Genomic DNA, 56,136 nt, shown 5'->3' with positions numbered 1-56,136 from the left:
CGATGGAAGGCTTCGAGGTCAACACCCTGGAATCCACCCTGGGCCGTGGCGACATCTACGTCACCACCACCGGCAACAAGGACATCATCCGCATCGAGCACCTGAGCGCGATGAAGGACCAGGCCATCGTCTGCAACATCGGCCACTTCGACAACGAGATCCAGGTCGATGCGCTGAACGCGCTGGCCGGCGTGCAGAAGATCAACATCAAGCCGCAGGTCGACAAGTACATCTTCGACAACGGCAATGCGATCTTCCTGCTGGCCGACGGCCGTCTGGTCAACCTGGGCTGCGCGACCGGCCACCCGAGCTTCGTGATGTCCAACTCGTTCGCCAACCAGACGCTCGCGCAGATCGACCTGTGGGCGAACAAGGACAGCTACGAGAAGAAGGTATACCTGCTGCCGAAGAAGCTGGACGAAGAAGTGGCGCGCCTGCATCTGGAAAAGATCGGCGTGAAGCTGACCACCCTGAGCCAGGAGCAGGCCGATTACATCGGCGTGCCGGTGGAAGGTCCGTTCAAGCCGGAGCATTACCGCTACTGATCGGCGTGCCGGTCCAGCTGCGTTGAAACAGACGGGCGCCGAAAGGCGCCCGTTTTCGTTGGATCGCGGCAGGTACCGACCGTTGGTCGGCACGGCTGTTCCGGCAGGTACCGACCGTTGGTCGGTACGGCGGTTCCGGTAGCCTCGGTCAAGCCAACACCCCGCGCACCACGCTACGATGCCGCCATGACGCCCGCCATCAACCTGCTGAAGCAATCCGGCATCGCGCACACCGTGCTGTCCTATCACCATGACGCCGCCGCCGACTCCTACGGTGGCGAGGCAGTGCTGCAGCTCGGCCTGGATCCAGCGCAGGTATTCAAGACGCTGCTGGCCAGTACAGAGAAGCACGAGCTGCTGGTGGCGATCGTGCCGGTGAGCGGCACCCTTGACCTGAAGGCGCTCGCCGAAACAGCCGGCTGCAGGAAGTGCGAGATGGCACAGGTCGAGCAGGCACAGCGCGCCACCGGTTACCTGGTCGGCGGGATCAGCCCGCTGGGGCAAAAGAAAAAGCACCGCACCTTCCTCGATGCCAGCGCGCAGGCGCTACCGACGCTGCATGTCAGCGCCGGCCGGCGCGGGCTGGAGGTGGCGCTGGCACCGGCCGATCTGCTGCAGCTCACCGGCGGCAGCTACGCGAGCATCGGCAAACCGCGTTGACCGGTAGTGCCGGCCGCTGGCCGGCTCCCCGTGACGCTTGCCTCATGCGTCAGACAGACTGAGGAGCCGGCCAGCGGCCGGCACTACCCGTCGTCTTCGATCAACGTGCCATCGCTGCGGCTCCAGCGCCTCAGGGCCGCCAGTTGGCGTTGCGGTCCCAGAACGTCACGGCGCGCTGATACGCCTCGCGATCCAGCGGCACGCCCGAGCCACCCTCTTCCACGCCCAATGCGTTGCGCATCATGGTGATCGGGGCCATCGGCACTTCCTCCGGTTCGGCGGTGTAGATGCAGCCGACGATGCCCCACTCCGCATCGATGGGTGAGCCCTCTTTGGCCAACTGCTCGGCGCTGTACAGGATCACCACCAGGTAGTTCGCGCGCGGCGATTCCACGCCTTCGAACCAGCGCACCAGCACCGGCAGTTCCTCGCGGTTGCGCGCCTCGTAGCCACTGCGCAGCTGGTGGCGGTTGCCCTCGGTGATCGGCACGGTCAGGCAGCGCGTGGAGGTCCAGTTCTCGTACACATGCAGTTTGCAGAAGGGCGCGTAGCCATCGAGCACCTTGAACGGCGCATGCGTGTTGAGGCGCTGTTCGAACTGCTCGGCGGTGCAGTCCTGGATGGTGTTGCCGCGTGGGACGCGCGGGAACAGGCGGGGACGGGCGAACGCAGTGAGAACGATGGACATGGGCACAATCAGGCGGTGGATATCCCCACAGGGTAACGCGTGCGGCGCGTGCCCTACAGCGCCAGCCGCTCACGCAGCTCGCGGGCCTGCCGCCGCGACACCTCCACCTGGCTGCCATCATCCAGGGTCAGGTCGTAGCCATCGCCGAGGGACGGTTCGATCGCACGCACACGTCGCAGATTGACCAGGGTGTTGCGGTTGGCGCGGAAGAACAGCGCCGGCGACAGCCGTGCCTCCAGCGTGCTGAGGCTGCGTGCCAGCACCGCGTTCTGGTCGCGGAACCACAGCCGCGCGTAGTTGCCGTCAACCACGACCTTGCGGATCTCCCCGAGCGCCACGAACCAGCAGCGCTCCCCATCGCGCAGGAACACCTGATCCTCGGCACCCAGCGCATCGCGCACGCTGTCCGCCGCAGTGGGGGCGGCCGGTGCCGAGAGGCGCTCCCGGCCGCGTTCCAGCGCCGCCTGCAGGCGGCCTGCCTCCACCGGCTTGACCAGGTAGTCGAGCGCGTTGGTTTCGAAGGCGCGCACCGCGTACTGGTCGTAAGCGGTGACGAACACCACCATCGGCACCGTCTCCAGTCCGTCGAGCACATCGAAGCCCTCGCCCGAGGGCATCTGCACATCGAGCAACACCAGATCGGGCTGCTCGCGCAGGATCGCCTCGCGGGCCGCGGGCACGTCGTCGGCCTCGCCGACACACACCACCCACGGGATCGCCGCCAGCAGGGTACGCAGCTCGCGGCGCGCCAGTCGCGCATCGTCCACGATCAACACCCGCAGTAAGGCGCTCATTGCTGCACCTCCAGGCGGGCCAGCATGCGCTCACCCTGTCGCTCCAGCAGGAACGTGCCCCGGCTGGATGAAGAGGGCGCCGCGTCGATGCCCAGCTGCGCGCGCAGATAGGCCAGCCCGATGCCGTGGCCTTCGCTGCTGGCGTCGTGCGCGGCGGGATTGTCCACCGCCACCCGCAGCCGGCCACCATCGAGGCGCACGCGGATCGTCAGCTCACCGCCGCCGGGATGGACGGCGATGCCGTGCTTGATCGCATTCTCCACCAGCAGCTGCAGCGCCATCGGCGGCAGCCGTGCGGACAGCGCGGCCGGCTCAATGTCGGTGTGAACGCGCAAGCGGTCCTCGTAGTGGATCGCCTCCACCGCCAGGTAGTCCTGTACCACGCGCCACTCCTCGGCCAAAGTGACCCAGCCCCCGTCGGTATGCACCAGGGCGTGCCGCAGCGTGCTGGAGAGATGGGTGACCATGTCGCGTGCACGCACCGGGTCTTCATTGATCAGGGCCCGCAGGTTGTTGAGCGCATTGAACACGAAGTGGGGATTGAGCCGCGCACGCAGCGCCTGGTGCTCCAGCGTCGCCCGCTGCGCTTCGGCGCGCAGCTGCGCCATCTCGCTGCGCCGGGCACGCTGAAGCGCGCGGCGGCCGGTCCACAGTGCGCACCACACGCTCAGAACGATGGCGGTATTGAACCAGTAGCCGAACACAGCGGCCGGGCGATAGTTCGCACGCTGTCCCGGCAGCTGCACCCAGTCCCAGGCCAACGCGGGCAACAGCGCGGCGGCGGTGACCACCTGGGCGGCCGCCGCCACGATCACCACCGCGAGCAGCAGCCGCCACGTCAATCCAAGCAGATCGCGCTGCAACCAGTCATGCCGCAGCGCATAGCTGCGGATGAACGCGCTGCCCACCCAGAGGGAAAGCGACACCATCAGCGAGATCAGGACGATGCCGGACCAGTGCCCGCCGTAGGTGAACCCGAGCAGCAGGCTCACGCCAAGGTAGGCCAACCAGACCACGCTGTTGCGCCACCAGAAACCGGTATCGCGTGCTGTCCGCTTCTCGCTCATCGTCTCCACGCCGGCCTCGATCAGGGCGCTGCAGGCAGATCAAGGAAGCCCCGGATCTGCGTCTGCAGCCAGCGCGGATCATCCCACATCAGGAAGTGGTAGCCGGCGCGGCTCATCTCGATCCGCACGCCGGGCAGCGCGGCGTACTGGGTGGCGAATACCTGCCGCGTACTGGCTTCGGTCGCACCGAACGGCTGATAGGCCGCCCACGCGCCCAGCACCAGCACCGGGGCCGTGATGCCGGCGATCGGCTGGCGCAGGTCGGTCATCGTCATCGAGTACATCGCGTTGGCGGTGGTGGCGCGGTCACTGTCGCGTCCCCACAGCTTCAAGGTCGCAACCTGCTCGGGGGCGTGCGCCATGTTGGCAACGGCGGCGTCGGTCTGCGCCGCGTACTGCGTGGCGTCGGCGGCAAGCATCCCGGCCCGCATCTGCTCGGCCATCGGCTTGAGCGTGGCCGGCGTCGCGGTCGGATTCTGGACCGCGCCGAAATACGGCAGGGCATCGACGATCACCAGTGGCCCGATCTTCTGCGGCGCCGCGATCGCCATCTGCAGCGCCAGCACACCACCGAGGCTGTGGCCGATCACGGCCGGATGATCGAGCTTGCGGTCCGCGCTGTAGGCCAGCAGGCGGTCACGCATGGCGCTCAGAAAGTCATCGCTGGCCACCGCAGGCGCACCAGCAAAGCCGGGCAGCTGTATCAAGTGGCATTGCACCTGTGGCTGCAGCGCGGCGCAGGTCTCACGCCAGACCTGCGCACCGCTGTTGAGGCCCGGGATCATCAGCACCGGCCGGCCGCTGCCGATCACCTCGACCTGCAGATCCTGGAAATGCTCGGTGGCGGCATGCGCGGGACTGACCAAGGTGGCCCATGCGGTCAGCGCGAGCGCGGCCAACGGGGCGATGGAGTAGAGGCGGCGGGGACGGACGGTCGACATGGCAGGCTCCTGCTGGGTGAGCATGAAGACTGCCGCGGGACGTCGCCGCCGGGGCGATTACATGAGCAGCGGCGGCAGACAGACGATGAGCGGTCGGCAGTGGCGGATGAACATCCCCGCCTCAGCGATCCGGCGCACCCACGATCGCCTGCAACGCTTCAGGCAGCGACGGATACTGGAAGACAAACCCCTCCGCCAACGCGTGCGCCGGCTGCACGTTCTGCCCGGTCAGCAGCAGCCCGCTCATTTCCCCGAAGCCCAGTTTCAACGCGAATGCCGGGGTGGTCAGTCGTGCCGGACGGTGCAGCACCTCGCCCAGCGTGGTGGCGAAGGTCCGGTTGGTGACCGTGCCGGGCGCGGTGCCGTTGTAGGCGCCGCGTGCCCGGTCGGTGGTGAGCAGCCACAGGATCATCCCGACCAGGTCCTCGCGATGGATCCAGCTCATCCACTGCCGCCCATCGCCCATCGGCCCGCCGAGCCCCATCCGGAACGGTGGCAGCATCTTCTGCAGTGCGCCGCCCTCACGTTCGAGCACGATGCCGGTCCGCAGCACGCAGGTGCGCACGCCGAGGTCCTCGGCCTTGAACGCCTCGGCCTCCCACTGCCGGCACAGCATCGCGGCGAAGTCGTGCCCCGGCGCGGCGGTCTCATCCAGCGGTGCGCTGTCGCGGGGGCCGTACCAGCCGATCGCCGAGCCGGACACCAGCACCTTCGGCCGTTCGGGCAGCGCGGCCATCCAGGCCAGCAGCGCCTGCGTCGTGCCGATCCGGGAATCGCGCAACGCCTGCTTGCGTTCATCACTCCAGCGGCCGTCCATCAACGGCTCGCCCGCCAGGTTGACCACCGCCTGGACCGGACCGACCTCCGCCAGCGCTGCAACGCTGCGCACGCCCTTCTGCGGGTTCCGGCCAGGCCGCCGGGTGAGGACGATGGGGTCATGGCCCTCGGCCAGCAGGCGCGCGCACAGGCGGCTGCCGATGAAGCCGGTGCCACCGGTCACGAGAATCTGCATGGCGATTGCTCCGGAAGATCAGCGCTCACTGTACCCGGCCCGGCGTGCACGGCACATCGAAGCACTTCACATTCATCGCGATGAAGAGATATGATTGAGCCACACCCGTCGACGCACCCCCGCCATGACCGCCATCAGCTTCGAGTTCTATCCGCCCAAGACCGACGAGCAGCGCGCCCAGCTGGACCGGACCGCGGCCAAGCTCAAGGTGTTCGCGCCGGAATACGTGTCGTGTACGTTCGGTGCCGGCGGCTCAACCCTCAGCTATACCTCCGAAACCGTGCGCCACCTCAAGCAGCACCATGGTTTCGAAGCCGCCCCGCACCTGTCCTGCGTCGGGGGCAGCCGCGAGGAAATCCGCGAACTGCTCAAGCTGTACCGCGCGATCGGCTGCCGCCGCATCGTCGCCCTGCGCGGCGACCTGCCCTCGGGCATGGGCCACCCCGGCGACCTGCGGTATGCCTCCGAACTGATCAGCTTCATCCGCGCCGAGCATGGCGATGCGTTCCGCATCGAAGTGGGCGCGTATCCGGAGACCCACCCGCAGGCCAACGACGCGCTGCTGGACCTGAAGCACTTCAAGACCAAGATCGACGCCGGTGCCGATGCCGCGATCACCCAGTACTTCTTCAACGCCGATGCCTACTTCCACTTCGTCGATGCGGTGCGCAAGCTGGGGGTCACCGTACCGATCGTGCCGGGCATCATGCCGATCTCGAATTTCAGCCAGCTGCGCCGCTTCTCCGAGCAGTGCGGTGCCGAGATTCCGCGCTGGATCGGCAAGCGCATGCAGGCCTACGGCGACGATGCCGACTCGGTCCGCGCGTTCGGTGCGGAGGTCGTCGCCAGCCTGTGCGAACGCCTGGTCGTTGGCGGTGCGCCGGGCCTGCACTTCTACACGCTCAACCTGGCCAAGCCGACCACCCAGGTCCTGAAACTGCTGCGCGGCTGAGGCCGCCACGCATCGCTTGCAGATAACACCCGCGCCGCTACGCTGCTGCGATGAAACCGCTCGTGTGGCTCCTGCTGTGTGCACTGTGCCTGCCCTCGCCGCCTGCCCTGGCGCAGGCGCCGCAGCGCGTGAACCGCTGCACCAACGCGCAGGGCGAAACCGTCTTCACCGACCGCCGCTGCGATGCACTGGGTGCCACCTCACGACTCCCGCCGCGCACCGCGAGCGTCGGCAACACCGGCATCTACCGCGCCGGCTGCGCGCGCCGGCTCAGTGAACTGACCGGGCAGATCCGCGACGCGGTCAGCGCGCAGGACGTGAACCGGCTGTCCTCGATCTACCTGTGGAGCAACGTCTCCAACGCCACGGCGAACCAGATCATCGGTCGTCTGGAATCGGTGGTGCGACGCCCGCTGATCGACATCGCGCCGGTCTACCCGGACAGCACGCCAGTGTGGGTGGACCCGACACTCGCCGCTGCGGGCGCTGTGGAGGCCCCCTCGCGGCCCCGCCCGGTCGGCCTGCGCATCGAACAGACCCTCGGCAGCACCGCCACCCCGGCCAGGACCGTATTCGGCCTGCGCCGTCAGTACGGCTGCTTCTGGATCACGCTGTAGCCGGCCACAGCGATCGGATCGCCGCAATGCCCTGCGCCCCGTGGCGGCGCGCCTCCTCGATATCACCGGGGGTCATCCCGCCGAGCGCATACAGCGGCAACGACACCTGCTCGCGCAGCGCCTCGAACGCCGCCCAGCCCAGCGGCGCCGCCCCCGGATGGCTGGCCGTCGCCTGCACCGGCCCCAGCACCGCGAAGTCGCAGCCCAATCGCTGCGCCGCCTGCAGCTGCGCCAGATCGTGGCAGGACGCGGCCACCAGCTGACCCACCGGCAGCGGCCGCGCGTCCAGCGCCAGCAGCTGCTCACTGCCCAGGTGCACCCCGACCCCCAACCGACCGGCCAGGTCGATATCCCGGTTGACCAGCCACTGCGTGCGCGGCCCATGCTGCTGGATCACCCGCTCGGCCAAGGCCACCCGTGCCGGACTGGACGGCGTACGCAGCTGCACCCGGCGCACCCCGCTTTCCAGCGCCTGCGCCAGCCGCCCCAGCCAGGCCTGGTGGAGGCTGTCCTCCTCCCCCTCCGGCTCCGGCGTGATCAGATACCGGTCCGGCTGCCGCAACGCCGCCACCACCGGCAGATCCGCCGGCGGCATCGAATACCGGTGCAGCTTGTCCGGCGCCACCCAGGTGATCGCCTGTCCCTCGCGGCCCCGCGGCGAGCCCTTCCAGCTCTGGATCCGGCGCACCTCGAGACGGAGCCGCTTGTCCGGGTAGATCTGCGGGACATCCATGATCCACTCACCGATCTCCGCCTCGATCCCCAGCTCCTCGCGCAGCTCCCGCACCAGCGCCTCCTCGGAGGTCTCGCCGGGCTCCCGCTTGCCACCCGGGAACTCCCACAGGCCGGCCATATCGCGGTTCTCGGTACGACGGTTGAGCAGGATGCGGCCGCGGGCGTCGGTGATGACGCCGGCCACGACATGGATCGAACGAAGGGGAGATGACATACCCCGAGGATGCCCAAACCGGGGCCCGTGACGCAATGCCCCTGCGGGTAGTTGTGGGGGCTCGTTGTGGCTCGTGGTGGCGTCTCCGCTCGGAGCTGCCGCGCGCGTAAGGGCCCCGCAGCGACCGCCGTGCCTGGAAGGGTCAACGCGCACCACATACCTGCCACGCGGATGGAAGAAGAACCAAAAAAAAGCCCCGCACAAGGCGGGGCTTCTTCGGCACGTCCAATCAGCCGATCAACTCAGCTGACCATGGCAGTGCTTGTACTTCTTGCCGCTGCCGCACGGGCACGGATCATTGCGGCCGACCTTCGGCTCATCGCGGGTGACCTGCGGCACGCCGTTCTGCGCCGCCTCCACCTGCGCGGCCTCTTCGTCCGCACCGTAACCGCCCGCGTCCTGATGCTGGAACTGCGACTGCAGCAGACGGGCCTCCGCCTGCTGGCGCTCGGCCTGCTCCAGTGCCGCCACTTCCTCTTCGCTGCGGATACGCACGCGCGCCAGCAACGTCACCACTTCGCGCTTCACGTTCTCCAGCATCTCCGAGAACAGTTCGAAGGCTTCCTTCTTGTATTCCTGCTTCGGCTGCTTCTGCGCATAACCGCGCAGGTAGATGCCCTGGCGCAGGTAGTCCATGCGCGCCAGATGCTCCTTCCAGCTCTGGTCCAGCACGGTCAGCATCACGTGCTTCTCCAGCGCGCGCATGGTCTCGTCACCCACGCCGGCTTCCTTCGCCGCGAAGTGCTCGTCGACCTTGGCCTGCACCTTCTCGGCGATGCCCTCGGCATCCAGCTCTTCGTGTGCCTTGACCAGGTCGGTCAGCGACATGTCGATGCCGAAGTCCGACGCCAGCGTTGCTTCCAGACCCTGCAGGTCCCACTGCTCGTCGATCGAGTTCGGCGGCACGAAGCGCGCCACCACATCGAAGATCACATCGCCACGGATGCCATCCACGTTGTCCTTCACCGACTCCGCATCCAGCAGCTCATCGCGCTGGCTGTAGATCACCTTGCGCTGATCGTTGTTGACGTCGTCGAAGTCCAGCAGGTTCTTGCGGATATCGAAGTTGTGCGCTTCGACCTTGCGCTGCGCCTTTTCGATCTGGCGGCTGACCAGGCGATCCTCGATGACGTCGTCTTCCTTCATGCCCATCATGCGCATCGCCTTCTGGACCCAGTCCGAGGCGAAGATGCGCATCAGGTTGTCTTCCAGCGACAGGTAGAAGCGGGACGAACCCGGATCGCCCTGGCGGCCCGAACGGCCACGCAGCTGGTTATCGATACGGCGCGACTCATGGCGCTCGGTGCCGACGATGTGCAGGCCACCGGCCGCCTTAACCGCATCGTGACGGACCTGCCACTCGGCCTTGACCTGGGCGCGCTGTTCCGGCGTCGCCTCTTCGCCCAGCTCATGCAGCTGCGCTTCCAGCGAACCGCCCAGCACGATGTCGGTACCACGGCCGGCCATGTTGGTGGCGATGGTCACCGCGCCCGGCATGCCGGCGTTGGCGATGATCGTCGCTTCGCGGTCATGCTGCTTGGCGTTGAGCACTTCGTGGTGCACACCGGCCTTGCGCAGATGCTCGGAGAGCATCTCCGAGGTTTCGATCGAGGTGGTACCCACCAGCACCGGCTGGCCGCGCTCGTTGCAGGCCCGGATATCGGCCAGCACCGCGTTGAACTTGCCGTTGCGGTTGAGGAACACCTGGTCCGAACCGTCCTTGCGGATGGTCGGGCGGTTGGTCGGGATCACCACCACTTCCAGGTTGTAGATGCTCTGGAATTCGTAGGCTTCCGTATCGGCCGTACCGGTCATGCCGGACAGCTTCTTGTACATGCGGAACAGGTTCTGGAAGGTGATGCTCGCCAGGGTCTGGTTCTCGCGCTGGACCGGCACGCCTTCCTTCGCTTCCACCGCCTGGTGCAGGCCATCGGACCAGCGGCGGCCGGCCAGGGTACGGCCGGTGAATTCATCCACGATCACCACTTCACCATCGCGCACGATGTAATCCACGTCGCGCTGATAGATCGCATGCGCACGCAGCGCCGCGTTGAGGTGGTGCACCACGGTCAGGTTCTGCGCGGCGTAGAGGCCTTCGGTCTCGGCATTGAGGATGCCGGCTTCGACCAGCAGTGCCTCGGCATGCTCCATGCCCGCTTCGGACAGATGGACCTGCTTGCCCTTCTCATCTACCCAGAAATCGCCCTCGCCCTCCTCGGCCTCCTGCTTGATCAGGTGCGGGACGACGCGGTTGACACGGATGTACAGCTCCGGGGAATCATCGGCCGGGCCGGAAATGATCAGCGGGGTGCGGGCTTCATCGATCAGGATCGAGTCGACTTCATCGACGATCGCGTAATGCAGGCCGCGCTGGTAGCGGTCCGCACGGGACAGCGCCATGTTGTCGCGCAGGTAATCGAAGCCGAATTCGTTGTTGGTGCCGTAGGTGATGTCGCTGGCATACGCCTCGCGCTTGTCGCCGTGCGGCATGCCCGGGTAGACCACGCCCACGCTCATGCCCAGCCAGTTGTAGAGCTTGCCCATCTGCGCCGAGTCACGGCGGGCCAGGTAGTCGTTCACGGTGACCACGTGGACGCCCTTGCCTTCCAGCGCGTTCAGATACACCGGCAGCGTGGCGACCAGGGTCTTGCCTTCACCGGTGCGCATTTCGGCGATCTTGCCCAGGTGCAGGACCATGCCGCCGATCAGCTGCACATCGTAATGGCGCATGCCCAGCACACGGCGGCTGGCTTCACGGCAGACCGCGAACGCTTCGGGAAGCACCTTGTCCAGGGCCTCACCGTCAGCGATGCGCTGCTTGAACTCCGGGGTCTTGGCCTTGAGCTGCTCGTCGGAGAGCTTTTCGATTTCCGGCTCCAACGCATTGATCTTGGCGACGATGCGGTTGAGCTGGCGCAGCTGTCGTTCATTACGACTGCCGAAGACGCGGGTAAGCAGGCTGTTGATCATTGAAGGAACCGGTTGGAATGAGACGCCCCAACGGCGGCGCTCTCCCCAGGGGATGCGCACGCCGCAAACGAAACAGGGCGCACTGCGCCCTGTCTATGGCAACACCCATTGTAGCTTGGGACGGGGGTCCGGCGTTTCAAGCACCCCCGTTCAAGTTCATTACCGTGATCAGCCCCGCGAAACGCGGCCGACCGGGGTGTTGCCGCCATCACCGAGGAACTTGCGCGGATTGACCACCTGGCCGCGCTCCCACACCTCGAAGTGCACGTGGGCACCGGTGGAACGGCCCGTGGAACCGGCCTTGGCCACTTCCTGGCCGGCCCGGACCAGATCGCCCGGCTTCACCACCAGGCGCGAATTATGCGCATAGCGGGTCACATAGCCGTTGCCATGGTCCACATCGACCACGTTGCCGTAGCCGCCCTTCACACCGGCAAAGCTGACCACGCCGTCGGCCACCGACATCACCGGGTCACCGACCTTGGCGTGGAAATCCATGCCCTTGTGGGTGGCCGCACCACGACCGAACGGATCGCTGCGGGTGCCGAAGTTGGAGGTGATGTAGGTATTGCGGATCGGCATGCGCGAGGGCACCGCGTTCTGTTCGAGCTGGTGGTCGAACATCAGCGATTCCATCACCGACAGCTGGCGGCCTGAAGCAGCAAAGCGCTGCTCCAGCACCTGTAAGTCGGCGTTGACCGCGCTGACCGGGATGTCCTGGGTCGGGCCGGGCTCACCTTCACCGAGGCCGGGGGTCTCGTTGAAGTCGAATTCGCCGTCTTCCAGTTTGCCCATCTGGGTGAGGCGTTCGCCCAGGGCATTGAGACGGGTGGCCTGCGCCTGCAGCTCGCCCATCCGCGCAGCCAGCGCGTTGACCTGGGTCTGAGCGTCCTTCTGGGCCTGCGCCAGCTCGCGTTCCTGCTGTGCGACCTTGGCGTGGAGCCGGGAATCGTTGAACATGCTGCCACCGATACCGGCACCGAAGCCGATCAGGCAGCCCACCCCCAGCACACCGCCCAGCAGGGCCCGGGGGGAATCTTCGAAGTAGAAACGCAAACGCGCCAGCGGCGTCTTGGCCTGTCCTTCACGCGTTTTGATTACGATCTTTTTGAATGCCATCAGTGAGTTTTCATGTCTGAGCCGAAATCCAGTGCCCGTTCCCCATCCACGCCGAAGCCGGCGCTGGATGCGGTCATGGCGGACAAAGCCGGTAACCCGCTGCGTCGTGCCTTGTGGCTCGACGCGCTGGACCGTCAATTGCGCCCCCATTTGCCGCCTGCACTGGCCACCCGTTGCCGGCTGGCGAATGTAAACGGCGAGCACCTCGTTTTTCTCGTCGAATCTCCCGTGTGGCATGCCAAGGTCCGGCTTGCCGAAGCACAGTTGATCGACGCGGCCCGGTCCATCGGGCTGAAGGTCACCAAGGTGACCGTCAAAACAGCATCTGCCCCTCCCCCACGCCCCCCAGCGGTCGACAACAGGAATGGCCCCCACGCTGTTTCAGCCGCCACGCACAAAGGGCTACGCGACGCGTTGGCTTGTCTGCGCGATGTGGATTCCTCCAAATCGTGAAGCCATCGGGGCATCCCGCCCCTTCCCGGCCGCGTCACGATCACGTGAACTTTGGCTGGGAGCCGGTCTGCACTGTAGCGGCGTCAGTGCCGCCAGTCGTTAGTGTTTTATTAAATTAACGTTAAATTCGGCAGAAACCTTGATGAGGTTCACAAATCTGTGCGCTGTGCACCCCTACGGTTCATTGACGTCAAGATCACGCCGCCTTCCATCGGCCTGGACCGCAGGAAACAGAAACGGCGCCCCAGGCGCCGTTCTATTTCGTTTCATATCAATGACTTACATGATGACGGCTCAGGCGTACGCCGGCAGCCCGTAAACCACCGGCGCCGTGGCGGCAGGCGAGTCGTAGCTGACCCACTCCCATGCCGTGGCATCGGCCAGCAACGCGCGCACCAGCTTGTTGTTGAGCGCGTGGCCCGACTTGAAGCCTTCGTACGCGCCCAGCACCTGGCCGCCGGCCAGATACAGATCGCCGATCGCGTCGAGGATCTTGTGGCGCACGAACTCATCGGCGTAGCGCAGGCCGTCGTCGTTGAGCACGCGGAACTCGTCGAGCACGATGGCGTTGTCCATCGAACCGCCCAGACCCAGGTTGCGCTCGCGCATGTACTCCAGATCCCGCATGAAGCCGAAGGTCCGGGCGCGCGAGATTTCCTTGGTGTAGGCCAGGGTCGAGAAGTCGATTTCCGCCCGCGACTGCTTGGCCGGGATCATCGGGTGGTTGAACTGGATGGTGAAACCGAGCTTGTAGCCTTCGTACGGCTCGAAGCGGGCGACCTTGTCGCCCTCGGTGACTTCCACCGTCTTGAGAATGCGGATGAAGCGTTTCGGCGCGTCCTGCTCGGCGATGCCCGCCGACTGCAGCAGGAAGACGAACGGGCCGGAGGAACCATCCATGATCGGCAGCTCGGCCGAGGACAGTTCCACGATGATGTTGTCCACACCCAGGCCGGCCAGGGCCGACATCAGGTGTTCGACGGTCTGGATCTTGGCCTCGTGATAGGTCAGGCCGGTGCACAGCGTGACTTCGGTGACCAGGTCCGCACGCGCGGGCACTTCCACCACCGGGTCCATATCGACGCGACGGAAGACGATGCCGTGATTGACCGGGGCCGGGCGCAGGGTCATGTAGACCTTGTCACCACTGTGAAGGCCAACGCCGGTGGCGCGGATCGTGTTCTTGAGGGTGCGTTGCGGAATCATCGGGGGGCAGGACCAGAAAGCGCGCGGTCAGCGCGGCTGTGACAAACAAGAATAACACGCACTACCGCTGTCCCTTCCGTGAACCGTGGTGCGTCGACAGCACTGCCCGGACGTGCGCGATGCACGACGGCGGTCAGACTGCCGGGCCGATCCTGGCCCGGCAGCATGGGACATGGAGGTGCTTACCGGGGAGGACAAGGCCCCGGCACGCAGTACTCAGTCCGCCTGGCGGCGCAGGAACGCCGGGATGTCCAGGTAATCGTTCGGCAGTTCGGCAGCAGCCGGACCCGACGCGCTCGGGGCCGACGGGGCCACGGTGTCGGCGCTCGGACGACGCAGGCCCATGCCCATGCCCATTCCGCCCACGGCCTTGGAAACCGCATCGCCGCCGTTGTCGAACTCGCCGAACTCCGGCTGGCCGGTGGTGGCGTTGCGGACCAGCTTGATCGGTGCGCGCTCGCCCGGACGCTGGGTCTTGGCGGTGACGGCACGGTTCAGGCCGGTGGCGACCACGGTCACGCGGACTTCGTCCTGCATGTCCGGATCCAGCACCGTACCCACGACCACGGTGGCATCTTCGGAGGCGAAGCCATCGATGGTGCGGCCGATCTCGTCGAACTCGGCCATCGTGAAGTCGGCGCCGGCGGTGATGTTGACCAGGATGCCGTTGGCACCGGCCAGGTTCACATCGTCCAGCAGCGGGTTCTGGATGGCGGCTTCGGCAGCGGCCTGGGCGCGGTCATCGCCACGCGCGGTGCCGGTGCCCATCATCGCCAGGCCCATTTCGGACATGACGGTGCGCACGTCGGCGAAGTCGACGTTGATCAGGCCCGGACGCACGATCAGGTCGGCGATGCCCTGCACGGCGCCCTGGAGGACGTCGTTGGCGGCACGGAAGGCCTGGATCATGGTGGCGTTGCGGCCCAGCACGGTGATCAGCTTTTCGTTCGGGATGGTGATCAGCGAGTCGCAATGCTGGCTCAGTTCCTCGATGCCCTTCAGCGCGACCTGCATGCGGCGACGGCCTTCGAACGGGAACGGCTTGGTGACCACGGCGACGGTCAGGATGCCCATCTCCTTGGCCAGCTGGGCCACGACCGGGGCTGCACCGGTGCCGGTACCGCCGCCCATGCCGGCGGTGATGAACACCATGTCCGCACCCTGCAGGGCGTCCATGATGCGCTCGCGGTCTTCCAGCGCGGCCTGGCGGCCGACTTCCGGGTTCGCGCCTGCGCCCAGGCCCTTGGTGACGTTGGTACCCAGCTGCAGCTGCAGCTTGGCACCGCAGTTCTTGATCGCCTGCGAGTCGGTGTTGGCGGTGATGAATTCCACGCCGTCCACACTGGTGCTGACCATGTGCGCCACGGCGTTACCGCCGCCGCCGCCCACGCCGATCACCTTGATCACCGCATTGGGTGCCATCTTTTCAATCAGTTCGAAATGCGCCATGTCCGTGTCCTCGTTGTATCCGCTTTCGGTGGCATGGGCGGTCAGGCCTCCTGCCTTTCGCGCGTCATGTTGCCGTTGCGGCTGTGTGGGTTGTGTGTTGCCGGTGCTGCCGTGTTGCGGTGGTGCGTTGCGTTGCAGTGGTGCGTTGCAGTGGTGCGTTGCGTTGCAGTGGTGCGGGGGTGCAGGTGATGCAGCCGACCAACGGTCGGCTCTACCGCGGGCCGCGTCAGAACTCGCCGCGGAACCAGGTTTTGAGTTTCTTGAACATGCTGCCGGCGCGGCCGGTGGGCAGCGACGGGCGACGCGGGTGTTCGATCTGGCTGCCCATCAGCAGCAGGCCCACGCCGGTGGCATGCACCGGGTTGCCCACCACTTCGCCCAGCCCGGTGACGTGCTGCGGAATGCCCACGCGCACCGGCATCTGCAGCATTTCCTCGGCCAGTTCGACCACGCCTTCCATCTTCGAGGCACCGCCGGTAAGCACCATGCCGGCGCGCACCAGCTCCTCGAAACCGGAGCGGCGCAGTTCGGCCTGCACCATCTCGAAGATCTCTTCGTAACGGCCCTGCACTGCCTGGGCGAGTGCGTGGCGTGGCATCCGGCGCGGCGGACGATCGCCGACGCTGGGTACCTGGATGCTTTCCTCGGCGGTGGCCAGCTGGGCCAGGGCGCAGGCATAGCGCACCTTGATCTGCTCGGCTTCCGGCGTCGGCGTGCGCAGCATGTGCGCGATGTCGTTGGTGACGTGGTCGCCAGCGATCGGCAGCGAGGCGGTGTGGCAGATCGCGCCCTGCACGAACACGGCCAGGTCGGTGGTGCCGGCGCCCATGTCGACCAGCACCACGCCCAGCTCGCGCTCGTCGGCGGTAAGCACCGCGACGCTGGAGGCCAGCGAAGAGAGCACCAGGTCATCGACCTGCAGGCCGCAGCGCTGCACGCACTTGGAGATGTTGGCCGCCGCCGACTGTGCACACACCACCAGGTGGGCATGCACTTCCAGGCGCACGCCGGTCATGCCGACCGGGTTGCGGATGCCTTCCTGCGAATCGTCCAGCACGTACTCGCGCGGGATCGCATGCAGGATCTTCTGGTCGGCCGGGATCGCCACCGCCTTGGCCGCATCCAGCACGCGATCCAGGTCGCCCCAGGTCACTTCGCCGTCGCGGATCGGCACGATGCCGGGCGAGTTCTTGCACTGCACGTGGTTGCCGGAGATCGAGGCATACACCGAGCGGATTTCGCACCCGGCCATCAGCTCGGCCTCTTCGACCGCACGCTGGATGGACTGCACGGTCGATTCGATATCCACCACCACGCCGCGCTTGAGACCGCGCGATTCGTGCGAGCCGATGCCGATGACCTCGATCGGATTGCCCGGCGAATACTCGCCGACCAGCGCCACCACCTTGGAGGTGCCGATATCCAGACCAACGATCAGTGATTTGTCACCCTTGCGATTCATGTCCTGTCCTGCGTCCTGTGCGCCACAGTGGCCGGCGTGGCCGGTGCGGCCGGAGCCGGGGTACCCCAGCTCAGCGTGAAACCATTGGTGTATCGGAGGTCGGCGCGCTCGATCGGCGCCGCCTGGTTGGCCAGCTGTGGCAGTACGCGCACGAACCGCTGCAGGCGCGAGCGGGCATCGTCGCGGCCCACCACCACTTCGGTGCCATTGCTCAGCACCAGCGACCAGCTGCCGCGTGCGTCCATGGTGACCCGCTTGACGTCCACCCCGGCCGGCGCGAACAGCGCGCGCGCATCGTTGTAGAGCGCCACGACTTCTTCAGTCTGGCTGTCCGGCCCGTCCAGGTCGGGCAGCTCCAGGTCCTGCAGCTTCTTCGGCGTGGCGAACAGCTTGCCCTGCTCGGAAAGCAGGCGGTCGTGGCCCCAGCGCGCGAACGGCTTGTGCTCGACCAGGGTGATTTCCAGCACGTCCGGCCACTGCTTGCGGACCTGCGCGCTTTCCACCCACGGCAGTGTTTCGATGGCGTCCTGGGCATCCTGCAGCTTGACCGCGAAGAAGCCGGACTTCGCGTACGGCAACACGACCTGCTGCAGCTGTTCGGCCGGGACCCGCTTGAACTCACCGTGCACGCGCAGCTTGGCCAACGGCCACCGCTCGGCACCGACCCAGCCGTTGAGCACCGCCACTACGGGCAGTGCCACGACCGACAGGGCCAGCAACCAGACGAAGATGCGCAGCACCGCGTTCATGCGTGGCTGTGCTCCTGTGCTGCGTGACCCGGCAGGGTCTGTTCCAGCACGCGCCAGACCAGCTCTTCAAAGCCGATCCCGGCCTGGCTGGCCGATTTGGGCACCAGCGAATGGCTGGTCATGCCCGGCGCGGTGTTCACTTCCAACAGGTAGAAGCGGCCGCTGCTGCGGTCGCGCATCACGTCCACCCGGCCCCAGCCACGGCAACCGGCGGCGCGGAACGCGGCCAGTGCGAGGCGGCGGATCTCGATTTCATCCTCGCCCTCCAGGCCCGGGCACAGGTACTGGGTATCCTCGGCGATGTACTTGGCGTTGTAGTCGTACCACTGCCCCTTGGGCACGATGCGGATCGACGGCAGCGCCTGGTCACCCAGGATCGCCACGGTCAACTCATCACCGACCACCATCTGCTCCATCAGCAGCTGGCCGTCATAGCGCACCGCCAGCGCGACCGCCTCATCCAGCCCGGCCGCTTCCACCACGCGGCTGATGCCGACGCTGGAGCCTTCGTTGGCCGGCTTGACCACCACCGGCAGGCCGAGCTCGGCCGCGGCGGCGTGGACATCGGAGGCCTGGTCCAGCGCGATGAAGCGCGGGGTCGGCAGGCCGTGCGACAGCCACACCTGCTTGGTGCGGATCTTGTCCATGCTCAACGCCGAGCCCAGCACGTCCGAGCCGGTGTAGGGCACGCCGAAGGCTTCCATCAGGCCCTGCACGATGCCGTCCTCGCCACCGCCGTTATGGCCGTGGAGGATGTTGAACACGCGGTCGAAGCGCTTCTCGACCAGCGCCAGCGCCAGGGCTGGGATGCCGTCGACCGCGATCGCATCGACGCCGCGCGCGCGCAGCGCTTCGATCACGTTGCGGCCGGAATCCAGCGAGACGTTGCGCTCGCTGGAGGTGCCACCCAGCAGCACGGCGACGCGGCCGAACATGGCCGGGTCGGTGAGGCGCAGCGGCGGGAAGGTCAGCGCGTTCATGCCGCCGGGCTCTCCTGGAAACCTTCGCCGGCGATCTGCTGGGCGATGTAGCCGATGTCGCCGGCCCCCATCATCAGCAGCAGGTCACCGTCCTGCAGCACGTCAGGCAGCACGTGCGCCAGTTCGGCGGCGTTGCCGACCACGACCGGCTCGCTGCGGCCGCGCGCACGGATGGCGCGGGCCAGCGAACGCGAATCGGCCCCCGGGATCGGCGCTTCGCCGGCCGGGTACACCTCGCTCAGCACCAGCGCATCCACTTCGGACAGCACGGCGGCAAAGGCATCGAACTGATCGCGGGTACGGCTGTAACGGTGCGGCTGGAACGCCACGACCAGGCGCTGGCTCGGCCAGCCGCCGCGGGCAGCGGCGAACACGGCGGCCAGCTCACGCGGGTGGTGGCCGTAGTCGTCGATCACGCGGACCTTGGCGCCGGTGTGCGTGGTGACGATGCCCAGGTCATTGAAGCGGCGGCCGATGCCGGCAAAGCTCTCCAGCGCACGCGCGATCGCGTCCGGGGCCACGCCCAGCTGCCAGCCCACGGCGGCGGCGGCCAGCGCGTTGAGCACGTTGTGCGCGCCCGGCAGGGCCAGCGTCACCGGGTGGCTGCTGCCTTCCGGCAGGCGCAGGGTGAAATGCATGCGCGGGCCGTCCTGGACCACGTCCTCGGCGCGCACGTCGGCGTTGCTGCTCATGCCATAGCTCATGACATGGCGCGGCGTCTGCGCAGCCAATGCGGCCACTTCCGGATCGTCGATGCACAGCACCGCCAGCCCGTAGAACGGCAGGCGCTGCAGGAACTCGGCGAACGCGGCCTGGACGCGGGCGAAATCGTTGCCGTAGTTTTCCAGGTGGTCCGAATCGATGTTGGTGATCACCGAAACCAGCGGGTTCAGGCGCAGGAAGCTGCCATCGCTCTCGTCGGCTTCGGCCACCAGCCACTGGCCACCGCCGAGCTTGGCGTTGGCACCGGCGGCGAGCAGCTGGCCGCCGATCACGAAGGTCGGGTCCAGCCCGCCTTCGCTCAGCACCGCGGCGGTCAGGCTGGTGGTGGTGGTCTTGCCGTGCGTGCCGGCCACCGCGATGCCGCGGCGGAAGCGCATCAGCTCGGCCAGCATCGCCGCGCGCGGCATGATCGGAATGCGCTGGCTGCGTGCTTCCATCAACTCCGGGTTGTCATCGCGGATCGCGCTGGAGACGACCACGCAGTCGGTACCGAGCACATTGGCGGCCGAGTGGCCGCGCATCACGCGCGCACCCAGGCCGGCCAGGCGGCGGGTCGCGGCGTTGTCGGCATTGTCCGAGCCGGACACTTCATAGCCCAGCGTCAGCATCACTTCGGCGATGCCGCTCATGCCGGTGCCGCCGATGCCGACGAAGTGCACGCGCGGGAACGCGCGTACCAGGTCGTTGGTGTCGTGGAGGCGGCGGATCATGCGCGGCCTCGCGCCAGGCTGGCGCGCGTAGCGGTGTTCATTTGGATTCCTCGAGAATGATGTCGGCGATGCGCTCAGCGGCATCGACCTTGGCCAGGGCACGCGCGGCATTGGCCATCTGCATGCGTCGGGCGGAATTTTCGGACAAATCGCGCAACACGCCTTCCAGCTGCGTCGCCAGCGTTTCATCCTGCTTCAGCAACACAGCGGCGCCGCGCTCGACCAGATACTCCGCATTGCGGGTCTGGTGATCGTCGACGGCTGCGGCGAACGGCACCAGCACGCTGCCCACGCCGACCGCGCACAGCTCGGCCAGGGTGGAGGCGCCGGAGCGGCACACCACCAGATCGGCCCAGGCGAACGCCTCGGCCATATCGGCAATGAAGGGTTCCACGCTTGCCTGCACGCTGGCATCGGCATACGCCTGCAGCGCCTCGGCATGCAGCTTCTCGCCGCTCTGGTGGCGCACCTGCACCGGCATGCCAGCGCCCAGCGCAGCCAGTGCCTTGGGCACCGCATTGTTGAGCACGCGTGCCCCCTGGCTGCCACCGAGGACCAGCAGGCGCAGCGGGCCCTGACGGTTGGCCAGGCGCAGCTCGGGCGGCGTGATCGCGGCGATCTCGGCGCGCACCGGGTTGCCGACCGCTTCCTCACGCTTGGCGAAGCTGCCCGGGAAACCGGCCAGCACGCGGCGCGCGAAGCGCGACAGCACGCGATTGGTCATGCCCGGTGCGCGGTTCTGTTCGTGCACCAGCAACGGCAGGCCATGCAGGCGCGCGGCGATACCGCCGGGGCCGGAGGCGAAGCCACCGAAGGCGATCACCGCCCGCGGCTGGCGATCGCGGATCAGGAAGCCGGCCGCGCGGATCGCGCGCAGCAGCCGCAGCGGTGCGCCGATCAGGGCCAGCTTGCCCTTGCCGCGCAGGCCACCGATGGCGAGCGTATCGATGTGGATATCGTGCTGCGGCACCAGGCGCGTTTCCATCGCGCCATCGGCACCGAGCCAGGTGACCGGCACGCCGCGTTCGCGCAGCACCTTGGCCACGGCCAGGCCGGGGAAGATGTGCCCACCGGTACCGCCGGCCATGATCATGACCGGGCGCTGGGACGGATCGAGGCGAGGCGTGCTCATCCCATCCTCCCCAGCGTCGGTTCGATGCGTTGCTGCATGCGGCTGGTGCCACGGGTGGCGCTGTCGCGCGGTGCGGCATCGCGGTTGCCGCTGTCCTGCATCGCCGCGGCGACCGCGCTGGCGCTGTCGGCCTTGGGCACGTCGCCCGGCAGCGGGCCTTCCTGGTCGGCGCCCATGCGCACGGCCTGGCGGCGCTCGGCGCGGTCCAGTTCATAGGAGACGCGCAGCAGCAGGCCCATCGCCACGCAGGTCATCAGCACACTCGAGCCGCCCGAGGAAATCAGCGGCAGGGTCAGGCCCTTGGTCGGCAGGATGCCGAGGTTGACCCCGATCGAGACGAAGCTCTGCATGCTGATCCACAGGCCGATGCCGAAGGCGATGTAGCCGGAGAAGTGGCGCTTCATTTCCACGCAGCGCATGCCCAGCCAGAAGGTGCGGCCGACCAGCAGCGCATACAGCGAAATGATCAGGCAGGTGCCAAGGAAGCCCAGCTCCTCGGCGGTGACCGAGAAGATGAAATCGGTATGCGCTTCGGGCAGGTAATAGAGCTTCTGCACCGAGTTGCCCAGGCCCACGCCGGTCCACTCGCCACGGCCCACGGCCATCAGCGCGTTGGACAGCTGGTAACCGTCGCCCTGCTGATCGGCCCACGGGTCCAGGAAGGAGGTGATGCGGCGCATGCGGTACGGTTCGATGATCGCCAGCGCGCTCATGCCGACCATGCCGATGATCACCGGCATGGACATGCGCGGCATGTTGACCCCGCCCAGCACCAGCATGCCGGCGGTGATCGCCAGCAGCAGCGTGGACGAGCCGAAGTCCGGCTGCAGCAGCAACAGCACCACCAGCGCGCCGGCCACGCCCAGCGGCTTGAGCATTGCCGGCCAGGTGGCGTTGACCTCATCGCGGAAGCGGACCAGGTAGCTGGACAGCCACACGATGTAGAGCACCTTCACCGCTTCGACGGTCTGGAACTTGGAAATACCCAGGTTGATCCAGCGGCGGGCACCGTTGACGCTGCTGCCCAGGCCCGGGATGAACACCACCACCAGCAGCGCGAAGCAGCCCAGCAGCAGGATCTGGTTGTACTGCTCGATGCTCTTGAGCTCGGTGCGCATGGCGATGATTGCCAGGCCGATACCCACCGCCAGGAAGATCAGGTGGCGGTTGAGGTAATAGAACGGGCTGCTCATCAGCGCGATCGAGCTCGACGCGACCATCACCACGCCCAGCCCGGTGAGCGCGATGATTGCGCCCAGCAGCCACTTGTCGAAGTGGCCTCCGATGGCTTCAAGGCGGGTTGCCTGGCGCGACAGGTCGTTCATCAGCGGACCTTCAACGTGGCCAGGCCGATCAGCACCAGCACGACCGAGATGATCCAGAAGCGCACGATCACGCGCGGCTCCGGCCAGCCCTTCAGTTCGAAGTGATGGTGGATCGGTGCCATGCGGAATACGCGCTTGCCGGTCAGCTTGAACGAGGCGACCTGGATCATCACCGACAGCGTCTCGATCACGAACACGCCGCCCATCACCACCAGCACCAGCTCCTGGCGGGTGATCACCGCGATCGTGCCCAGCACCGCACCCAGCGCCAGCGCGCCGATGTCGCCCATGAAGACCATGGCCGGATAGGTGTTGAACCAGAGGAAGCCCAGGCCTGCGCCGGCGATCGCCGCGCAGATGATGACCAGCTCACCGGCGCCCGGGATCTGCGGGATCTGCAGGTAACTGGAGAACACCACGTTGCCCGAGGCATAGGCGAACACGCCCAGGGCGCAGGCGACCAGCACCGTCGGCATGATCGCCAACCCGTCCAGGCCGTCGGTCAGGTTGACCGCGTTGGAGAAGCCGACGATCCAGAAATACGCGATGGCCACGAAGCTGATGCCGGCCAGCGGCAGCGCGATCGATTTGAACATCGGGATGTAGAACGTCATCGCCGCCGGGACATCGGCGGTGTAGAACAGGAACAGACCGGCCGCCAGACCGAAGATCGACTGCAGCAGGTATTTCCAGCGCGACTTCAGGCCGTTCGGGTCGCGGCGGACGATCTTGATCCAGTCGTCGTACCAGCCGATCGCGCCAAAGCAGAGCATCACCGCCAGCACCAGCCAGACGTAACGGTTGCGCAGGTCGGCCCACAGCAGCACCGACAGCGTGATCGTCAGCAGGATCAGCGAGCCGCCCATGGTCGGCGTGCCGGCCTTGGCGAAATGGGTCTGCGGACCATCCGTACGGATCGGCTGGCCGCCCTTGAACTGGGCCAGCTTGCGGATCATCGCCGGGCCGAGCCACAGCGACAGGAACAGGGCGGTCAGCGCCGCGAGGATGCCGCGCAGGGTCAGGTAGCCGAACAGCCCGAACAGGCTCTCCAACTGCTGCAGCCATCGGGCCAGTTCAAGCAACATTGGGGGTTTCCTCTCCTTGCGCGAGCAGCGCTTTGACGATCGTGTCCATGGCGCTGCCACGCGAGCCCTTGACCAGGCAGCGCACGCCGGCATGCAGTTCGGTGGCGAGCGCGGCGGCCAGGGCCTGGTGACTCTGGAACTGTTGGCCGCCTTCACCGAAGGCGGTCGAGGCGGCGGCGCTCAGCGGGCCGAGCGTGTACAGCCGCTTCAGGCCGGCATCGCGGGCGCGGCGGCCAGCCTGGGCATGCAGCGCCTCGCCGTCCGGGCCGAGCTCGCGCATGTCGCCCAGTACCAGCCAGCCCTCGTCCTTCGAGGCAGCCAGGGCATCGATGGCGGCGGCCAGCGAACCCGGGTTGGCGTTGTAACTGTCATCGATCAGCACCGCGCCGCTGGGCAGCTGGTGCGCGATCTGGCGGCCCGGCACCGGCTCGGCGCGGGCCAGGCCGGCAGCGATCTGCGCCACCGCAATGCCCGCGGCCAGCGCCAGCGAGGCGGCGGCCAGCGCATTGCTGATGTTGTGCCGGCCCGGCAGGCCCAGCGTGATCTCGGCATCGCCCGCGGGCGTGGACAGCACGAACTGGCTGCCCTGCGCGGCCGGGCGGATCGCACGCGCGGTGACATCGGCGGTGTGCTCCAGGCCGTAGCGCAGCACGCGGCAACGCGGCGGCTGGCCGACGATGTGCTGTTCGAACCAGATCCCGAAGGCGTCATCGGCATTGATCACGGCCACCCCATCGGACGGCAGCGCCGCGTAGATCGCGCCCTTGGTGGTGGCCACGCCCTGCAGGCTGCCCATGCGTTCCAGATGCGCCGGGGCGATGTTGTTCACCAGCGCGTAGTGCGGGCGCACGATCTCGGTGAGGTAGGCGATGTCGCCCGGCTTGCCGGCGCCCATCTCGTAGACGGCGTAGTCGGCATCTTCCGGCGCATCGAGCACTGCCAGCGGCAGGCCGATCTCGTTGTTGCGGTTGCCGGGGTTGGCGTAGACCACCTTGCGGTCGTCACGTGCCACCTGTTCCAGGATCGCCAGCAGCAGGCTCTTGACGCTGGTCTTGCCGTTGCTGCCGGTGATGGCGAAGACCGCGGTGTCGCGGTCACGCTGCATGCCGGCGGCGATGCGGCCCAGGGCGTGTTCGCTGTCGGCGACCACGATCTGCGGCAGGGCGACATCAAGTAGGCGTTCGACCAGCATCGCCGAGGCACCGCGTGCCAGCGCGTCGGCCGCGAAGTCATGGCCATCGAAACGCTCGCCCCGCAGCGCCACATACAGGCTGCCGGGCGCGAGCGTACGGGTGTCATTGCTGATGGCATCGATGGCGGTGTCTTCGCCATGGATCTCGCCACCGGCCCAGTGGGCGATCAGCGACAGCGGGGTGCGCTTCATGCAGTCACCCCCGCACGCGCGGCCAGCACACGGCCGGCCACCTCGGTGTCATCGAAGGCGTGCTGGACCCCGTGGATCTCCTGATAGGGCTCGTGGCCCTTGCCGGCGATCAGCACGATATCGCCCGCGCCGGCCTGGCCGATCGCGGTGGCGATCGCGGCGGCGCGGTCGCGCTGCACAGTGACGGCAGCGGGTGCATCAAATCCCTTGAGGATGTCGGCCACGATCACGTCGCCGTCTTCGCCGCGTGGATTGTCGTCGGTGACGATCACCACGTCGGCATGTTGCTCAGCGATGGCGGCCATCTGCGGGCGCTTGCCGGTATCGCGCTCGCCGCCGCAGCCGAACACGCAGATCAGGCGCCCGGCCAGATGGCCCTGCACGCTGGTGAGTGCCTGTTCCAGCGCATCCGGGGTGTGCGCGTAATCGACCACGACGGTGGGCAGGCCACCCTCGCCGCCCAGGCGGTTCATGCGCCCGGCGATCGGCTGCAGCTGCGAGAGCAGCGCGGCGATCGCGGCCGGGGCGTGATCCAGCGCATGCAGCGCACCGGCCACGGCCAGCAGGTTGTCCACGTTGAAGCGGCCGAGCAGCGGCGACTGCACCGGATGGCGCTGACCGTCCACGACCAGATCGAAGGCGATGCCGCGACCGTCCAGGGTGAGCGAATCAGCGCGTACGGTGGCCTGCGCGGCACCGCGCGAGCTCACACCGATCGGGCGGACGCTCTCACCGACAGTGCGCAGCAGTTCGCTGCCGAAGCTGTCATCGAGGTTGACCACGGCGGCCTTGAGCCCGTCGCGGTGGAACAGCCTGGCCTTGGCCGCGCCGTACTGCGCCATGTCGCCGTGATAGTCGAGATGGTCGCGGGTGAGATTGGTGAACACCGCCACGTCGTAATGCACGGCATCCACGCGGCCCTGATCAAGCGCGTGCGAGCTGACTTCCATCGCCACGGCCTGGGCACCCCCGTCGCGCAGCTGCGCCAGCACCTCATGCATCTGCAGCACCAGCGGCGTGGTGAAGCCGGTCGGCACCACGTCGCCATACAGTCCGACGCCCAACGTGCCGATACTGCCGCTGCGGGTGCCGAGCAGGTGCCAAGCCTGGGCCAGCAACTGCACGGTGGAGGTTTTACCGTTGGTGCCGGTCACGCCGACCATCGTCATCGCGCGCGAGGGGTGGCCGTGGAACTGATCGGCCATCGCGCCCATGCGGTGGCGCAGGCCCGGCACGGCAATCGCATCGGCCGGGGCCGGCAGCTCGGCCGGGGCCGGCGGGTCGAACAGGATCGCCCCGGCGCCATTGGCGCGGGCCTGATCGACAAAGCCCAGCCCGTGCGCGCCGAAGCCGGCGATCGCCACGAAGGCATTGCCCGGGCGCACCGCGCGGCTGTCCAGCACCAGGCCGGTGATGGTCGGGTCGTGGCTCAGCACCACATCGGGAAGCAACTGCGACAGCAACATCATCTGGCTCATTGCGTGCCTCCCTGCGCGGGCGGCACTGTGGCGTGCGCGCTGGGCAGCGCGGCATCGAATTCTGCGGCGGCATCGGGCGCGATCACCGTTTCCGGCGGCGGCATCGGCAGCACCGAGGCCGAGTGGCCCATCTTTCCGGACTGCTGGGCGGCCAGCCACGACTCGATGTCATCCGGCGGCACGTCCATCAGGCGCAGCGCGCCTTCCATGACGTTGTGGAACACCGGTGCGGAGACCAGGCCGCCGTAATACTTGCCGCCCTGCGGGTCGTTGATGACGATCACCGTGGCAAAGCGCGGGTTGGTGGCGGGCACCACGCCGGCGAACAGCGCGTTGTAATGGCCACGCTCGTAACCGCCGGGGCCGGCCTTGCGGGCGGTGCCGGTCTTGCCGGCCACGTGGTAACCCAGCACCGCCGCCTGCTTGGCGCCGCCCTGGGTGACCACGGTTTCCATCATCGCCACGACTTCCTTGGCGATCTTCTCGTCGATGATCTGCTTGCCTTCGTTGCGCTGGCCCTTGACGAAGGTCGGCGCGATCAGCTTGCCGCCGTTGCCCAGCGCCGAGTAGGCGGTCGCGATCTGCAGCGGGCTGACATTCAGGCCGTAGCCATAGGACATGGTGGTCTTGGACGGACCACTCCAGCGCGCCGGGCGCGGCAGCACGCCGGCCGATTCGCCCGGGAAGCCGCTGTGCGGGGCGACGCCATAACCGAAGCTGTGAATGTGGTCGTAGAAGACCTGGTCCGGCATCTTGGCGGCGATCTTGGCCGCGCCGATGTTCGAGCTGCGGGTGATCACGCCGGTGACGTTGAGCACGCCGTTGTTCCGCGGCACGTCCTTGATCGTGTAGCGGCCCAGCGCCATGTAGCCCGGGTTGGTGTCCACCGTGGTGTCTTTGGTGACCACGCCGGACTGCAGCGCCGAGGCGATGGTCAGCGGCTTCATGGTCGAACCCGGCTCGACCAGATCGGTCACCGCGCGGTTGCGGCGGGTGTCCGGCGCAGCGCCACCCACGGCATTGGGGTTGTAGGTCGGCAGGTTGACCATGGCCAGGATCTCGCCGGTGGCCACATCCATGATCACCATCGAGCCGCCCGCGGCCTTGTTCTCGATCAGCGCGTTGCGCAGCTCCTTGAAGGCCAGGAACTGGATGCGGCGGTCGATGCTGAGGGTGAGGTCCTTGCCCGGTTCGGCGGCGCGCAGCAGATCGCTCTCCACCGTGTCGCCCTTGCGGTTGCGGATCACGCGCTTGGCGCCGGCCTTGCCGCGCAGCCATTCGTCGAAGGCCAGCTCCAGCCCTTCCTGGCCGCGGTCGTCGATGTTGGTGAAGCCGAGCACGTGCGCCATCGCCTCACCCTGCGGGTAGAAGCGGCGGAACTCGCGCTGCGAGGCCACGCCCGGGATCTTCATCGCGACCACTTTTTCCGCGTCGTCCGGATTGATCCGGCGCCGCAGATACATGAATTCTTTATCGGCCTTCTGCGAAAGCTTGGAGGTCAGCTCATCCAGCGGCATGCCCAGCGCGGTCGCCAGCTCGGGGATACGGTCGGGCGAGCGCAGCAGTTCCTGCGGGTTGACCCAGATCGAGGCGACCGGGGTGGACACCGCGACCGGCTCGCCATTGCGGTCGGTGATCATGCCGCGCGAGGTGTTGATCGGCAGTTCGCGCAGGTAACGGGCTTCGCCCTGGCGCTGGTAGAACTCGCTGTTGATGATCTGCACGTAGGCGGCGCGGCCGACCAGCGAGACCGAGCACAGGCCCAGCGCCAGCCCCACCCACTTCAGGCGCTGGCGGAGGTTGAAGCTGTTGCGCGCACGGTTGCGGCCGGACTTGTTCATGGCCGGATCACCACGACGTCGGCCGCTTCGGGGAACTTCATGCCCAGGCGCTCGCGGGCGACGCGGTCGACCCGGGTCGCCTCGGCCAGGGTGGCCTGCTCAAGCTGCAGGCGACCGAACTCGATGTTGATCTCATCGCGCGCACGCTCGACCCGGGACAGCTCCACGAAGGTCTGGCGGTGGCGATGGCGCATGAACACCACACCGATCGCCGAGGCGACGGTGCAGGCCAGCAGCACGATCAACAGCAGGCGGCTCATCCGGCCACCTCACGCTTTTCGGCGACGCGCAGCACGGCACTGCGCGAGCGCGGATTGACCGCCAGCTCGTCGTCTTCGGCCTTGATGGCGCCACCGTGCAGGTCCAGCGTCGGCACGAAGGCAGCCAGCTCGGGCAACCGGCGGTTGCTCGGCGGTGCCTTGGCGTAGCGGTTCATGAACTGTTTGACGATGCGGTCTTCCAGCGAATGGAAGCTGATCACCGCCAGCCGGCCACCGGGCTTGAGCCGCGCCATCGCCGCCTCCAGGCCCGCCTCGAGGTCGGCCAGTTCGCGGTTGATATGGATGCGGATCGCCTGGAAGCTGCGCGTGGCCGGGTGGATCTTGTCCTTGCCACGCGGCATCACCGAGGCGATCACCTCCGCCAGCTCGGCGGTGCGGGTGAAGGGTTGCTTGTCGCGGCGGGCGACGATGGCCTTGGCGATGCGGCGGCCCTGGCGTTCTTCGCCGTAGGTCCACAGCACGTCCATCAACTCGCGCTCTTCAACGCGGTTGAGCCACTGCGCCGCACTTTCACCGCTGTCCGGGTCCATGCGCATGTCCAGCGGGCCGTCCTTGCCGAAGCTGAAACCGCGCTCGGCGACATCCAGCTGGGGCGAGGACACGCCCAGGTCGAACAGCACGCCATCCAGGCCCTGCGCGGTGGCATCCCAGTGCAGCAGATCAGCAAAGCTGCCACGGAAGATCGAGACGCGCGGGTCCGGCGCGAAATCACGCTCGGCTACCGCAATCGCCTCCGGATCCTTGTCCATGACCAGCAGTCGGCCTCCCGGACCGAGTTGCTCGAGCACGCCCCTGGCGTGACCGCCACGACCGAACGTGCCATCGAGATACACGCCGTTTTCGATCACCTTCAGGCCATCCAGGACCTGCGTGTACAGGACCGGCAGGTGGCCTGCCGGCGACTGCGACACCGGAAGGTGACCGGCCTGCGCTGCTCCGCGCATCCGGGCACCCCGGCTCACAACTTCAGGTCGAGCAACCCATCGCCGAGATCCTCGTCAGACAACGTCTGCTGGATCAACGCGCGATGAGCCTGCTCGCTCCACAATTCGAATTTGTCGCCCATACCGAGCAGCACCGCCTTCTTTTCAATGCCAACGGCACCACGGTGGCTGGCGGGAATACTGATGCGGCCGTTGCCGTCCAGCTCCAGATGCGCGGCCGAACCGACCAGCTTCTGTTGCAGGAGGCGCACGACGCGCTGTGTGTTGGGCTTGGACATGACGTCATCACGGACGCGTTCCCATTCCTGTTCGGCGTACAGCCACAGACAGCCGGACTCGAACGGGTTGTAGGTCAGGACCAGACGGTTGTTGCTCACACGCGCGACTAGGTCGCGATGCGCGGTCGGAACCGCCATGCGCCCTTTGTCGTCAACAGTGATGGCCGTCTCGCCTTGAAACACGACGTTTTCACCTTTCCTTCGCCTGGTGAAACATTGAACCACGAAAAACCACAAAAAACCCGGTTTCCCCTCTGATGCCCACCTTAGCAGTGCCGATTGGGTTGTCAACAACTTTGCGAAGGCGAAATCACTTTGAACATCAAGGGCTTGCAGCGATCTTTAGAGACTTGTTCAAGGCTTATCCACAAGTTGCTGTTTCGTCTCATTTTTTGAGATTTCGCCGAAGTTCAGGCCTGTGGAGGCCGCGTGAAACATCGCCCCGTATTCAGTCCTGACCCGGCCGTCATCGCCTCCGCCCTGCGCAGAACCGGCACACTGTGAGGCATGTGTCTGCTCGCCCTTGCCTGGAAAACCCACCCCCGCTGGCAGTTGGTGATGGTCGGTAACCGCGATGAGTTCCACGCGCGGCCGACCGCCGCCCTGGCCCGGTGGCCCCCTCCGGATGACGGGGTGGCCGCAGGCCGCGACCTGCGCTCGGGCGGGACCTGGGCCGGGATCGGTGCGGACGGACGGATGGCGGTGGTGACCAACGTGCGCGACCCGCTGGCCCGGCAGACCGGCCCCTCACGCGGGGCCCTGGTAGCCGACTACCTGCGTGACACCGCCCCGGCCGCCCGCTTCGCCGATGGGCTGACCGCCCGCGCCGCCGACTTCGCCCCGTTCAACCTGCTGCTGGCCGATCGCGACAGCTGCCAGTTCCTGGGCAACCACCCGGCGGGCCGGCAGGCGTTGGCGCCCGGCGTACATGGCATGTCCAACGGGCCGCTGGATGCCCCGTGGCCCAAGACGGAGCGCTTGAACGCCGCCCTGCAGGGCTGGATCACCAGCGGCAGCGACGACCTGGGCCCGCTGTGGGCGGCGCTGGCCGATGAAACCCGGGCCGACGACAGCGCCCTGCCCGACACCGGCATCGGCCTCGAACGCGAGCGCTGGCTGAGCGCAGCGTTCATCCGCAGCCCGGAGTACGGCACCCGCGCCAGCACGCTGATCGCGCTGGATGCCGACGGCCAGGGTTTCATCCACGAGCGCCGGTTCGGGCCGGACGGCAGCTGCATCGGCGAGACGCGGCTGGCGGTTACGGCGCCGGCTGTGGGGATATGACGCGACGAGCCCGTTTTCGCCGGTGTGCGACGGGGCACTTCAGCCGCGATTGAAGGTGTTCACCGAAGTTTAACGCGTTGCGCCGCAACGGATTTCAGGCCATGACGCCGGGCTGGACCCGGGCGGGCGCCGGCCACGGTCGGCGCCGGCATCGGCCGTGGCTTGACCCCGGACACCCCGCGACGAGGATGAGGCGGACGGCACCTTCGCCGCGCCCTCTTCGGACCCGGGACCTGCATGCGACGCATCCTCTTTCTATTGGCCAGCCATCTGCTGGTCCTTGGCGTGGGCTTCGGCCTGGGCGTGTACTTCCTGCCGATCCTGACCGCCCCCGACGATCCGCCGGTGCAACAGGTACAGGACGCGATGGGACAGGCCCGCTACCACGCCACCTTCCACCGCGACCAGAAAGGCAGCGACGCGCTGCACTGGGCCGACGGCGCACTGAGCGTGAGCTCCACCCAGGTCGCGTTCACCGGCAAGATCGCCCCGGGGCCCGACTACAAGGTGTATCTGACCCGCGAGTTCGTCGATACCAAGGCCGGCTTTGAACGGATCAAGACCGATGCCGTGCGGATCGGCGAGGTGAAGACCTTCAACCGATTCCTGGTCGATGTGCCACCGGGCGTGGATGTCGAGGAATTCACCACCGTGGTGGTGTGGTGCGAACGCTTCGCGCAGTTCATCTCGGCCGGGCAGTATCGAACACCGGGGTGATCGCCCGCCCTCCGCATGCCGGGATGTGGGACAATGCGCGCGGCGGAGTCGGCCAGACAGTCGCGTCATCCCTTGCGGATGCCGAGGAAAGTCCGGGCTCCATAGGGCAAGGTGCCAGGTAACGCCTGGGCGGCGCAAGCCGACGGAAAGTGCAACAGAAAGATACCGCCTACGTTTCCTTCGGGAAGCCGGTAAGGGTGAAATGGTGCGGTAAGAGCGCACCGCGAGTCTGGCAACAGACCGGCACGGCAAACCCCACCTGGAGCAAGACCAAATAGGGACCTAATGGCGTGGCCCGCGTCGGGTCCGGGTAGGTTGCTTGAGCGCTGCGGTGACGTAGCGCCTAGAGGAATGACTGTCCACGACAAAACCCGGCTTATCGGCCGGCTCCGCCGCTTTTTTCGTCATGACGAAAAAATCCCCAAGGTTTGCAGCGCAAACCTTGGCCCCCGGGCCACCAGCGCCCAATTCCCCGCGGCTGTCGCCGCGCCCCCTTTACTAAAGGGGGCTGTGCCTCCAGACGGTTGGCGTGGGCCGGCATTCAATCTGCACGCGCGGTAGAGCCACCCCATGGGTGGCTGCCTCACGTTCTGGCACCGCGTGCAGCCACCCATGGGGTGGCTCTACCTTCTCTGGCACCGCGTGCAGCCACCCATGGGGTGGCTCTACCTTCTTTGGCACCGCGTGCAGCCACCCATGGGGTGGCTCTACCTTCTCTGGCACCGCGTGCAGCCACCCATGGGGTGGCTCTACCTTCTCTGGCACCGCGTGCAGCCACCCATGGGGTGGCTCTACCTTCTTTGGCACCGCGTGCAGCCACCCGTGGGGTGGCGCGACCGGCCGATCAACCGCCGTACAGGGCTTTTCTGGGGGCACCGGTGAGTTCGGCGGCGAGCTTGGCTGCGGTGGACGGCGGGAGGTGTTCGCTGAGCTTGGCGTACATGCGGCGGCCGGCGGCCAACTGAGCCTCCTCATCGTCGGCCGCGCCCTGCACCATCACCACGAATTCGCCCTTGCGCTGGTTGTCGTCGGCTTCCACCTGCTGCAGCAGCGAGGCCAGATCACCATCCAGCACGGTCTCAAACAGCTTGGTCAGCTCACGCGCCAGCACCGCGGGCCGCTCGGGCCCGAACGCGGCGACCATGTCCGCCAGCGATTCAGTGATCCGGTGCGAGGATTCGTAGAACACCAGCGTGCGGGTTTCACCGGCCAGCGCATGGAGCCGCTCGCGGCGGCCGGAGGCCTTGGCCGGCAGGAAGCCCTCGAAGGTGAAGCGATCGCTGGGCAGGCCGGCCACGCTGAGCGCCGCGATCGCCGCACAGGCACCGGGAATCGGGCTGACCTTGATCCCGGCTTCCCGCGCGGCGCGCACCAGCCGGTAGCCCGGGTCGCTGACCAGCGGGGTACCGGCATCACTGACCAGTGCCAGCGACTCCCCGGCCAACAGGCGCGCCACGATCCGCTGCGACAACGCTTCTTCATTGTGGTCATGCAGCGCCACCAACGGCTGCTGGATGCCGAAGTGGGCCAGCAGCTGGCCGCTGCGGCGGGTGTCCTCGGCGCAGATCGCGGCCACCGAACGCAGCACGTCCTGCGCGCGCGGGGTCAGATCGGCGAGGTTGCCGATCGGGGTGGCAACGACATACAGCGTGGGGACAGCACTCATCAGCGGCTCTTCCGTGGTCAAGGGTAGAATCGTACCGTTCCCCGGCCACGGCCGCTGCCCCCATCGAATGGACCTGATCATGAACAAGCCCGTCGTACGGATCTCCGCCCTTTCGTTGTCGCTGATGCTGCTTGCCGGCTGCGCCACGACCAGCTTCACCAGTGCGCCGGATTCGCCGGCCCAGAGCCAGGCCCTGGCGCTGATCGAGCAGGGCAAGCCGCGCGATGCGGCGGTCCAGCTGGAAGCCCTGGCCAACACCCTGCGCGGCAGTGCCCGCAGCGCCGCCCTGGCCGATGCCGCCTTTGCCTGGCACGAAGCCGGCGATGCCACCCGCGCCCGCACGCTGCTGGCCCAGGTCACTGCGCGCCAGCTCAGCGGCGCCAGCCTCCAGCGCTACCAGCTGACCACGGCCGAACTCGCGCTGGCCGACAAGCAGCCGGCCCAGGCGCTGGCCGCACTGAAAGAATCGGCCGACGCGGTCATCCCCTCGCTGCGTACCCGCTGGCAGTTGGCGCGCGCCAACGCACTGCAGGCCACCGGCGACAACCTCGGCGCCGCGCTGGAGCGCGCCCGTGCACACGCCGCGCTCTCCGGCAAGGCGCGCAGCGACAACCAGCAGGCCATCGCCGGCCTGCTCGGCACGCTGGACGATGCCACCCTGCGCTCCCGCGCGGCGGCACTGCCGGCCAACGAGCCGCTGTACAACTTCGCCGGCCGTGCGCTGATCGCCCGGGGCATGCCGCTGCCGCGTCCGTTCGATCGCGAAGGCGCCTCGCAGTTCGATACCAGCAAGCGCCCGCCGGCGATGAGCGATGGCTATCGTCCGCCCGTGAAGATGGCCGTGCTGCTGCCGCTCAGTGGCCGCCTGGCCACCGCCGCGCAGCCGGTCCGCGATGGCCTGCTCAGCGGTTACTACGGTGAAACCCGCCGCCGTCCGGACATCCAGTTCATCGACACCGCCGGTACCGCCGCCGGTGCCGTGGCCGCCTACGACAAGGCGGTGACCGCCGGTGCCGATTTCATCGTCGGCCCGCTCGGCCGCGATGAAGTGGATGCCGTGTTCGGCCGCCGCGAACTGCCGGTGCCGGTGCTGGCCCTGAACCGCGGCAAGGACACCCCGCCGGCGGGCAGCGCCGGTTTCTCGCTGGCCCCGGAAGACGACGGCATCATCGCCGCCGAGTACCTGCGCGGCCGCGAGCGCAGCAAGGTGCTGGTGATCCACAGCAATGATGACAACGGTCGCCGTGCCGCCGCCGCCTTCCGTGAGCGCTTCGCGCAGCGCGGTGGTCAGGTGGTGGCCACCATCGGCGTCAGCGACACGGTCGGCGACATTGGCGCGCAGGTGCGTGCGGCCGGCGCCATCGACGGTGTGTTGCTGGCAGTGAAGGCGCCGCAGGCGCGTGCACTGACCCCGCAGCTGGCGCTGGCCGGTGCCGGTGGCGCCAGCCGCGTCGGCACCTCGCAGCTGACCGTCGGTGCCGGCAAGCCGGAAGAAGACATGGCGCTGGACGGCATCGTCTATCCGAACGAAGCCTGGAACGTGCGTGGCGTGCCCGGCCTGCCGGCCGCCTCCACGGCCGGGCAGATCCTGCCCTCGGCGCGTGGTGCCTCCGGTCGCCTGTTCGCGTTCGGTTTCGATGCCTGGAAGATCAGCGCCTACCTGGACAAGGTCGCGACGGAAGGCGGCCTGGCCGGCGCCACCGGCACCCTGTTCCTGGACAGCAACGGCAACGTACTGCGGGTGCCGGCATGGTCGACCTTCAGCGGCGGCCGGCCGATGCCGATCGCCAGCAGCAACTGAGCCACGTGCCCACCGGGCGCGCGGTACGCGGTGCGGCGGTGGAAGCCGCCGCGCAGCACCATCTCCGTCAGGCCGGGCTGCGCCCGGTCACCACCAACGCGCGGTATCGCCGGGGCGAGATCGACCTGATCATGCGCGACGGCGATGTCGTCGTGTTCGTGGAAGTGCGCTACCGCGCCACTGCCCGCTTCGGCGGCGGCGCGGCTTCGGTGGACCTGCGCAAGCGACGCAAGCTGGTGATCGCCGCGCAGCTGTTTCTGCAGTCCCATCCCTGGCTGGCCGAGCAGCCCTGCCGCTTCGACGTGGTTGAAGCCAGTGGCGAGCCCCCGCAGCTGAACTGGCTGCGCGACGCGTTCCGGCTGGACGACTGCTGATGCCCTCCATCTTCACCCACGCCGCCATTCCGCTGGCGCTGTGGTGCGCCGCGGATCGCGGCCGCATCGCCACCCCGTTGCTGGCCGCTGGCGTGGTCGCGGCGATGCTGCCCGACGCGGATGTGCTGGCCTTCGCGCTGCACATTCCCTACGCCGACAGCTTCGGCCACCGCGGGGCCAGTCATTCGATCGTGTTTGCCGCGGTGCTGGCCGTGCTCGCTGCCCTGCTGCATACGCGCCTGCGAGCCAGTGCAGTGCAGGCCGCCGCATTCGTTGGCATCAGTGCCCTGTCGCACCCGCTGCTGGACGCGTTCACCTCCGGCGGTCTCGGGGTTGCCCTGTGGTGGCCATGGAGTGGCGAGCGGTTGTTCGCGCCGTGGCGCCCGATCCGTGTGTCGCCATTCGCCGGGCAGTTCTTCAGCGCGCGCGGGCTGGCCACCGTTGTGTCTGAACTGCGTTGGGTGTGGTTGCCGCTGGCCGCCGCCGTGATCGGCTGGAGGCTGATCCAACGCGCCCCTGTGAATTCCCGGAACGCCTGATGTCGACCACCCCCGCCCTGCCCGCCGCCTTCCTGTCCACCGTGCATGCGCTGCTGGGCGACGATGGGTGGCGCACCGATGACGCGGCACTGGCCGCCCATGCGCAGGACAACTCCTGGCGCAGCCAGCTGCCGCTCGGCGTGGCGTTTCCGCGTGACCGCGAGCAGGTGGTGGCGCTGGTCCGCGCCTGCCGCACGCACCATGTGGCCGTGGTGGCGCGCGGCGCGGGCACCGGCACCACCGGCGCGGCGGTACCGGTCAACGGCAGCATCGTGCTGTCGTTCGCGCGCATGGCGCGCATCCTCGCCATCCAGCCCGGCAACCGCTGCGCGGTGGTCGAACCGGGCGTGCTCAACGGCGACCTGCAGCAGGCGCTGATGCCGCACGGCCTGTTCTGGGCACCGGACCCGTCCAGCGCCGACATCTGCAGCATCGGCGGCAACCTGGCGTGCAATGCCGGTGGCCCGCGCGCGGTGAAGTACGGCACCAGCCGCGACAACGTGCTCGGCCTGGTGGCGGTCACCGGCGCAGGCGACCTCATCCACTGCGGCGGCGCTTACACCAAGGACGCCACCGGCTACGACCTCACCCACCTGCTGGTCGGCAGCGAAGGCACGCTGGCGCTGATCGTGGAAGCCACGCTCAAGCTCACCCCGCTGCCGGTCGCCCAGGCCGGGTTGCGCGTGCTGTACCGCGATGCCGATGCCGCCGCCGCAGCCGTGTCGCGCCTGATGGCGCAACCGGTGGTGCCCACGCGGCTGGAATTCATGGACGCGCGCAGCCTGGCGCTGCTGCGTCGCAATGGCGCCGACGTGCCCGAGGCGGGCGCGATGCTGCTGGTGGAAGCCGACGGCGACCACGACACGCTGCCCTACCTGCTGCAGGCACTGGCCACCGCCGCCGAGGGCGACGGCCTGCTGGCGCTGGACGTGGCGATGGAAGGGGCCGCACGCGAGAAACTCTGGGCCGCGCGCAAGGCGCTGTCGCCCGCGCTGCGCAGCATCGCCCCGGGCAAGATCAACGAAGACGTGGTGGTGCCGGTGTCGCGCATCCCTGACCTGGTCGCCGGCGTGCAGGCGCTGGCGCGCGAGTACACGCTGACCATCGTCACCTTCGGCCATGCGGGCAACGGCAACCTGCACGTCAACATCCTGTACCACCCTGACGACGCCGACGAGAACGCACGCGCGCATGCCGCGCTGCCGAAGATCTTTGAACTGACCTTGGCACTCGGCGGCACGTTGTCCGGCGAGCATGGCATCGGATTGGCCAAGCGCGATTTCATGGCCCAGGCCTTCTCCCCCGCCACGCTGGCGGCGATGCGGGCGATCAAGCACGCGCTGGATCCGGACGGCATCCTCAACCCGGGCAAGGTGCTGCCGCCGGGGTGATGCGGGTTCATGCCGCGGGCGCGGATGGCAGCCGGATGGCGCCCCGCTCTACGGCAGCCGGGCAGAGCCCGGCTCTACGGTGCGTGGTGCGCGCTGGGTGATGTCGATCAGCGTGGTGCGGAAATCCGGCAGCAGTACGCGGTTGCCGTGACCGCTCAGGTGATCGTTGTCGAAGAACAGCGGCTGGTCACCGTCCATGGCCGAACACGTCTGCGCACCACACAACAGCGGTAGCGGATCCCAGACGTGCAACGACGGATAGCGGTCGCTCAGCGCGGCCAGCAGTTCCAGCTGCGGTGCACGCAGCAGCTCCAGGTCGGCGCGCGCCATGTCCAGCCCGCCGGCGCAGGCTGGATTCATCCGGTTGAATCTGTCCGTGCAGCGATACGCCCCCGCCTTGAACAGCGGCAACGGCGCATCCACCACCACGTGCACGCCCAGCCGCTGCAGCCGGTCCAGCACCCGCTCCGCCTCGGCGCGCGCAGCGGCGGCATCGGACGGCGTGCGCTCTGCCAGCATCTGCTGGAACACCACCGCATCGCCATTGCCCCAGTCGCGGCCGCGCAGCTCGGGCATGCGCAGCGATGCCAGCAGCACGATGTCGCCCGGTCGCGCCTGCGCCTCGATGCGCGACAGCGCCCGCTCGGCGAAGGACCGGCAGTCGGCCGGGGCCGCGCGCAGCAGATTGACGATGCCACACCCACCCTGATCGTCCTGGCGCACCTCCATGCCGGTCTGCCGCGCCACCATCGACGTCAGGGTGCGATACGCGGCGGCATGCGAGTCACCGGCGACGAACAGGCGGCGGCCGGCCAGCCCGGGCGCGTCCACCGGGTCAAGCGGCCGCCATGCCGGGTACTTGCGTGCCTGCCACGCGTAGCCGTCGCGGGTGCTGCTGAGCGATATCTGCTCGTGGAAGTTCACCATGCTCCAGGCCAGCAACGCGGCGCCGGCCACCACCGGCACCGCCATCGCGAGCACCTTGGCGGGGGCCTTTGCAGCCAGCGCGGGGGCGCGGCGCAGCGGCGTTTCCACCCAGCGGTAGGACGCCGAGGCCACCAGCAGAAGCAGGATCGGGTACAGCCACAGCGCTGCCCCCTGAAGGCCGTAGGTCCAACGCAGCAGGACCAGCAGCGGCCAATGCCAGAGGTAGAGCGAGTACGAGATGCGGCCCAGGTGGGTCAACGGCCCCCATGACAGCAACCGCGCGTACCCGGTCGTGGCGGCACCCTCGGCAGACACCGCGGCAAGCAGCAGCAGCGCGCCGATCACCGTGAGGGCCACCCCCGGGAAGGGCAGCGGCAGCGACGGTGCCAGCACCACGCCTGCGCCCAACAGCGCCCCCCCTGGCCATGCCAGCCAACGTCCGCGCGGCGCACCGCCACGGGCCGTCATCCATTGATACAGCAGCGCGCCAGCGGCCAGTTCCCAGAAGCGCGCCGGCAGCAGATAGAAGGCAGTGGTGGGCGCAACGCGGCTTTGCCATGCCGCCAACACCAGAGACACCAGCGACACGACCGGAAGCAGCCAGCGCAACGAAGGGAAGCGCTGGCGACCGCGCAACCAGGCGATGAACAGCACGGGAAAGACCAGGTAGAACTGTTCCTCCACGCCCAATGTCCAGGTATGCAGGAACGGATTGAGGTCCGCACCGGGCGAGAAGTAGCTGTCCTGTTGCCCCGCCAGCACGATATTGCTCAGGCCAAGCAGGGCGGCCATGCCGGTCTGGTCGAACTGTTCATTGCGCCATGCCCGCGGAATCAGCAACGCCGACAGCACGAACGTGACCACCAGCATCAGCAGCAGCGCGGGCAACAGGCGCAGCACGCGGCGACGATAGAAATCGAGCAGCAACGTGCCCGGTGGCGTGTCACCCCGTGCAGCCAGGGACTGGCTGATCACGAAGCCTGAAATGACGAAGAACAGATCCACACCGGTGAAGCCGCCCGGCAACAGCTGGGCATCGACATGGAAGACGATGACGGCCAGCACGGCGAGCGCGCGCATGCCGTCAATGGCGGGATTGTGGGAGCATCCAGACGTGCGCATGCGGGTAGCCGAGCTGAGGTGGCCCACAGCATCACGGTAAGGGGGGATGCGCTTCAAAGGGCAAACGCGACAGCGCGCGCCGTCGTTTCGCTGCGGTATGGGTTGGCCTGTGGCTGCGTATTCGCAGGCCCTATCTAAACCTCCCTGCCCATTGGCGGGAGGGCAGCGACCGAACGGGATGCAGCGGGTAGTGGGGTCGACTCAAGGATTCGCATCGAACACCACGGTCATCTGCCCGTCCCAGCGCGAGCCGGGCAGCTGCACGATCGTCTCCACGGCGGCGCGGTTGGCCGTGAACCGCAGCGTCGAGCGGCGCTGCATCAGGTACCCCTCGGGACTGAAGCGCGGCGCGAGCGCGTCGTCGGCCGATAGCGGCGTGTCCTGTGCGGGGCGTCCGTCCTTCAGATTGCGCATGCCCGGAATGGTCACGTCCACGTCCACGGGCACCACCACCACGTCATCGGCTGCATTGCGGATGCCACAGCCACTGCCGGCTGCATGTTCGCAGCGAAGCTTCATGCTGAAATCCATCGACGAGGTGAGGTGGAACGGCAGCGCCTGGCGCAGCCGTGCGGGCACCTTCCCATGGTTGATCCACTGCGACCAGCCGCCGTCCGGCACCAGTGGCACGCGCGGCGTTTCGCTGGAAAAGCGCACCTGGAAATCATGTATCACATCGAAGACGAAGTTCATCCGGATCGCCGTGGTGCCGGTGATGTTGTCGCCCAGGTCGATGTCGGCATCGGCGCCGCCCGTGGTCCAGGTTTCCTGCGCCGTATAGCGGCCATCCTGCAGGGTCATCGCATTGGGAAGTGCCACCTGAATGCCGATGCCGACGTTGCGGTAGGCGTAGGTCCGCCCGTCCCTTATACGATTGCTGTAGCACGCCTGCGGATTGCGCGGATCACGGACGCCCCAGCCGCCATTGGACCAGCCGACCCCACCGTTACCCCGGATGGCGGTGCAGCCACCGCTGATGCCGTGGTACCACGGATCCACCCCACGCCCGAAGTTCAATCGCAGGGAAATGGCGACAAAGCTGATCTCCGCGTCAAACGTACGCCCGGTGTTGACATCCTGCAACGTGATCGTGCGCGGCGCCGGAAAGCGCACATACGTCGTGTCGCGCTGCACAGTGCCGGTCTGCGGGCCCGACTTGCGCCAGTACTCCCCTCCCCCCAGATCAAAGATGTAGGCCCCCTTCTGGGCACATTGCGTTGGCCGCCAATTGCAGAAGGCGCCGCGTGGCGTGGTGTTTTCGAATACCGTATTGCCGGGGTTCAACGCGTTCGGCCTGAACTGGCCAGTGACGGTCACTTCGCGTACCTGGGCGGCCACCGGGGTGGCGTGCAGCGCGAACAGGACAAGCATCAGCAACGGGAGACATTTCATGGCGGCAACCTGCAGGCCTGGGGGAAGGGGGCGATTCACTGCACGGCAACCGGCGGCGGGCAGCGCACCCCGCCCACCATCAACAGGTCGCCTTCGCGCGGGTAGCTGGCCTGCTCCATCACCAGTTCACAGCGGGTGAGGTTGGGGTAGCGCAGTTCCACCACCGGCGCGCGTGCACTCAGTTCAAGGGTGAAAAATCCATCGTCCTGGCTCACGCTGCGCCCGGCGTGGTTGATCACCTGCACGCCACGCACCCCGCGGCCATCGGCATCCACGACCTGGCCCAATACGGTGAAGGTGCGCAGCACATCAACCGTGGCGTGCATCACCCCGCCCTTGTTGAGGTGGTAGTCGAGCGCGGCCGGCTGCAGGGTGGCCGCCGGGGCCGTGCGGCCGTCGAAATCGATCTGCACCTGGCCGGCGCGGTAGGCGCTGACCGGCACGAAGTTGCGGCCCGGCCGCAGCACCACGCTGCCGCTGCGGCTGTCGTCGGCGCGCAGAACGACATCGGGGACGTCGCTGCGCACGTCCACGATGATGCCGGTGTCCACCGCACCGCTGCGGCCCTGGCCAATGACCGCCACGTGGCCGCCGCCGAACGCCACGGTGCTGTCCAGGTTGGCACTGCCGCTCAGTTGGCCGCTGCCCGCCGCGCGGTACAGCTGCGCATCACCTTCCAGCACTGCATGCTGCAGGTAGGCACCGGCACCGGCGCCTACGCCGCCGCGGTCCGCACCCACGGTGCCGGTCACGCTGCGCAGCACCGGGCCATCCAGGTGCTGGCTGACGGTGGCGGCGAGGTACCCGTCGCGCTGCCCGTTGTCCCCGGTTCGGCTGCCCAGGCTGCCACTGTAGCTGCGGCGATCACTGCCGAGCGCAAGGCTCACCGTCAGGTCGATGCCGCGTTGGCGGTGGTAGCCGGTATGGCGATTGCCCGGACGGTCGTGGGCGGATACGCGCCAGTTCACGTCATGTCGCCCGAACAGTGTTTCGCGGCGGCCGTAGGACACGTCGATGCCGGTGCCACGGGTGAATCCGCTCGAGCGCGCGATACGCACGCTGGCCGTATCGCGGTGGCTGAAACGGTGGGTGATCGACACCGCCGTGGTGTCCTGCCAGCCGCCCTGGCGCTCCCATCGCGGCGCGAGCCCGGCGCCTGGCGCCACGCGGTGGCGTTGTTCGGCCCAACTGCGCGCGTGACTGGCCACGACCGACCCGGCCCGGTAGCGATACAGGCCCTGCAGGTCCAGGCCGCGCCCCCTGTCTGTGGCGGTGTAAAGGTTGGTGTAAGCACTCAGCGCACTGCTGGCCTGCCAGTCCATCGACAGCCCGGCCGCACGGCGTTGCCCGATCTGCTGCACGGTGGCACCGGCCACCGCACGCGGATGCACCAGGTAATTGACCACCGCGCCGGCGGCCACCTTGCCGCTGTCCGCATCGCTGCTGCTGCCGAGCAGGCCGCGCTGCTGGCCGGCGAACGCGCTGTAGCGCCAGCGCCGCGTCGGGTCGCGCCAGCGGCTGGGCTTGTGGATGGTGGCCGCCTCGCGCGAGGCTTCGCGTCCGTCCACCACCACGCGCAGGTCCACCTCGTAGATACCGCCCGGCAAGCGCCGTGTATCGATTTCCTGGATCCCCGGCCTGACGGCCTGGGTGGACAACAGCACGCCATCGCGCAGGATCTCCACCACCCCGTCGCGACTGGCGGTGACATGGACGGGGTACATGCTGGCGCTGCGGGTATCGGCCAGCAGGATGTCCGACGAGCCGACCATGACGCCCAACGCAGTGTCGTTCTGCGTACCGGGTGCGCGCGGCTGGCGGATCACCCCTTCGAAGGTGGGCAGGAAGTAGCCGGCGCGCACGAAGTGGTCACCCAGCTCGCGTTGTGCGTACAACGCGCTGAGGTAGTGGTCGGCGCGGCCAGGCTGCGCGTGGTACTGGTAGCTGCCCAGTGTGCTCCAGCGACCCAGGCTGCCACGCAGCTCGGCGCTGTAGCGGGTGGCCGTGGGCTGGTCCTGGCCCCCGTGCACGGCCAGGCTGTTGCGCAGGATCAGGCCGCGGCTGCCACCCTCGGGCTGGGCAACGTGGCGGTCCTCGCCCCGCGCGCCGCCCGGGGTAAGCAGGCTGAGCAGCGAATTGGAGAGACTGTAATGCAGCGCCGACAGCCCGCGGCAGGCCTCGTGGCAGACGCCCAGTGGCAACGGCTCGGCCAGCTGCGTCGCCCAGCGTGCACGTTCACTGGGTGGCAGGCGGCTGTCATGACTGTCGACGAAGTCCACCACCTGCACGCGGTTGTCGTCGTGCAGCACCACCTCGGCATCGCCGAGGTACTGCCCGTCCAGCTCCACGCGGACCGTGAGCGGGGTGCCGAACAGATGCGCGCGGAACTCGGCCGGCATGCGCTCGCGCTGTTCCAGAAGGCTGGGCAGCTCATCCGGTGCCAGGCCCCCGGCCTGCGAGGACGCGGCAACGACAATGGCACCGATGGCGACGGTCAACCGGGCCAAGGGCGGGCATGCGCGAGGGCGCCTGGGAAACATGGTGCGTTCTCCGGCCTCCCTGCCGCATCCGTGGATGCGGCAGGGAGCGCCTGCAGGGCTCACGGATCGGCGATATCACTTTCGAAGATCATGTGGAACTGGCCGCCATAGCTGCCCTGTTTGTAGCCACCGGTCGGCACCGTCGGGGCGATGGCAAAGGCCAGCGATTTGCCAGCGGCCGCCTGCGCCGCGTTGGCGACGGTGAGCTTCGTGCCGCCCGCAACCGGCACGGCCACGTTGTCCAGCTTCACCACCAGGTCCACGACATCGGCAGCCGACGCCATCTGGGCCGGGGCCGACAGGTAGGCGGTGATGGCGGCCGACGACTTGACGTTGATGACACGGCCGGTCAGTTCACCCAGTACCTGGCGCGCGGTATCCCACGGCAGGTTCTGCGGCAGGCCTTCCCAGCCATCGGGCGTGGATACCTGCAGACCGGCGGTGTTGGGCACGTCGGCCGTGACATTCACGGTGATCGACTTGGTTTCGATGGCGGCGTGGCTCAGCGCCGGGGCCAGCAGCGCGGCGGTGGCGGCCGCCAACGCGTAGGTTTTCAAGGACATGGTGTTGCTCCAGGAAGAGTGGATGGATACAAGACGCCAGGACATGGGCACAGCACCCCCTGCGGGTGCCTGGCGGACCCGATGGGGCATGAACAGCGGGAGGAACGGAACGGTCAGCGGCGCGAATCGATACCGCGCTGGCTGTCGCCCTCCTTCAGGTCGTAGCGGAGGAATCGGCCGTCGGCCAGTTGCAGCGCGTAGGAGCGCCCGGGCCGGACGTGGACGATGATGCCGGGCGTGCAGGTGTCCGGGCGGGCGCGCTCGCACTGGCGCAGGTTGTCCAGCACCACGGTGGCGTTGCCGTGGTTGTACACGCGGCCATCCTGCAGGCGGGTGTCGTAGTGTGCGTGCTCCGGCGCGATGAACAGAATCGTGCCGTAGCCGGTGAACATGCGGATGGACGCGTTCAATTCCGCCGCTTCCTGCGCCTGTTCTTCGCTGAGCGAGAATTCCTCGGCGCTGGGTGCCACCGGGATGAAGCGCAACCGGTAATAACGTTCCTGGTCACGTGCGCCGCGATAGACCAGGCGTGTGGCCTGTTGGCCGTTGCCGGCGATGATCAGGCGGCTGGGGCTGGCGATGACACCGTGCGCGCCAGGGGCGTTGCGTACCAACGCCGCGCCGTCCACCGGCGTTTCACTGGCCTGTCCTTCCGCATCGAAGTGCATCTGGGTCACTTCCACGCGCACGTAGGCCGTGGCGTCACCGGTGTTGCGGATGCGCTTGAGCAGGTTGCTGTGGGTGGGTTCCAGGTAGTCGAACAGCGGCCCGACGCTGATCTGCGGTGTCGCGGCGGCGGCCGGCAAGCAGAGCGTGGACAACAGCAGGGCAATGAGGAAGCGGGGCATGACGCAGCTCGCGTTGGAGAGCGCACAGTCTGTGCACTGACCACCTGGGCGGCCATGCAATTAGTTGCAAATGCAAATATCTATCGATTGCATTGATGCGGTGGATCACCATGCGATATGGCCTGCCGCGGTCTGCCCAGTATGTGATGTGCAACTGCAGGCGGCATGAGCCGCTACAGCAATATGGGCATTCCCGTCTCAACGATGGTCGAGGGTCAGCGTTGCTTCGCCTTGCAGGCGCCCGGGCACCAAGGCAGCGTCCGTACGGATGTACTGGACCTCAAAGGGAATACGCTGTTGACCGGCCGCGGAAAGGCCATGCCGCCAGCGGCTGGAAAACCGCACGGGTGCCCCCGCTCTCAGCAGGCGCAGACGCACCCCCCGGGCCACCGAATCGGTGGTGGGAACCAGTTGCCCGGGCTCGCCGCTGTCGCCATGGATATCGGCCACGGTGAGGTTCAACGGCGTACCCGCCGACCTGCAGTTCACAACGACCTCCAGCGGGCGGGTTCCTGTGGTGGCACCTGGTGTGGACAGATCCACAGCCTGCGCCGGATCCAGCACGAGCGCAGCGTCGCTTGCCGTGCAGGGCAGGTGTGGCAGACGGATCTTCAGCTCCACGGTGTATCGCAGCAATACGGCAGGATTGTCTCTCAACGAGAATTCCACACTGCCGCCGAACGCTGGCACCTCCGTCATCACCCCGCCGCGCGAAAACAGAACCACACCCAGCATTGGCTCGGCGACACGGCCGAATCCGGTTTTGATCATGGTCTCTGTCGACTGGTCGATTCGTAGCGGGACCGGTTGGTTGCCGCCGGCCGAAGGAAGCCGCAGCACGCGGAACGCAATCAACGGCGATGACGCGCTGAACGCGTAGGCCGGGTACCACTGACCCGACCAGAAGACGTCACGGATGTAGGTCAGTCCTGGCATCGACGGGCGGATGAGGACCGGTATGCGAGCACCTGGCGAGCAGCCGGTGAAACGGGACACCGTTGGCGCTGACAGCGGCCCATCCAGTAGTACGTCGGCTGTGGATTCCTGGGCGATGCCACGGTCGCCCCACAGCTCATGCTGCATTGCATTGACAGCGGTGCAGGCCAGCACCGGCGCACTGGCCGTGACGGTTGCCCACAACAGGCAGAGGCGCGCGGGACGAACCGTGGCAAGCGTCATGAAATTTCCCCGGCGGAAGTCGATTCTTCCTCGCCGCTACCGCCGGTGCGCCTTCCCTGCAGATCAGGGCTGAAAGCGGGGGCAAGATAGTAGTACGCACTGCTGTCCAAGCCTGGGAACATCGGTGAGCGCAGCGAGACTTCTCCGGTAGGGATGCTGGACGACTGCATCTGTCCGCCGCGCGAGAACACCAGCGCCGTGTAGCTGACGGTGTATTGCAGGCCATCGCCGGCGTGCGTTTCGTACATGATTTCCATCTCCTCACCCAAGCGCAGCGGCCTGCGGTCGAGAGCATTCCATTACACGTCAAAGGCCAGCAGCGCCGAATCGGCCGAGGTGGCGTACGACGCATACGTTCTGCCCTCGTAGTGCAGTTCACCCACATAGGTAAATCCCGGGATGTCCAGACGCACGATGACAGGAATCGGCCCTCCGGGGAACGAACACTTCCTCATTGCCAAGCGCCCGCGCTCCTGATCCATGAAAATCCGAGGTTGTGTCGGAGCAGATGCATAGAACGAATCGAGCACAACGTCGGGATACGCCGTGTAGTGCTCGCATGCTGCTGCCGCCCCTGAGACCATCAGCGCACCGGCAAGGAGCGCGGCCGCCAGCCGGGGTGGGCCACGCAAAACCTGTTTGTTGCCGCCGTTGTCCACGTCTGGTGCGCGGGGCACGTGGGTTCGGCGTGGTGGAGAGAAACGTGTGGAATGAATGGGCTCAAGTTTCATGCTGGCGCCTCAGCGAAGATCGGACCATCCTCGCCGTTGCCGCTGTGCCATGCCATCCAATTTGTTGCAGAATCGCCAACATTCGCGTACCTGCAGGAAATTGCCGCGCGCGCATCATCTGCACGGGCGAGCTACACGGCCTTACCAGTAGTCGACATTGAGCACCGCCTCCCCCTTGATCAGACCAGGCATCAACGGCTCATCGGTCCGGATGTAGCGAGCGGTGAATGCAATGTCATGCGTTCCGCCAACACCCGGTTCGAAATTCCAGATACGTCCGAAGTTCACTTCACTCCCCGCTTGCAGGAGCTGCACCCGCACACCTTTGGCATCTGAATCAGCCGTGGGTGTCAGTTGGCTTCCCGAATTTGTCGGGTCGCCAGCATCGGTCAGGGTGATCTGCGCGCGCGGCGCATCCGTGCCGCAACTCAGGCGGACCGCCACCGGCTTCTCCTTGGCAGTGCTGCCCGGCGTGGGCAACTCTGCCCACTGGACATCCTGAAGCGTTTCCGAGACATCCTGCAGCGGACAGGTCACGGCCGGGAACTGGGGCGCGAGATAGTAGTCCGATGTTACATCAAGCTCAGGGTGTGCCGGCGATCGCAGCGACACCTGCCCGGTCCGCACGCTGGACGTGCGCATGCGCCCGCCGCGCGAGAAGACCAGCGCCGTGTAGTTGATGGTGTTCTGCTGGCCATCCCCTGCAGCGGTTTCATACGGCAGCTCCAGTTCCTCGCCCAAACGCACGGGCCTGCGATCAAGGAAGTTCGAGAAGGTATCGAAGGCAAGCAGCGCTGAGTCGGTGGCAGTGGCATAGGATGCGTAGGTCCGCCCTTGGTATTGGATGTCCCCAGCATAGGTCAACCCAGGAACCTCCAGGCGCACGAAGACCGAAACGATGCCACCGGGCAGCGCGCATTTTTGATAGGCAACCCGGCCTCGCTCCTCAGCCATGAAGACATTGGGTCCAGTCGGAGCAGACGTATAGACTGTGTCGAGCAGCACGTCCGGCTTCGCCGAGTATTGCTCACAGGCAACCACGGTACCAGCGGATAGCAGGAGTGCCAGCGAAGTGAACAGTTTCGCGGGGAGCGACATGCGCGTCGATACCCCGGTAGATGAGGTGCGGACAAGGACAGACATACAACGATCTCCATTTCAGCAGATAGCCAGTGGCCGGCGCACATCGCGCGCGTACGGCCATCACTCACTCGTAGTCAGCAGTAACCACGATCTCAGTGGACACATCGCCGGCACTCAGCGAAGAACCGGTCGGCGCGTAGTACGCCGCGCGCAGGTCGTAGCGCGCGGTGTCGCCGGTCACCGGCACATCGATGCCGGTGTCGCCGTCCTTCAGATAGGTGGTGCCTGTGGTGCCCGACAGCAGCGAGATCGAGACGCCGCTGGCCGGATCGGTGGTCGCGGTGTTCTTCCAGCGCTCGGCATCGCCATCGGCCGCGGTGCCGGCGAAGGACAGCACGGCCTTGCTCACGCCCACGCAGCCGTTGAACTCCAGCGCGCCGGCCTTGATCTGGCTGTCCGCGCCGGGGGTGAGGTCGCTGGCCTTGACCGGATCCAGATCGATCGGCGCGGCGGTGAGCGTGCAGGTGCCGGGCAGCACCCGGCCGGTGATGGTGAGGGTGGCGGTGTCAGCCAGGGCCAGCGGCGCGACGGCCAGCAGAGCGGTGCACAGGGTGATGCGGTTGAACAGGTGCATGCGGAACTCCGGATAGAGAGAGGAAAGGGAACTCAGAACGACGATTCGCCAGACGCTTCCAGTGCGGCCTGCAGGCCCGGGCTGGGCGCAGGCAGCGGGGTGCAGACCGCCTGGCTCCACGACAGGCCGTAGGCATCGGGGGTGGTGTATTCCAGGCGGTAGGCACGCTCTGGCGCGACCAGACCCAATGCCAGCGATACGGCGGCGGCCGTTGCCAGGCAATGGCGTGCGCGACGAAGAGGCGGAGCGAAGACAAGCGCGCATGCATTCATTGCAACGATGATTCGACGTCGGCTGAAACCGACACCGCCCTGGGGATGAGGGGCGCAGCGTAGGCGCCTACCCCGGGTCATCCCATGCAATTAGTTGCAATGCTCAATGCAATCACCGGAATTAAAGAGATTTTGCCTATCTCAATTTCAAGCGCATTCATTTTCCGAGCACCTCACGCACGAGGATGCCGCGTTGACCTCTTCGCTCTACCCCTGTCTGCCCACGCCGTCGCACGCCTGCCGGATACACCCCGCAGAAGCGACGGAGACCGCGTCCGGCACCGCGATAGGCGCTCACGCCGACGAGGGCATTACCCTGCTCGGCTGCCTGCAGCGCATTCGCCACGCGGTGTTGGCGTTCATGTCAGCGACGGCGGAGACCGCCGTGCGGCGCTACCAGTAGTCCGCAGTGAAGATCGCCTCGCCTTTGATGGCGCCAGCACCGAGTGGCTCGCTGACACGGATGTAGCGCGCGGTGAATTCATGATCGTGAACACCATCGGTACCGGGATTGAAGTCCCACGCTTGGCCGAACTGCACTTCGACGCCGCTTCTCAACAGCTGCACCCGGACGCCCTTCGCGTTCGAATCCGCAGAAGGCGTCAGCATGCTGCCGGTGTTGGCGGCATCGCCAGCGTCGGTCAGCATGACATCGGCGCGCGGCACTGCGGCGGCACAGTCCATGCGAATGGCAACCGTTTTCTCCTTGGCGGTGGCGCCCGGCGCAGCCAATTCGGAGGCGGCCACGTCCTGGAGCATTTCGGACGCATCGCGCAACAAACAGGTCGTGGGGGGAAATGTCATCTTGACGCTCACCGGAACCGTTGCATTCAGTGTCGGCTGCAGAGGCGCTGTGAACTGCACGTCCGCCAACGCCTGAAAGTCCCTCATCCTCCCACCACGGCTGTATACATAAGCGATCACAATCTGGTTGCCATTGGCATCCACCTTTTCGACTCTGTTGTTGCCAATCCGCATCGGGTGGTAAGTCGAGTCAACCGAGAGGACGAATCCGATCAGCGCGGAGTCCGGCCCCACTTCATACAACGGTAATGGACCGGTCAATGGATACGCGGTGAAATCGACATCCGTGACCCAGCGCATGCCCGGCGCACTCACCGTTACGTCGACCTGCATTGGTGTGGCTGCGGGGCACCCGCCAAAACCAACGTTGGTGCCATCGTCCCAGATCATCCTGATGGTATCGGGATGGGTGGATCTGCTCTTGTCGATCACGATGGGGGCCATCACCGTCGCGGTGCACGCCCGGGCCGGCGCTGAGAAAGCCACCAGCCCAAGGAAAGCGAGCGCTGTGCCGGCGAGGCACTTCCTTCCCGCGTGGTCCATCACGTTGCGCAGGGAGCTACTCATAGTCTGCTGTCACCACGATTTCCGTGGACACGTCACCGGCGCTCAATACCGCACCGGTAGGCGCGTAGTAGGCCGCGCGCAGGTCGTAGCGCGCGGTGGCGCCGGTCACCGGCACATCGATGCCGGTGTCGCCGTCCTTCAGATAGGTGGTGCCTGTGGTGCCCGACAGCAGCGAGATCGAGACGCCGCTGGCCGGATCGGTGGTCGCGGTGTTCTTCCAGCGCTCGGCATCGCCATCGGCCGCGGTGCCGGCGAAGGACAGCACGGCCTTGCTCACGCCCACGCAGCCGTTGAACTCCAGCGCGCCGGCCTTGATCTGGCTGTCCGCGCCGGGGGTGAGGTCGCTGGCCTTGACCGGATCCAGATCGATCGGCGCGGCGGTGAGCGTGCAGGTGCCGGGCAGCACCCGGCCGGTGATGGTGAGGGTGGCGGTGTCAGCCAGGGCCAGCGGCGCGACGGCCAGCAGAGCGGTGCACAGGGTGATGCGGTTGAACAGGTGCATGCGGAACTCCGGATAGAGAGAGGAAAGGGAACTCAAAACGACGATTCGCCAGGCGCTTCCAGTGCGGCCTGCAGGCCCGGGCTGGGCGCAGGCAGCGGGGTGCAGACCGCCTGGCTCCACGACAGGCCGTAGGCATCGGGGGCATCGGGGGTGGTGTATTCCAGGCGACAGCGCTGCGCGCCGTCGGGGTCGACGATCAGGGCACCCTGCGCCGGCGCGCCGCGCAACTGGATCACCCCGCCCTGCCCGACCGCACCGAATGCGCGGCCGGCCTCGTCTTCAACGCGGGCGGCGAACGGCAGGGGCTGGCCCAGCGCGTCGGTGGCATCGATGAACAGCGTGCGCTCGCGCTTGGCGTTGAAGGCCACCCGCACGATGCTGCCGGCGGTGGGTGCCACCCGCTGCGAGGTCTGCAGCAGCTCCACATCCAGCGGCAGGCCGGACGGGTCCAGGTCGATCTGGTTCCAGCGGTAGGGGCTGACATGCGGCAGCAGCGCATAGCCATTGCGCGCCACCCGGGTATCGCTTCCGTACCCGACCTTTGCCCCATGCGCACCCTCGGCCTGGATCAACGCAAAGCCGTCGCCCACCGGGGCGCCGAGGTTGACGCCGCCGCCGTGCAGCACCACGCTGCCGGCCGCGCTGGCCGACACCGCGCTGTAGTCGCCGGAACGGGTATACCCCGCGCTGAAGGTGCCACGTCCGCCCTGGTAGGTGGTGTAGGCACTGGTACTGCGCTGGCCGTTGCTGGCATCGCTGGCCGACAGGCTGTAACTCAGTGCGCGGTCCTCACCCAGCGTGCCGTTGATGCCCAGCTGCGCCTGGTGACCGGCAGCGGACTGCCCGACCTGGCTGCTCAGGCGCGGCGCACTCGGGCTGCGGCCCAGCGGCACGCTCACGTTGAATGCATAGCGGGTGTCCTGGCGGCCGTTGCCCAACTGGTAGCGCATCGCGGAGATGCCGTAGTTGGCGCGGCCCCAGGTGCTCTGGAAGCGCAGCTGGAAATCGTTCTGGCGGTCGGCGCTGTCCCAGTAGCTCACATGGCCCCCGCTCAGCGACAGCGTGCTGCGCTCGCCCACTCGCTGCGAGAAGTTCACCTGGTAGCGCTGGCGCGCACGGCGGCCATAGCCCCAGTCGTCGCTGCGTGCGTCGGCGAAGTCGGTCAGGGTGAGATAGCCTTGCGTGCTGTAGCGGTGCGCGGCCAGGCCGAAGTTGGTGCCGGTGGCGGCAACATAGCGCTGGAAGTTGAGCCGCACACTGTTGCCGGTCACCTGCTCGCCGTTGCTCAGGCGTGCGCGCGAATGGGTGATGTCGGCACCGAACGCGCCGATCGGCGTGTTCACCGCACCGCCGACCAATGCCGCCTGGAAACCTTCACTGGCCTGTACGCCGCCCAATGCGGTGAAGCGGTTGCTGATTCCGCGTGCGTAGGTGCCTTCGGCAAAGCGCAGGTCCTCGCCGCCGCGACGGGAGGCGCGCAGTTCACCGGCGGTGGCGCTGAAGCGGCTCGCGCCGGGGCGCAGCGCCTGCGGCACGGCCGAGAAGCTGACCTTGAAGCGCTGGGTCCGGCCGTCCGCTTCGGTGACAGTCACGTCCAGGTCGCCGCCGAAGTTGGTGGGGTACAGATCCTCGATGGAGAACGGCCCCGGCGCGACGGTCACCTCATGGATGACATGGCCGTTCTGGCGGATGGTGACCACCGCGTTGCCCTCGGCAATGCCCTGCACCACCGGGGCGAAGCCGCGCAGCGAATCGGGCAGCATGCGCTCGTCGGTGGCCACGCGTGCACCGCTGAAGGCCACGCTTTCAAACAACTCGCCGCCGGTGCTGCTCTGGCCGATCAGCAGCTGGCTGTTGAGCCACGGCAGGTCGCGCTGCAGGTGGCTGCTGATCACATCGTGTCGCGAACCGTGCGTGCCCTGGCTGAACGACGCGCGATGGCGCAACCGCCAGGCACCCAGATTGATGCCCGCATTGACGCTGGCGTAGGTGTTGTCCTGCCCTTGGCTGCGATTGTGGTTGACGTTGTAGTCGAAGAATCCTGCCGTGACGCCATAGTCGCGCTGCGCCGGTGCCACGTAGCCACGCGCGGTGCTGACCTGTGCGGCCTGCGGAACCGTCACCAGCAGCTGCAACGCGCCGCTGTCGAAGCTGACCGTGGCGCCCGGCACGATGGCCATCAGGTCGACACAGGCCGACGCATCATCACCCAGTGGCGTCAGGTAGGCATCCTTCAGACCCAGTTCGCGCACCAGTGCCACCGGCAGGCACGGCACGGCGCCCTGTTCGCCCGGCACGAAGGTGATGTCGCGGCTTTCGCGGAACGCCCCGTTGACCACCAGGTCCAGCGGGTACACGCCTGGCGCCATCGGATTGCCCTGCGCGTAGCGCTGCAGGTCGATGGCCTCGCCGCCGATCAGGAACCCTTCGCTGAACTGCAGGCCGTCGAGCGGATCGGCCCGGCTTGGCGCGACCATACCCAATGCCAGCGAGACGGCGATAGCCGTTGCCAGGCAGTGGCGCGTGCGACGACGAGGCGGAGCGAAGACTGGCGAGCATGCATTCATGGCGACGATCATTCGACGTCGGCTGAAACCGACATCGCCCTGTGGATGAGGGGTCGCAGCGTAGGGGTCTACTGCGCGTCATCCCATGCAATTAGTTGCAATGCTCAATGCAACCCTTGGAACTAGAGAGATTTTGCCTATCTAAGTTTCAAGCGCATTCATTTTCAGCGTCACCCGATCTGCATGGTTTGAAATGCGGCGGATTCCCTATAGGTGTCACGCGCGGGCACGGTGCGCCGTGCATTGAACGCCACCTGTACAAACGGCGGCCATTTAAGACACCGCCTATCGTTTGCAACTTATTGCATGGTTCCGAGATATGTCTGGAACGACACTGCGCTCCTCGTATTTTCCAACCCGAGTGCAGATCATGTTGAACAAATTGAATGTAGCGATCATTTCCCTGCTGGCTGCCACGGCCGCACCGTCGGCCATGGCCGAGAAGCTGGAGATCACCGGCGAGCTGATGACCTCCACCTGCGCGGTGGACTCCACCGGCGGCACCATCACCGTGGCGATGGGCCAGGTCGACCTGAAGTCGGTCAACGCCAACACCCGTGCCGGCCAGAAGAACTTCAGCATCGGCCTGGACTGCTCCGGTTCGGGCAGTTCCCAGGAGGTGGGTGTGCGCTTTGGCGGCACGCCGCATGGCAGCACCGGCAACCTGGGTGTCGCTCCGGGCGGCGCGCAGAACGTGGGCGTTGCGCTGTACGACGCCGCCGGTGCGCACCAGAAGATCGGTGAAGATCCCACGCAGTGGGTGGTCATTCCTGCCGACGGCAAAGGCCAGCTGGACTACAGCGCGTGGTACGCCTCGCCGGGCCAGGACGCAACGGCCGGCAAGGCCGATGCCTCCGGTGATTTCGTGGTGCTCTACAAGTAACTCAACGCCCTTTCGCCGTACCTGCCGCACGTGCGGCAGGTACGGCACTTTCTTCTGGAGCAGGTGAGCAATGAACATGCGCATTACATCCCGGGCGTTCGCCCTGGTGACGCTGCTGCTGGCGAGCCATGCCTCGCTGGCCGCGGTTACGCTGCAAGGCACCCGCATCGTGCACGACGCAGGCAAGGGTCGCGACGTCACAGTGAAGGCAAGCAACGGTGGCGACCAGCCGGCCATGGTGCAGGTGTGGGTGGACGCGGGCGATAGTCATGCCCGGCCGGAGAACGTGCGCACGCCGTTCCGGCTTACCCCGGCCGACCCGCGCCTGCTGCAGGCGCATCAGGGCCAGGCCTATCGCATCACCTATGCACCGCGCCCGTCGGAGGCACCGCTGCCAACCGACCGCGAATCGGTGTTCTATTTCAACCTGCTGGACATTCCGCCCAAGCCGACCGATGCCGCAGGCAAGAATCTGCTGCAATTCGCCGTGCGCACGCGTGTGAAGCTGTTTCACCGTCCCGCAGGGTTGCCCGGCAACGCCCGCGATGCCGCGGCTGCGCTGGTATGGACCGGTGCGGGCAATGCCTTGCAGGTCACCAACCCTACCGCCTACCACGTCACCCTGAGCACGCTGACGCTGGCGGACGGCCGCAAGGTGGAGGTGGACATGATCGCCCCGGGCCAGCAGGTGCGCTACGCGCTGCCGGCGGGTGCCCCGATGCCGGCGAAGGTGACGTTCCAGTGGCTGGACGACTACGGCACGCCGCGGGACCAGCAGGCGACCGTGAGCATCCCGTAACACCCGCCTCGCGACCGTGGCGCCGGGCTCTGCCCGGCGGCTCACTCCGCGAAGTGCTGGTAGCCGCCGGGCCCGGTTTCGCCTTCGCACTGCACGCCCTGCCCGTCCACGATGCGGCCGATGCGGGTGAGCGGCAGGCGCAGCGATTCGGCTACGGCATGCAGCGCCTCGCGCTGGTCGGCGGCGGCGGTGAAGCACAGTTCGTAATCGTCGCCGCCGCGCAGGGCACACGCACGCGCGGCGTCGCGGCCAAGCACCGCACGCAGCGCCGGTGACAGCGGCACGGCGTCGGCATCCACTTCGGCACGCACGCCACTGCGCGCGGCGATGTGGCCCAGGTCGGCCAGCAGGCCGTCGGAGATATCCACGGCGGCATGCGCGAAGGCCCGCAGGCGCAGGCCCAGCGTCACCCGTGGGGTCGGCCGCAGCAGGCGCAGGCGCAGTGTTTCGTAATCACCCAGCACGGTGGCGGTGGCGATGTTCAACTCGCCGCGCTGCCACAGCTGCAGGGCACCGGCGGCGTCGCCGAGTGTGCCGCTCACCCAGATGTCATCGCCCACCTGGGCGCGGTCGCGGCGCAGCGCCTGGCCACGTGCCACCTGCCCCATCGCCGTGACCGACAGCGACAGCGGACCACGCGTGGTGTCGCCGCCGATCAACGCGATGGCGTGTTCGTCGGCCAGCGCGAAAAAGCCGTCGGCGAAGGATTCGATCCAGTCCGGGTGCGCGTCGGGCAGCGACAATGCCAGCGTGCACCAGGCCGGGCGTGCGCCCATCGCGGCCAGGTCGGACAGATTGACCGCCAGGGTCTTCCAGCCGATGTCGAAGGGCATGGTCTCGGCCGGGAAATGCACGCCGCTGTTGAGCGTGTCGGCGGTGACCACCAGCTGTTCGTTCGGGCGCGGCTGCAGCAGCGCCGCGTCATCGCCGATGCCGAGCACCACGTCGTCGCGCTCGGCGGTGCGGGCACGGATGCGGTCGATCAGGGCGAATTCGGCAAGGGACATGGGGCGCTCCCGCGGTTGTGCGTGCCGCGCAGTGCGCGGTGGGGCGGTTTTTCGTGCCGCGCGACGCGCGGTTGTCGGTAGTGCCTGCCGCGCTGCGTGCGGTTGTCGGTAGTGCCGGCCGCTGGCCGGCAACCTCAGACTCCCGGTGGT

Annotated in this window: 52 protein-coding genes and 1 other RNA gene (1 of these 53 only partly in view); 14 read left to right on the top strand and 39 right to left on the bottom strand. The window is 67.3% G+C overall.

Translation table 11 applies throughout. The annotated features are described in order from the left end of the window. Both ahcY and ybaK read left to right on the top strand, forming a co-directional pair. Positions 1-545, top strand: partial view of an adenosylhomocysteinase gene (gene ahcY, locus ABE472_RS12000; RefSeq protein WP_313210192.1) — the final stretch only. Its footprint begins 901 nt before the window's first position; 545 of the gene's 1,446 nt are visible here — the last part of the coding sequence; the start codon falls outside the window, past its left edge; it ends in the stop codon at positions 543-545. Between the two features lie 186 nt (positions 546-731). Beyond that, positions 732-1,205 (top strand): Cys-tRNA(Pro) deacylase, encoded by a 474-nt coding sequence (gene ybaK / locus ABE472_RS11995; protein ID WP_346466270.1) that lies wholly within the window; start codon positions 732-734, stop codon positions 1,203-1,205. A gap of 130 nt (positions 1,206-1,335) precedes the next feature. Here the strand turns inward: ybaK and ABE472_RS11990 are convergent, their stop codons facing one another. From ABE472_RS11990 to ABE472_RS11970, 5 genes are all read right to left on the bottom strand, one after another. Further along, positions 1,336-1,893 (bottom strand): DUF3228 family protein, encoded by a 558-nt coding sequence (locus ABE472_RS11990; protein ID WP_346466269.1) that lies wholly within the window; start codon positions 1,891-1,893, stop codon positions 1,336-1,338. 53 nt (positions 1,894-1,946) lie between these two features. Continuing rightward, positions 1,947-2,687, bottom strand: coding sequence for a LytTR family DNA-binding domain-containing protein (locus tag ABE472_RS11985; RefSeq protein WP_313210198.1), 741 nt, complete (start codon positions 2,685-2,687; stop codon positions 1,947-1,949). Then, on the bottom strand, positions 2,684-3,754 hold the full coding sequence (locus ABE472_RS11980; RefSeq protein WP_313210201.1) for a histidine kinase: 1,071 nt from the start codon (positions 3,752-3,754) through the stop codon (positions 2,684-2,686). Before ABE472_RS11980 ends, ABE472_RS11985 begins: the two co-directional genes overlap by 4 nt. A 20-nt stretch (positions 3,755-3,774) precedes the next feature. Further along, positions 3,775-4,695, bottom strand: coding sequence for an alpha/beta hydrolase (locus ABE472_RS11975; protein WP_346466268.1), 921 nt, complete (start codon positions 4,693-4,695; stop codon positions 3,775-3,777). A gap of 121 nt (positions 4,696-4,816) precedes the next feature. Continuing rightward, a complete protein-coding gene (locus ABE472_RS11970; RefSeq protein WP_346466267.1) occupies positions 4,817-5,707 on the bottom strand; it encodes a TIGR01777 family oxidoreductase in 891 nt (296 codons plus the stop codon). 124 nt (positions 5,708-5,831) lie between these two features. On the opposite strand from ABE472_RS11970, the gene metF reads away from it, so the two are divergent. Then, the gene (metF, locus tag ABE472_RS11965; protein ID WP_313210207.1) at positions 5,832-6,659 is read left to right on the top strand and encodes a methylenetetrahydrofolate reductase [NAD(P)H]; all 828 of its coding nucleotides are present in this window, start codon (positions 5,832-5,834) and stop codon (positions 6,657-6,659) included. A 50-nt stretch (positions 6,660-6,709) separates the two neighbouring features. Beyond that, positions 6,710-7,276: a hypothetical protein gene (locus ABE472_RS11960; protein ID WP_313210209.1), complete on the top strand. Its 567-nt coding sequence runs from the start codon at positions 6,710-6,712 to the stop codon at positions 7,274-7,276. Here ABE472_RS11960 and ABE472_RS11955 read toward each other — a convergent pair. The 3 genes from ABE472_RS11955 to ABE472_RS11945 form a co-directional block, all read right to left on the bottom strand. Further along, positions 7,266-8,225: a Nudix family hydrolase gene (locus tag ABE472_RS11955; protein WP_346462846.1), complete on the bottom strand. Its 960-nt coding sequence runs from the start codon at positions 8,223-8,225 to the stop codon at positions 7,266-7,268. The two genes, ABE472_RS11960 and ABE472_RS11955, sit on opposite strands and share 11 nt — an antisense overlap. Positions 8,226-8,462: 237 nt before the next feature. Beyond that, positions 8,463-11,195 carry a preprotein translocase subunit SecA gene (gene secA, locus ABE472_RS11950; RefSeq protein WP_346466266.1) on the bottom strand — a complete coding sequence of 911 codons (2,733 nt, stop codon included), beginning with the start codon at positions 11,193-11,195 and terminating at the stop codon, positions 8,463-8,465. Positions 11,196-11,363: 168 nt separating this feature from the next. After that, complete coding sequence (locus ABE472_RS11945; RefSeq protein WP_319214212.1) at positions 11,364-12,314, bottom strand: M23 family metallopeptidase; 951 nt, start codon at positions 12,312-12,314, stop codon at positions 11,364-11,366. A 12-nt stretch (positions 12,315-12,326) separates the two neighbouring features. Between ABE472_RS11945 and ABE472_RS11940 the strand changes: the two genes are divergently transcribed. Beyond that, on the top strand, positions 12,327-12,767 hold the full coding sequence (locus tag ABE472_RS11940; RefSeq protein WP_346466265.1) for a DUF721 domain-containing protein: 441 nt from the start codon (positions 12,327-12,329) through the stop codon (positions 12,765-12,767). 294 nt (positions 12,768-13,061) lie between these two features. On the opposite strand, the gene lpxC is transcribed toward ABE472_RS11940, so the two are convergent. The 15 genes from lpxC to mraZ all read right to left on the bottom strand — a co-directional run bounded on the left by lpxC (position 13,062) and on the right by mraZ (position 29,977). Beyond that, positions 13,062-13,973, bottom strand: a complete 912-nt coding sequence (gene lpxC, locus ABE472_RS11935) for a UDP-3-O-acyl-N-acetylglucosamine deacetylase (protein WP_313210219.1) — start codon at positions 13,971-13,973, stop codon at positions 13,062-13,064. A gap of 216 nt (positions 13,974-14,189) precedes the next feature. Further along, positions 14,190-15,422 (bottom strand): cell division protein FtsZ, encoded by a 1,233-nt coding sequence (ftsZ, locus tag ABE472_RS11930; RefSeq protein ID WP_019182482.1) that lies wholly within the window; start codon positions 15,420-15,422, stop codon positions 14,190-14,192. Positions 15,423-15,648: 226 nt separating this feature from the next. Then, positions 15,649-16,884 carry a cell division protein FtsA gene (ftsA, locus tag ABE472_RS11925; protein WP_017355446.1) on the bottom strand — a complete coding sequence of 412 codons (1,236 nt, stop codon included), beginning with the start codon at positions 16,882-16,884 and terminating at the stop codon, positions 15,649-15,651. After that, positions 16,881-17,633, bottom strand: a complete 753-nt coding sequence (locus tag ABE472_RS11920; RefSeq protein ID WP_313210222.1) for a cell division protein FtsQ/DivIB — start codon at positions 17,631-17,633, stop codon at positions 16,881-16,883. Before ABE472_RS11920 ends, ftsA begins: the two co-directional genes overlap by 4 nt. Continuing rightward, a complete protein-coding gene (locus ABE472_RS11915) occupies positions 17,630-18,613 on the bottom strand; it encodes a D-alanine--D-alanine ligase (RefSeq protein WP_313210224.1) in 984 nt (327 codons plus the stop codon). The genes ABE472_RS11920 and ABE472_RS11915 overlap by 4 nt, the downstream gene beginning before the upstream one ends. Then, the gene (gene murC, locus ABE472_RS11910) at positions 18,610-20,046 is read right to left on the bottom strand and encodes a UDP-N-acetylmuramate--L-alanine ligase (protein WP_346466264.1); all 1,437 of its coding nucleotides are present in this window, start codon (positions 20,044-20,046) and stop codon (positions 18,610-18,612) included. Before murC ends, ABE472_RS11915 begins: the two co-directional genes overlap by 4 nt. 37 nt (positions 20,047-20,083) lie before the next feature. Then, positions 20,084-21,178, bottom strand: coding sequence for an undecaprenyldiphospho-muramoylpentapeptide beta-N-acetylglucosaminyltransferase (gene murG, locus ABE472_RS11905; RefSeq protein WP_313210228.1), 1,095 nt, complete (start codon positions 21,176-21,178; stop codon positions 20,084-20,086). Beyond that, a complete protein-coding gene (gene ftsW / locus ABE472_RS11900) occupies positions 21,175-22,503 on the bottom strand; it encodes a putative lipid II flippase FtsW (RefSeq protein ID WP_070471723.1) in 1,329 nt (442 codons plus the stop codon). The genes murG and ftsW overlap by 4 nt, the downstream gene beginning before the upstream one ends. Continuing rightward, entirely contained in the window at positions 22,503-23,588 is a 1,086-nt protein-coding gene (gene mraY, locus ABE472_RS11895; protein WP_088433957.1) for a phospho-N-acetylmuramoyl-pentapeptide-transferase, read from the bottom strand. Before mraY ends, ftsW begins: the two co-directional genes overlap by 1 nt. Then, positions 23,578-24,972 (bottom strand): UDP-N-acetylmuramoyl-tripeptide--D-alanyl-D-alanine ligase, encoded by a 1,395-nt coding sequence (murF, locus tag ABE472_RS11890; protein WP_313219983.1) that lies wholly within the window; start codon positions 24,970-24,972, stop codon positions 23,578-23,580. The genes mraY and murF overlap by 11 nt, the downstream gene beginning before the upstream one ends. After that, entirely contained in the window at positions 24,969-26,450 is a 1,482-nt protein-coding gene (locus tag ABE472_RS11885; protein ID WP_346462848.1) for a UDP-N-acetylmuramoyl-L-alanyl-D-glutamate--2,6-diaminopimelate ligase, read from the bottom strand. The genes murF and ABE472_RS11885 overlap by 4 nt, the downstream gene beginning before the upstream one ends. Beyond that, entirely contained in the window at positions 26,447-28,291 is a 1,845-nt protein-coding gene (locus ABE472_RS11880; RefSeq protein WP_121042695.1) for a penicillin-binding transpeptidase domain-containing protein, read from the bottom strand. Before ABE472_RS11880 ends, ABE472_RS11885 begins: the two co-directional genes overlap by 4 nt. After that, entirely contained in the window at positions 28,288-28,551 is a 264-nt protein-coding gene (ftsL, locus tag ABE472_RS11875; RefSeq protein WP_019182492.1) for a cell division protein FtsL, read from the bottom strand. The genes ABE472_RS11880 and ftsL overlap by 4 nt, the downstream gene beginning before the upstream one ends. Next, positions 28,548-29,516 (bottom strand): 16S rRNA (cytosine(1402)-N(4))-methyltransferase RsmH, encoded by a 969-nt coding sequence (rsmH, locus tag ABE472_RS11870; protein ID WP_313219984.1) that lies wholly within the window; start codon positions 29,514-29,516, stop codon positions 28,548-28,550. The genes ftsL and rsmH overlap by 4 nt, the downstream gene beginning before the upstream one ends. A 14-nt stretch (positions 29,517-29,530) precedes the next feature. Then, positions 29,531-29,977, bottom strand: coding sequence for a division/cell wall cluster transcriptional repressor MraZ (gene mraZ, locus ABE472_RS11865; RefSeq protein ID WP_019182494.1), 447 nt, complete (start codon positions 29,975-29,977; stop codon positions 29,531-29,533). A gap of 324 nt (positions 29,978-30,301) precedes the next feature. On the opposite strand from mraZ, the gene ABE472_RS11860 reads away from it, so the two are divergent. From ABE472_RS11860 to rnpB, 3 genes are all read left to right on the top strand, one after another. After that, positions 30,302-31,078, top strand: a complete 777-nt coding sequence (locus tag ABE472_RS11860) for an NRDE family protein (protein WP_346466263.1) — start codon at positions 30,302-30,304, stop codon at positions 31,076-31,078. A 237-nt stretch (positions 31,079-31,315) separates the two neighbouring features. Then, entirely contained in the window at positions 31,316-31,795 is a 480-nt protein-coding gene (locus ABE472_RS11855; RefSeq protein WP_346466262.1) for a DM13 domain-containing protein, read from the top strand. Positions 31,796-31,839: 44 nt separating this feature from the next. Continuing rightward, positions 31,840-32,190, top strand: an RNA gene (gene rnpB, locus ABE472_RS11850) — RNase P RNA component class A. A 449-nt stretch (positions 32,191-32,639) separates the two neighbouring features. Here the strand turns inward: rnpB and rsmI are convergent. Continuing rightward, positions 32,640-33,461: a 16S rRNA (cytidine(1402)-2'-O)-methyltransferase gene (gene rsmI, locus ABE472_RS11845; RefSeq protein WP_313219986.1), complete on the bottom strand. Its 822-nt coding sequence runs from the start codon at positions 33,459-33,461 to the stop codon at positions 32,640-32,642. Positions 33,462-33,540: 79 nt separating this feature from the next. Here rsmI and ABE472_RS11840 point away from each other — a divergent pair, with 79 nt between their 5' ends. Genes ABE472_RS11840 through ABE472_RS11825 form a run of 4 tightly spaced genes read left to right on the top strand, consistent with a single transcriptional unit; the run spans position 33,541 to position 37,566 of the window. Then, positions 33,541-35,262, top strand: coding sequence for a penicillin-binding protein activator (locus ABE472_RS11840; protein WP_346466261.1), 1,722 nt, complete (start codon positions 33,541-33,543; stop codon positions 35,260-35,262). A 5-nt stretch (positions 35,263-35,267) separates the two neighbouring features. Continuing rightward, complete coding sequence (locus tag ABE472_RS11835; protein WP_346466290.1) at positions 35,268-35,636, top strand: YraN family protein; 369 nt, start codon at positions 35,268-35,270, stop codon at positions 35,634-35,636. Beyond that, positions 35,636-36,175: a metal-dependent hydrolase gene (locus tag ABE472_RS11830; RefSeq protein ID WP_313210253.1), complete on the top strand. Its 540-nt coding sequence runs from the start codon at positions 35,636-35,638 to the stop codon at positions 36,173-36,175. The genes ABE472_RS11835 and ABE472_RS11830 overlap by 1 nt, the downstream gene beginning before the upstream one ends. Continuing rightward, the gene (locus ABE472_RS11825; RefSeq protein ID WP_346466260.1) at positions 36,175-37,566 is read left to right on the top strand and encodes an FAD-linked oxidase C-terminal domain-containing protein; all 1,392 of its coding nucleotides are present in this window, start codon (positions 36,175-36,177) and stop codon (positions 37,564-37,566) included. The genes ABE472_RS11830 and ABE472_RS11825 overlap by 1 nt, the downstream gene beginning before the upstream one ends. A gap of 48 nt (positions 37,567-37,614) precedes the next feature. Here ABE472_RS11825 and ABE472_RS11820 read toward each other — a convergent pair whose 3' ends face one another. The 14 genes from ABE472_RS11820 to ABE472_RS11755 form a co-directional block, all read right to left on the bottom strand. Then, positions 37,615-39,615: an acyltransferase family protein gene (locus tag ABE472_RS11820; RefSeq protein WP_346466259.1), complete on the bottom strand. Its 2,001-nt coding sequence runs from the start codon at positions 39,613-39,615 to the stop codon at positions 37,615-37,617. A gap of 201 nt (positions 39,616-39,816) precedes the next feature. Further along, entirely contained in the window at positions 39,817-41,007 is a 1,191-nt protein-coding gene (locus ABE472_RS11815) for a hypothetical protein (protein ID WP_346466258.1), read from the bottom strand. 35 nt (positions 41,008-41,042) lie between these two features. Further along, on the bottom strand, positions 41,043-43,514 hold the full coding sequence (locus tag ABE472_RS11810) for a TcfC E-set like domain-containing protein (RefSeq protein WP_346466257.1): 2,472 nt from the start codon (positions 43,512-43,514) through the stop codon (positions 41,043-41,045). A gap of 92 nt (positions 43,515-43,606) precedes the next feature. After that, positions 43,607-44,110, bottom strand: a complete 504-nt coding sequence (locus ABE472_RS11805; RefSeq protein WP_346466256.1) for a CS1 type fimbrial major subunit — start codon at positions 44,108-44,110, stop codon at positions 43,607-43,609. Between the two features lie 113 nt (positions 44,111-44,223). Continuing rightward, a complete protein-coding gene (locus tag ABE472_RS11800) occupies positions 44,224-44,958 on the bottom strand; it encodes a CS1 fimbrial subunit B flags: Precursor (protein ID WP_346466255.1) in 735 nt (244 codons plus the stop codon). A 198-nt stretch (positions 44,959-45,156) separates the two neighbouring features. Next, on the bottom strand, positions 45,157-46,137 hold the full coding sequence (locus ABE472_RS11795; RefSeq protein ID WP_346466254.1) for a hypothetical protein: 981 nt from the start codon (positions 46,135-46,137) through the stop codon (positions 45,157-45,159). Then, positions 46,134-46,394 carry a hypothetical protein gene (locus ABE472_RS11790; protein ID WP_346466253.1) on the bottom strand — a complete coding sequence of 87 codons (261 nt, stop codon included), beginning with the start codon at positions 46,392-46,394 and terminating at the stop codon, positions 46,134-46,136. The genes ABE472_RS11795 and ABE472_RS11790 overlap by 4 nt, the downstream gene beginning before the upstream one ends. 42 nt (positions 46,395-46,436) lie before the next feature. Beyond that, positions 46,437-46,868, bottom strand: a complete 432-nt coding sequence (locus tag ABE472_RS11785) for a hypothetical protein (protein WP_346466252.1) — start codon at positions 46,866-46,868, stop codon at positions 46,437-46,439. A gap of 141 nt (positions 46,869-47,009) precedes the next feature. Then, entirely contained in the window at positions 47,010-48,011 is a 1,002-nt protein-coding gene (locus tag ABE472_RS11780; RefSeq protein WP_346466251.1) for a fimbrial protein, read from the bottom strand. A gap of 64 nt (positions 48,012-48,075) precedes the next feature. Then, positions 48,076-48,585 (bottom strand): fimbrial protein, encoded by a 510-nt coding sequence (locus tag ABE472_RS11775; protein WP_346466250.1) that lies wholly within the window; start codon positions 48,583-48,585, stop codon positions 48,076-48,078. Between the two features lie 32 nt (positions 48,586-48,617). Then, positions 48,618-48,857, bottom strand: a complete 240-nt coding sequence (locus tag ABE472_RS11770; protein ID WP_346466249.1) for a hypothetical protein — start codon at positions 48,855-48,857, stop codon at positions 48,618-48,620. A 393-nt stretch (positions 48,858-49,250) separates the two neighbouring features. After that, positions 49,251-50,228 carry a fimbrial protein gene (locus ABE472_RS11765; protein ID WP_241659006.1) on the bottom strand — a complete coding sequence of 326 codons (978 nt, stop codon included), beginning with the start codon at positions 50,226-50,228 and terminating at the stop codon, positions 49,251-49,253. After that, positions 50,221-50,730 carry a fimbrial protein gene (locus tag ABE472_RS11760; protein WP_346466248.1) on the bottom strand — a complete coding sequence of 170 codons (510 nt, stop codon included), beginning with the start codon at positions 50,728-50,730 and terminating at the stop codon, positions 50,221-50,223. The genes ABE472_RS11765 and ABE472_RS11760 overlap by 8 nt, the downstream gene beginning before the upstream one ends. A gap of 32 nt (positions 50,731-50,762) precedes the next feature. Continuing rightward, complete coding sequence (locus ABE472_RS11755; protein WP_346466247.1) at positions 50,763-53,207, bottom strand: fimbria/pilus outer membrane usher protein; 2,445 nt, start codon at positions 53,205-53,207, stop codon at positions 50,763-50,765. Positions 53,208-53,667: 460 nt separating this feature from the next. Between ABE472_RS11755 and ABE472_RS11750 the strand changes: the two genes are divergently transcribed. Then, on the top strand, positions 53,668-54,180 hold the full coding sequence (locus tag ABE472_RS11750) for a fimbrial protein (RefSeq protein WP_070471763.1): 513 nt from the start codon (positions 53,668-53,670) through the stop codon (positions 54,178-54,180). A gap of 76 nt (positions 54,181-54,256) precedes the next feature. Then, positions 54,257-54,979, top strand: a complete 723-nt coding sequence (locus ABE472_RS11745; RefSeq protein ID WP_102789037.1) for a molecular chaperone — start codon at positions 54,257-54,259, stop codon at positions 54,977-54,979. A gap of 41 nt (positions 54,980-55,020) precedes the next feature. On the opposite strand, the gene thiL is transcribed toward ABE472_RS11745, so the two are convergent. Continuing rightward, positions 55,021-55,986, bottom strand: a complete 966-nt coding sequence (gene thiL / locus ABE472_RS11740) for a thiamine-phosphate kinase (protein ID WP_346466246.1) — start codon at positions 55,984-55,986, stop codon at positions 55,021-55,023. Positions 55,987-56,136: the final 150 nt, after the last annotated feature.

This window comes from Stenotrophomonas sp. TWI809, from assembly GCF_039673205.1.
In the GTDB taxonomy this organism is placed as follows: Bacteria; Pseudomonadota; Gammaproteobacteria; order Xanthomonadales; family Xanthomonadaceae; genus Stenotrophomonas.
This window is presented reverse-complemented; position numbering and strand designations above follow the sequence as displayed.

Excerpts from the sequence above, each read along its gene's own strand:
- ABE472_RS11880 (WP_121042695.1), bottom strand. The coding sequence starts at position 28,291 with ATGAACAAGTCCGGCCGCAACCGTGCGCGCAACAGCTTCAACCTCCGC.
- ABE472_RS11765 (WP_241659006.1), bottom strand. The coding sequence starts at position 50,228 with ATGAGTAGCTCCCTGCGCAACGTGATGGACCACGCGGGAAGGAAGTGC.
- ABE472_RS11960 (WP_313210209.1), top strand. The coding sequence starts at position 6,710 with ATGAAACCGCTCGTGTGGCTCCTGCTGTGTGCACTGTGCCTGCCCTCG.
- lpxC (WP_313210219.1), bottom strand. The coding sequence starts at position 13,973 with ATGATTCCGCAACGCACCCTCAAGAACACGATCCGCGCCACCGGCGTT.
- ABE472_RS11825 (WP_346466260.1), top strand. The coding sequence starts at position 36,175 with ATGTCGACCACCCCCGCCCTGCCCGCCGCCTTCCTGTCCACCGTGCAT.
- thiL (WP_346466246.1), bottom strand. The coding sequence starts at position 55,986 with ATGTCCCTTGCCGAATTCGCCCTGATCGACCGCATCCGTGCCCGCACC.
- ftsW (WP_070471723.1), bottom strand. The coding sequence starts at position 22,503 with ATGAACGACCTGTCGCGCCAGGCAACCCGCCTTGAAGCCATCGGAGGC.
- ABE472_RS11920 (WP_313210222.1), bottom strand. The coding sequence starts at position 17,633 with ATGAACGCGGTGCTGCGCATCTTCGTCTGGTTGCTGGCCCTGTCGGTC.
- ABE472_RS11790 (WP_346466253.1), bottom strand. The coding sequence starts at position 46,394 with ATGGAAATCATGTACGAAACGCACGCCGGCGATGGCCTGCAATACACC.
- ftsA (WP_017355446.1), bottom strand. The coding sequence starts at position 16,884 with ATGAATCGCAAGGGTGACAAATCACTGATCGTTGGTCTGGATATCGGC.
- ABE472_RS11840 (WP_346466261.1), top strand. The coding sequence starts at position 33,541 with ATGAACAAGCCCGTCGTACGGATCTCCGCCCTTTCGTTGTCGCTGATG.
- ABE472_RS11990 (WP_346466269.1), bottom strand. The coding sequence starts at position 1,893 with ATGTCCATCGTTCTCACTGCGTTCGCCCGTCCCCGCCTGTTCCCGCGC.
- ABE472_RS11815 (WP_346466258.1), bottom strand. The coding sequence starts at position 41,007 with ATGAAATGTCTCCCGTTGCTGATGCTTGTCCTGTTCGCGCTGCACGCC.
- ABE472_RS11770 (WP_346466249.1), bottom strand. The coding sequence starts at position 48,857 with ATGAATGCATGCGCGCTTGTCTTCGCTCCGCCTCTTCGTCGCGCACGC.
- ftsL (WP_019182492.1), bottom strand. The coding sequence starts at position 28,551 with ATGAGCCGCCTGCTGTTGATCGTGCTGCTGGCCTGCACCGTCGCCTCG.
- ABE472_RS11860 (WP_346466263.1), top strand. The coding sequence starts at position 30,302 with ATGTGTCTGCTCGCCCTTGCCTGGAAAACCCACCCCCGCTGGCAGTTG.
- ABE472_RS11755 (WP_346466247.1), bottom strand. The coding sequence starts at position 53,207 with ATGGTCGCGCCAAGCCGGGCCGATCCGCTCGACGGCCTGCAGTTCAGC.
- ABE472_RS11785 (WP_346466252.1), bottom strand. The coding sequence starts at position 46,868 with ATGAAACTTGAGCCCATTCATTCCACACGTTTCTCTCCACCACGCCGA.
- ABE472_RS11805 (WP_346466256.1), bottom strand. The coding sequence starts at position 44,110 with ATGTCCTTGAAAACCTACGCGTTGGCGGCCGCCACCGCCGCGCTGCTG.
- ABE472_RS11945 (WP_319214212.1), bottom strand. The coding sequence starts at position 12,314 with ATGGCATTCAAAAAGATCGTAATCAAAACGCGTGAAGGACAGGCCAAG.
- ABE472_RS11750 (WP_070471763.1), top strand. The coding sequence starts at position 53,668 with ATGTTGAACAAATTGAATGTAGCGATCATTTCCCTGCTGGCTGCCACG.
- ABE472_RS11955 (WP_346462846.1), bottom strand. The coding sequence starts at position 8,225 with ATGTCATCTCCCCTTCGTTCGATCCATGTCGTGGCCGGCGTCATCACC.
- murG (WP_313210228.1), bottom strand. The coding sequence starts at position 21,178 with ATGAGCACGCCTCGCCTCGATCCGTCCCAGCGCCCGGTCATGATCATG.
- ABE472_RS11885 (WP_346462848.1), bottom strand. The coding sequence starts at position 26,450 with ATGAGCCAGATGATGTTGCTGTCGCAGTTGCTTCCCGATGTGGTGCTG.
- ABE472_RS11745 (WP_102789037.1), top strand. The coding sequence starts at position 54,257 with ATGCGCATTACATCCCGGGCGTTCGCCCTGGTGACGCTGCTGCTGGCG.
- ABE472_RS11970 (WP_346466267.1), bottom strand. The coding sequence starts at position 5,707 with ATGCAGATTCTCGTGACCGGTGGCACCGGCTTCATCGGCAGCCGCCTG.
- metF (WP_313210207.1), top strand. The coding sequence starts at position 5,832 with ATGACCGCCATCAGCTTCGAGTTCTATCCGCCCAAGACCGACGAGCAG.
- ABE472_RS11775 (WP_346466250.1), bottom strand. The coding sequence starts at position 48,585 with ATGCACCTGTTCAACCGCATCACCCTGTGCACCGCTCTGCTGGCCGTC.
- ABE472_RS11855 (WP_346466262.1), top strand. The coding sequence starts at position 31,316 with ATGCGACGCATCCTCTTTCTATTGGCCAGCCATCTGCTGGTCCTTGGC.
- ABE472_RS11760 (WP_346466248.1), bottom strand. The coding sequence starts at position 50,730 with ATGCACCTGTTCAACCGCATCACCCTGTGCACCGCTCTGCTGGCCGTC.
- ABE472_RS11975 (WP_346466268.1), bottom strand. The coding sequence starts at position 4,695 with ATGTCGACCGTCCGTCCCCGCCGCCTCTACTCCATCGCCCCGTTGGCC.
- ABE472_RS11800 (WP_346466255.1), bottom strand. The coding sequence starts at position 44,958 with ATGCCCCGCTTCCTCATTGCCCTGCTGTTGTCCACGCTCTGCTTGCCG.
- ABE472_RS11940 (WP_346466265.1), top strand. The coding sequence starts at position 12,327 with ATGTCTGAGCCGAAATCCAGTGCCCGTTCCCCATCCACGCCGAAGCCG.
- rsmI (WP_313219986.1), bottom strand. The coding sequence starts at position 33,461 with ATGAGTGCTGTCCCCACGCTGTATGTCGTTGCCACCCCGATCGGCAAC.
- ABE472_RS11915 (WP_313210224.1), bottom strand. The coding sequence starts at position 18,613 with ATGAACGCGCTGACCTTCCCGCCGCTGCGCCTCACCGACCCGGCCATG.
- ybaK (WP_346466270.1), top strand. The coding sequence starts at position 732 with ATGACGCCCGCCATCAACCTGCTGAAGCAATCCGGCATCGCGCACACC.
- rsmH (WP_313219984.1), bottom strand. The coding sequence starts at position 29,516 with ATGCGCGGAGCAGCGCAGGCCGGTCACCTTCCGGTGTCGCAGTCGCCG.
- murF (WP_313219983.1), bottom strand. The coding sequence starts at position 24,972 with ATGAAGCGCACCCCGCTGTCGCTGATCGCCCACTGGGCCGGTGGCGAG.
- ABE472_RS11980 (WP_313210201.1), bottom strand. The coding sequence starts at position 3,754 with ATGAGCGAGAAGCGGACAGCACGCGATACCGGTTTCTGGTGGCGCAAC.
- ABE472_RS11830 (WP_313210253.1), top strand. The coding sequence starts at position 35,636 with ATGCCCTCCATCTTCACCCACGCCGCCATTCCGCTGGCGCTGTGGTGC.
- mraY (WP_088433957.1), bottom strand. The coding sequence starts at position 23,588 with ATGTTGCTTGAACTGGCCCGATGGCTGCAGCAGTTGGAGAGCCTGTTC.
- ABE472_RS11820 (WP_346466259.1), bottom strand. The coding sequence starts at position 39,615 with ATGCGCACGTCTGGATGCTCCCACAATCCCGCCATTGACGGCATGCGC.
- ABE472_RS11985 (WP_313210198.1), bottom strand. The coding sequence starts at position 2,687 with ATGAGCGCCTTACTGCGGGTGTTGATCGTGGACGATGCGCGACTGGCG.
- ABE472_RS11780 (WP_346466251.1), bottom strand. The coding sequence starts at position 48,011 with ATGTCTGTCCTTGTCCGCACCTCATCTACCGGGGTATCGACGCGCATG.
- murC (WP_346466264.1), bottom strand. The coding sequence starts at position 20,046 with ATGATCCGCCGCCTCCACGACACCAACGACCTGGTACGCGCGTTCCCG.
- ABE472_RS11795 (WP_346466254.1), bottom strand. The coding sequence starts at position 46,137 with ATGACGCTTGCCACGGTTCGTCCCGCGCGCCTCTGCCTGTTGTGGGCA.
- secA (WP_346466266.1), bottom strand. The coding sequence starts at position 11,195 with ATGATCAACAGCCTGCTTACCCGCGTCTTCGGCAGTCGTAATGAACGA.
- ftsZ (WP_019182482.1), bottom strand. The coding sequence starts at position 15,422 with ATGGCGCATTTCGAACTGATTGAAAAGATGGCACCCAATGCGGTGATC.